At 37.5% G+C, this 57,671-nt stretch carries 55 protein-coding genes (2 of these 55 running past the window's edge); 4 read left to right on the forward strand and 51 right to left on the reverse strand.

What is annotated here, in order from left to right; all coding sequences use genetic code 11:
* The 41 genes from C7Y47_RS02855 to C7Y47_RS03055 form a co-directional block, all read right to left on the reverse strand.
* Positions 1-202, reverse strand: the 5' portion of a protein-coding gene (locus tag C7Y47_RS02855; protein WP_255504986.1) for a 2-oxoglutarate ferredoxin oxidoreductase subunit beta. Its footprint begins 170 nt before the window's first position; only the first 202 of its 372 coding nucleotides appear in the window; the start codon lies at positions 200-202; its stop codon lies off the left edge, out of view.
* A gap of 415 nt (positions 203-617) precedes the next feature.
* On the reverse strand, positions 618-1,880 hold the full coding sequence (locus tag C7Y47_RS02860) for a sensor histidine kinase (protein ID WP_255504987.1): 1,263 nt from the start codon (positions 1,878-1,880) through the stop codon (positions 618-620).
* Between the two features lie 101 nt (positions 1,881-1,981).
* A complete protein-coding gene (locus C7Y47_RS02865) occupies positions 1,982-2,644 on the reverse strand; it encodes a response regulator transcription factor (RefSeq protein WP_142507392.1) in 663 nt (220 codons plus the stop codon).
* A 28-nt stretch (positions 2,645-2,672) separates the two neighbouring features.
* Positions 2,673-3,428 (reverse strand): lantibiotic immunity ABC transporter MutG family permease subunit, encoded by a 756-nt coding sequence (locus C7Y47_RS02870; RefSeq protein WP_142507393.1) that lies wholly within the window; start codon positions 3,426-3,428, stop codon positions 2,673-2,675.
* Between the two features lie 3 nt (positions 3,429-3,431).
* Positions 3,432-4,160 (reverse strand): lantibiotic immunity ABC transporter MutE/EpiE family permease subunit, encoded by a 729-nt coding sequence (locus C7Y47_RS02875; RefSeq protein WP_142507394.1) that lies wholly within the window; start codon positions 4,158-4,160, stop codon positions 3,432-3,434.
* Position 4,161: 1 nt separating this feature from the next.
* Positions 4,162-4,869 (reverse strand): lantibiotic protection ABC transporter ATP-binding protein, encoded by a 708-nt coding sequence (locus C7Y47_RS02880; protein WP_142507395.1) that lies wholly within the window; start codon positions 4,867-4,869, stop codon positions 4,162-4,164.
* A gap of 410 nt (positions 4,870-5,279) precedes the next feature.
* Positions 5,280-6,146, reverse strand: a complete 867-nt coding sequence (locus C7Y47_RS02885) for a 2-oxoacid:ferredoxin oxidoreductase subunit beta (protein WP_142507396.1) — start codon at positions 6,144-6,146, stop codon at positions 5,280-5,282.
* Positions 6,146-7,885, reverse strand: a complete 1,740-nt coding sequence (locus C7Y47_RS02890; protein WP_142507397.1) for a 2-oxoacid:acceptor oxidoreductase subunit alpha — start codon at positions 7,883-7,885, stop codon at positions 6,146-6,148. The genes C7Y47_RS02885 and C7Y47_RS02890 overlap by 1 nt, the downstream gene beginning before the upstream one ends.
* Positions 7,886-8,196: 311 nt before the next feature.
* A complete protein-coding gene (locus C7Y47_RS02895) occupies positions 8,197-8,463 on the reverse strand; it encodes a stage V sporulation protein S (RefSeq protein WP_004224903.1) in 267 nt (88 codons plus the stop codon).
* 488 nt (positions 8,464-8,951) lie between these two features.
* Positions 8,952-9,260: a hypothetical protein gene (locus tag C7Y47_RS02900; RefSeq protein WP_142507398.1), complete on the reverse strand. Its 309-nt coding sequence runs from the start codon at positions 9,258-9,260 to the stop codon at positions 8,952-8,954.
* A 702-nt stretch (positions 9,261-9,962) separates the two neighbouring features.
* Positions 9,963-10,760, reverse strand: a complete 798-nt coding sequence (locus C7Y47_RS02905; protein ID WP_142507399.1) for a TIGR00282 family metallophosphoesterase — start codon at positions 10,758-10,760, stop codon at positions 9,963-9,965.
* Positions 10,761-10,948: 188 nt separating this feature from the next.
* Complete coding sequence (locus C7Y47_RS02910; RefSeq protein ID WP_142507400.1) at positions 10,949-11,662, reverse strand: CpsD/CapB family tyrosine-protein kinase; 714 nt, start codon at positions 11,660-11,662, stop codon at positions 10,949-10,951.
* The gene (locus tag C7Y47_RS02915) at positions 11,662-12,384 is read right to left on the reverse strand and encodes a YveK family protein (RefSeq protein ID WP_142507401.1); all 723 of its coding nucleotides are present in this window, start codon (positions 12,382-12,384) and stop codon (positions 11,662-11,664) included. The genes C7Y47_RS02910 and C7Y47_RS02915 overlap by 1 nt, the downstream gene beginning before the upstream one ends.
* A 156-nt stretch (positions 12,385-12,540) precedes the next feature.
* A complete protein-coding gene (locus C7Y47_RS02920; protein ID WP_185903378.1) occupies positions 12,541-13,560 on the reverse strand; it encodes a glycosyltransferase family 2 protein in 1,020 nt (339 codons plus the stop codon).
* The gene (locus C7Y47_RS02925) at positions 13,539-15,083 is read right to left on the reverse strand and encodes an oligosaccharide flippase family protein (protein ID WP_142507403.1); all 1,545 of its coding nucleotides are present in this window, start codon (positions 15,081-15,083) and stop codon (positions 13,539-13,541) included. The genes C7Y47_RS02920 and C7Y47_RS02925 overlap by 22 nt, the downstream gene beginning before the upstream one ends.
* 41 nt (positions 15,084-15,124) lie before the next feature.
* Positions 15,125-15,877, reverse strand: coding sequence for a glycosyltransferase family 32 protein (locus C7Y47_RS02930; protein WP_142507404.1), 753 nt, complete (start codon positions 15,875-15,877; stop codon positions 15,125-15,127).
* Between the two features lie 53 nt (positions 15,878-15,930).
* Positions 15,931-16,839 (reverse strand): glycosyltransferase family 4 protein, encoded by a 909-nt coding sequence (locus C7Y47_RS02935; protein WP_142507405.1) that lies wholly within the window; start codon positions 16,837-16,839, stop codon positions 15,931-15,933.
* A gap of 98 nt (positions 16,840-16,937) precedes the next feature.
* Positions 16,938-17,924 (reverse strand): O-antigen ligase family protein, encoded by a 987-nt coding sequence (locus C7Y47_RS02940; RefSeq protein WP_185903379.1) that lies wholly within the window; start codon positions 17,922-17,924, stop codon positions 16,938-16,940.
* A 191-nt stretch (positions 17,925-18,115) separates the two neighbouring features.
* Complete coding sequence (locus tag C7Y47_RS02945; protein WP_142507407.1) at positions 18,116-18,886, reverse strand: tyrosine-protein phosphatase; 771 nt, start codon at positions 18,884-18,886, stop codon at positions 18,116-18,118.
* Between the two features lie 197 nt (positions 18,887-19,083).
* Positions 19,084-20,643, reverse strand: coding sequence for a ribonuclease Y (rny, locus tag C7Y47_RS02950; protein WP_142507408.1), 1,560 nt, complete (start codon positions 20,641-20,643; stop codon positions 19,084-19,086).
* A 482-nt stretch (positions 20,644-21,125) separates the two neighbouring features.
* Entirely contained in the window at positions 21,126-22,190 is a 1,065-nt protein-coding gene (gene recA, locus C7Y47_RS02955) for a recombinase RecA (RefSeq protein WP_142507409.1), read from the reverse strand.
* Between the two features lie 230 nt (positions 22,191-22,420).
* Positions 22,421-23,677, reverse strand: a complete 1,257-nt coding sequence (locus C7Y47_RS02960; protein ID WP_142507410.1) for a competence/damage-inducible protein A — start codon at positions 23,675-23,677, stop codon at positions 22,421-22,423.
* A gap of 17 nt (positions 23,678-23,694) precedes the next feature.
* Entirely contained in the window at positions 23,695-24,273 is a 579-nt protein-coding gene (gene pgsA, locus C7Y47_RS02965) for a CDP-diacylglycerol--glycerol-3-phosphate 3-phosphatidyltransferase (RefSeq protein ID WP_142507411.1), read from the reverse strand.
* A 50-nt stretch (positions 24,274-24,323) separates the two neighbouring features.
* Positions 24,324-25,235 (reverse strand): helix-turn-helix domain-containing protein, encoded by a 912-nt coding sequence (locus C7Y47_RS02970; RefSeq protein WP_142507412.1) that lies wholly within the window; start codon positions 25,233-25,235, stop codon positions 24,324-24,326.
* A 25-nt stretch (positions 25,236-25,260) separates the two neighbouring features.
* Positions 25,261-26,049 carry a DUF3388 domain-containing protein gene (locus C7Y47_RS02975; protein ID WP_142507413.1) on the reverse strand — a complete coding sequence of 263 codons (789 nt, stop codon included), beginning with the start codon at positions 26,047-26,049 and terminating at the stop codon, positions 25,261-25,263.
* 227 nt (positions 26,050-26,276) lie between these two features.
* Positions 26,277-26,534 carry a DUF3243 domain-containing protein gene (locus tag C7Y47_RS02980; protein ID WP_132357376.1) on the reverse strand — a complete coding sequence of 86 codons (258 nt, stop codon included), beginning with the start codon at positions 26,532-26,534 and terminating at the stop codon, positions 26,277-26,279.
* 44 nt (positions 26,535-26,578) lie between these two features.
* Positions 26,579-27,307 (reverse strand): elongation factor P 5-aminopentanone reductase, encoded by a 729-nt coding sequence (gene ymfI, locus C7Y47_RS02985; RefSeq protein WP_142507414.1) that lies wholly within the window; start codon positions 27,305-27,307, stop codon positions 26,579-26,581.
* Positions 27,307-28,605 (reverse strand): EF-P 5-aminopentanol modification-associated protein YfmH, encoded by a 1,299-nt coding sequence (gene yfmH, locus C7Y47_RS02990; RefSeq protein ID WP_142507415.1) that lies wholly within the window; start codon positions 28,603-28,605, stop codon positions 27,307-27,309. Before yfmH ends, ymfI begins: the two co-directional genes overlap by 1 nt.
* Positions 28,602-29,873, reverse strand: a complete 1,272-nt coding sequence (yfmF, locus tag C7Y47_RS02995; protein WP_142507416.1) for an EF-P 5-aminopentanol modification-associated protein YfmF — start codon at positions 29,871-29,873, stop codon at positions 28,602-28,604. Before yfmF ends, yfmH begins: the two co-directional genes overlap by 4 nt.
* A gap of 259 nt (positions 29,874-30,132) precedes the next feature.
* The gene (locus C7Y47_RS03000) at positions 30,133-31,098 is read right to left on the reverse strand and encodes an ABC transporter permease (RefSeq protein ID WP_142507417.1); all 966 of its coding nucleotides are present in this window, start codon (positions 31,096-31,098) and stop codon (positions 30,133-30,135) included.
* Between the two features lies 1 nt (position 31,099).
* Complete coding sequence (locus C7Y47_RS03005; RefSeq protein WP_142507418.1) at positions 31,100-32,146, reverse strand: ABC transporter permease; 1,047 nt, start codon at positions 32,144-32,146, stop codon at positions 31,100-31,102.
* Entirely contained in the window at positions 32,146-33,693 is a 1,548-nt protein-coding gene (locus C7Y47_RS03010) for an ABC transporter ATP-binding protein (RefSeq protein ID WP_142507419.1), read from the reverse strand. Before C7Y47_RS03010 ends, C7Y47_RS03005 begins: the two co-directional genes overlap by 1 nt.
* 567 nt (positions 33,694-34,260) lie before the next feature.
* Positions 34,261-35,346, reverse strand: a complete 1,086-nt coding sequence (locus tag C7Y47_RS03015; RefSeq protein WP_142507420.1) for a BMP family lipoprotein — start codon at positions 35,344-35,346, stop codon at positions 34,261-34,263.
* Positions 35,347-35,399: 53 nt separating this feature from the next.
* Positions 35,400-36,128, reverse strand: coding sequence for a GntR family transcriptional regulator (locus C7Y47_RS03020; RefSeq protein ID WP_132357384.1), 729 nt, complete (start codon positions 36,126-36,128; stop codon positions 35,400-35,402).
* A gap of 187 nt (positions 36,129-36,315) precedes the next feature.
* Entirely contained in the window at positions 36,316-38,601 is a 2,286-nt protein-coding gene (locus tag C7Y47_RS03025) for an FtsK/SpoIIIE family DNA translocase (protein ID WP_142507421.1), read from the reverse strand.
* Positions 38,602-39,063: 462 nt separating this feature from the next.
* A complete protein-coding gene (locus C7Y47_RS03030; RefSeq protein ID WP_142507422.1) occupies positions 39,064-40,731 on the reverse strand; it encodes a ribonuclease J in 1,668 nt (555 codons plus the stop codon).
* 436 nt (positions 40,732-41,167) lie between these two features.
* Complete coding sequence (dapA, locus tag C7Y47_RS03035; protein ID WP_142507423.1) at positions 41,168-42,085, reverse strand: 4-hydroxy-tetrahydrodipicolinate synthase; 918 nt, start codon at positions 42,083-42,085, stop codon at positions 41,168-41,170.
* A gap of 13 nt (positions 42,086-42,098) precedes the next feature.
* The gene (locus C7Y47_RS03040) at positions 42,099-43,136 is read right to left on the reverse strand and encodes an aspartate-semialdehyde dehydrogenase (protein ID WP_142507424.1); all 1,038 of its coding nucleotides are present in this window, start codon (positions 43,134-43,136) and stop codon (positions 42,099-42,101) included.
* An 82-nt stretch (positions 43,137-43,218) separates the two neighbouring features.
* Positions 43,219-43,809, reverse strand: coding sequence for a dipicolinate synthase subunit B (locus tag C7Y47_RS03045; protein ID WP_142507425.1), 591 nt, complete (start codon positions 43,807-43,809; stop codon positions 43,219-43,221).
* Positions 43,803-44,582 (reverse strand): dipicolinate synthase, encoded by a 780-nt coding sequence (locus C7Y47_RS03050; RefSeq protein WP_142507426.1) that lies wholly within the window; start codon positions 44,580-44,582, stop codon positions 43,803-43,805. Before C7Y47_RS03050 ends, C7Y47_RS03045 begins: the two co-directional genes overlap by 7 nt.
* 9 nt (positions 44,583-44,591) lie before the next feature.
* Positions 44,592-44,855: a YlmC/YmxH family sporulation protein gene (locus C7Y47_RS03055; protein ID WP_132357391.1), complete on the reverse strand. Its 264-nt coding sequence runs from the start codon at positions 44,853-44,855 to the stop codon at positions 44,592-44,594.
* A gap of 143 nt (positions 44,856-44,998) precedes the next feature.
* On the opposite strand from C7Y47_RS03055, the gene C7Y47_RS03060 reads away from it, so the two are divergent.
* Genes C7Y47_RS03060 through C7Y47_RS03075 form a run of 4 tightly spaced genes read left to right on the forward strand, consistent with a single transcriptional unit; the run spans position 44,999 to position 47,471 of the window.
* Positions 44,999-45,376 carry a GntR family transcriptional regulator gene (locus tag C7Y47_RS03060; protein WP_142507427.1) on the forward strand — a complete coding sequence of 126 codons (378 nt, stop codon included), beginning with the start codon at positions 44,999-45,001 and terminating at the stop codon, positions 45,374-45,376.
* On the forward strand, positions 45,377-46,219 hold the full coding sequence (locus C7Y47_RS03065; protein WP_142507428.1) for an ABC transporter ATP-binding protein: 843 nt from the start codon (positions 45,377-45,379) through the stop codon (positions 46,217-46,219).
* Positions 46,220-46,221: 2 nt separating this feature from the next.
* A complete protein-coding gene (locus tag C7Y47_RS03070; protein ID WP_142507429.1) occupies positions 46,222-46,848 on the forward strand; it encodes an ABC-2 transporter permease in 627 nt (208 codons plus the stop codon).
* A 14-nt stretch (positions 46,849-46,862) separates the two neighbouring features.
* On the forward strand, positions 46,863-47,471 hold the full coding sequence (locus tag C7Y47_RS03075; RefSeq protein WP_142507430.1) for an ABC-2 transporter permease: 609 nt from the start codon (positions 46,863-46,865) through the stop codon (positions 47,469-47,471).
* 44 nt (positions 47,472-47,515) lie between these two features.
* Here the strand turns inward: C7Y47_RS03075 and C7Y47_RS03080 are convergent, their stop codons facing one another.
* The 10 genes from C7Y47_RS03080 to rnpM all read right to left on the reverse strand — a co-directional run.
* Positions 47,516-48,739, reverse strand: a complete 1,224-nt coding sequence (locus tag C7Y47_RS03080; RefSeq protein ID WP_142507431.1) for a M16 family metallopeptidase — start codon at positions 48,737-48,739, stop codon at positions 47,516-47,518.
* Positions 48,740-48,958: 219 nt separating this feature from the next.
* Positions 48,959-51,073, reverse strand: a complete 2,115-nt coding sequence (pnp, locus tag C7Y47_RS03085; RefSeq protein WP_142507432.1) for a polyribonucleotide nucleotidyltransferase — start codon at positions 51,071-51,073, stop codon at positions 48,959-48,961.
* Between the two features lie 287 nt (positions 51,074-51,360).
* Positions 51,361-51,630 carry a 30S ribosomal protein S15 gene (rpsO, locus tag C7Y47_RS03090; RefSeq protein WP_142507433.1) on the reverse strand — a complete coding sequence of 90 codons (270 nt, stop codon included), beginning with the start codon at positions 51,628-51,630 and terminating at the stop codon, positions 51,361-51,363.
* Positions 51,631-52,063: 433 nt separating this feature from the next.
* Positions 52,064-53,020 (reverse strand): riboflavin biosynthesis protein RibF, encoded by a 957-nt coding sequence (gene ribF, locus C7Y47_RS03095; RefSeq protein ID WP_142507434.1) that lies wholly within the window; start codon positions 53,018-53,020, stop codon positions 52,064-52,066.
* Positions 53,021-53,033: 13 nt separating this feature from the next.
* Positions 53,034-53,945, reverse strand: coding sequence for a tRNA pseudouridine(55) synthase TruB (truB, locus tag C7Y47_RS03100; protein ID WP_142507435.1), 912 nt, complete (start codon positions 53,943-53,945; stop codon positions 53,034-53,036).
* Positions 53,946-54,186: 241 nt separating this feature from the next.
* Positions 54,187-54,528 carry a 30S ribosome-binding factor RbfA gene (rbfA, locus tag C7Y47_RS03105; RefSeq protein ID WP_100543905.1) on the reverse strand — a complete coding sequence of 114 codons (342 nt, stop codon included), beginning with the start codon at positions 54,526-54,528 and terminating at the stop codon, positions 54,187-54,189.
* Between the two features lie 104 nt (positions 54,529-54,632).
* Positions 54,633-54,911, reverse strand: a complete 279-nt coding sequence (locus C7Y47_RS03110; RefSeq protein ID WP_142507436.1) for a DUF503 domain-containing protein — start codon at positions 54,909-54,911, stop codon at positions 54,633-54,635.
* A complete protein-coding gene (gene infB / locus C7Y47_RS03115) occupies positions 54,911-57,169 on the reverse strand; it encodes a translation initiation factor IF-2 (RefSeq protein WP_142507437.1) in 2,259 nt (752 codons plus the stop codon). Before infB ends, C7Y47_RS03110 begins: the two co-directional genes overlap by 1 nt.
* Before the next feature lie 14 nt (positions 57,170-57,183).
* Positions 57,184-57,495 (reverse strand): YlxQ family RNA-binding protein, encoded by a 312-nt coding sequence (locus tag C7Y47_RS03120; RefSeq protein WP_387080033.1) that lies wholly within the window; start codon positions 57,493-57,495, stop codon positions 57,184-57,186.
* Positions 57,492-57,671, reverse strand: partial view of an RNase P modulator RnpM gene (gene rnpM / locus C7Y47_RS03125; RefSeq protein ID WP_068983119.1) — the 3' portion only. The gene runs 99 nt beyond the window's last position; 180 of the gene's 279 nt are visible here — the last part of the coding sequence; the start codon falls outside the window, past its right edge — the gene reads right to left on this strand; its stop codon occupies positions 57,492-57,494. Before rnpM ends, C7Y47_RS03120 begins: the two co-directional genes overlap by 4 nt.

Consider the following 57,671-nt stretch of genomic DNA (forward strand, 5'->3'; position numbering starts at 1 on the left):
TATCATTTAATATCGAGAGAAAACCTAAAAACAACGTATGGTCCTTGACCTCAATCATTTTTCCATCAACAAGTGCATCAATATTTTCCGGTTGATGAAAATTACATTGTGTCGCAACATACCTTTCCAAATCCTGTGTGCGCTGTCTTTCTTCACGTTCTTTTTTCTTTGCAATAAAATCAATGACGTTATCCACGTGCATCGCCTCTTCTTTTTTTCTTTTATTGTAGCATTTTTTACAATACTATTGCCCGAACACGCTCCCCATTTTTTCCCTTTTTTCAAAAACAAAAAGAATGTTTTGACAAATTCGTCAAAATCATTCTTTCTAATGAATTTCATTAATATGCTATTGGTATAACGTTTACCATCTATATAAGTTGATTGAAGTGGAGACTGGACGACTCCTTGGGGTCAGATCACAGCGTCACAGATGAGACTCTGGAGCGAGCACACAAGGGAACGAAGGCTAAAACCATCACGTCCTGTGATAACGCCTTCGTAACCAACATTGTTTTATCTGTGCGAAAGCGAAGCGTCAGCACAAAGCGTCCAGCCGGAACGGAAATCAACCCTACGTTATGGTTATGACCTTCATTAACATAACTCTATTGTGACTAATTATTGATTGGGATTGTTATAGTTACTCTTCCTCCACCAGCTAATAAATCATTGTCAATTAGCAGTGTTCCAGCGTGACGCTGAACAATTGATTGGGCAATATAAAGTCCCATCCCATGGTGATCTCCTGCATTTCTGCTTGGATCTCCGCGATAAAACTGTTTGGTAGCCTCGTTTAAATCTCTCGGAGAAAATCCACAGCCGCTATCAGTAACGATAAATCGAATAACATCAGTAGCAACTTGCACAGTTAATGTTACCTTTCCATATTCAGGTGTGTGCTCTACAGCATTAGCAATGACATTTAAAATCGCACGATAGAACTGCTCTTCATCGATAAATATACGTGCAGGAAGAATTTCCTTTTGGATATCCACTTGAAGCCTTTTTTCCAACGAAAGAGCTCTCATTTGTTGTTCTACTTCTGTCATAAATGCATCCGTTTTAACATTCGTTTTTTCACGAGTTACATTTCTTTCCATTTTCGATAAATCAATCAACTCTTTCGTGAATTTTTCTATTTCCATTGTATTTTTTAAAATATAGTCATTATATTCCCTTTGTATATCATCTTGAGCCGTATCCTGCAAAAGCTCTGCATTTCCCCGAATAATTGTGAGCGGTGTTTTCAGATCATGAGCAAGAGCAGAAATTTGTTCTCTACGTGCCTGTTCAGATTCCCATTGCTGTTTTAAGGAGCTATTTAAAGCCTCCTTCATCTGCTCAAGAGAAACCGATATTTCATCTATTTCACGAATCCCTGAATGATTAATCGTAAAATCCAAATTTTGATTTTGTATTTTTTCAATCGCTTCCTGCAAGCCAAACATTTTTTTCTTTAGACTTCTTCCAAAATGGATAGCAAGGACAGTTGCATAAGCCCCTATCCCTATAATAAATACTAGAAATTCTAATAGTTGCGGATTAGGTAAATATTTTCTTAAAATTTCTGAACGATACTGAGGTACTAAATAATATCGTAATATACAAATCTCATTTTCTCGCTCTATAAACGAGTAAAATTGGGGACTATTTCTAGTTTCCCTTTTTTTCATTACATCCCATGCTTTAAAAGCTTCCTTTTCTGAAAGATTCCCTGTAAGGAATTGTCCATCTTTAGAAAAGACAGCATAGTCAACAAGGTCTGGAATAATATCAGCGGTAACCGAACTACTAGACGCAATCCGATCCTTTGATAATGTAATTTGACTTTCTGCATAATTTGCTGGCAAAACAATGTTGGTAGAAAAAGTAAACAAAAATATGCTAAACAGTATTACGACTAACAGAATGGTGCCTAAACTTAGGAAAAGGAGATATCGTAGAAAAAAAGTATGTAGTCGAGTTCCTTTAGTGGGCTTTATTGTCTCCATTTATATCCGATCCCCCAAACAGTGTCAATGGCGTCAACATGAAAGGCATGTAGCTTTGAACGAATATTTTTAATATGCTCCGTAATAGCAGTACTGTCACTCTTCCCATCAAAGCCAAAAATAGTTTCATAAATTTTTTCTTTCGAAAATACTTGTCCTCGATTTCGAGCTAGAAATTCGCATATTGCATATTCGCTTTTTGTCAGCATTACCTTCTCTTCATTTATAAACAGCTCTTTGCCTGATAGATTGAAGTGAACATTATCTACAAAAAGGATACTACGTCTTTCTCTTTTTTCGCGTCTCAAATGCGCATTCACTCTTGCACGTAGCTCTCCAATGCCAAACGGCTTGATAATGTAATCATCAGCGCCAAGACCTAGACCATACATTAAATCTTCTTCTAATGATTTAGCCGTTAAAAAAAGGATGGGACAATCTACAGCATGACGTATTTGACCACATAGTGTAAATCCATCTATTTCGGGCATCATTACATCCAGTAAAATTAAATCGAAGGCACCAAGATCCATTTTACTTACTTCCGGCGCATCAAAGACTGCCGTTACTAAATGTTCGTCTTTTAGTAGTGCATTTTTTATCAATACTAAAATATCTTTTTCATCATCTACTGCTAATATTTTTGCCATATTTCTACCCTCATCATTTCTTCATACCCTAATTCTCCGATCTTCTTCCTTCCCACTTCCAAAACCAGAAACAAGATAGGACTAATGCGCACAATGTTCCGCAAACTGAAGCAATAATACCTTCCTGTAGTCCTACTTTCACCGTTGATAGGTCTAGCCCTGACGTCTTCATTGTCCATAACGAAACAAAGTGACCACCCCAACCATAAGGTATAAATGACCAAATACCATTACCTAGTCCAGTTAGTAGTAAGGCTACTATTAGTGATCCCACAATCCCTAATCCGATTGAGGCACCTTTACCAAAATGAAGACTAACAAATAAATGTAAAATATATAAAAATACATAGCCTACAAATAAAATACATCCAGCTATGAAATAAAATTGATAACCAAAAGTATCTTCATGCAAAAGCTCAATAAAACCAGCACTAAAAATACCGACGGACAGTAATATTGCGCCAAAACTAAATAATAATAACAGTAGCAACTTGCTTAAATAAGCTACTATTTTTGTTTTAGTAGTGGTTAGCATCTCCTGAAAATGTCCTGCAGTTGCTTCTTGTTCCGCTGCCATCGCACAAACTAACCCAATAATAATTGGAAATCCGCATGCTACTCCTTGAAGATAAGCCGTTACCCTAGCATTGAAACCCCATGGTGAATAAGTATAGTATGCTAAAAATATTCCTGAAATAATGATAGGTACAATTAGATGTGTGAGTAAAAAAGGCGTTCTTTTTGTTTTAAGAAGCTCTGCTCTAAGTAATCTTAACATTATCATGCACTATTTCGCCTCCCTTTTTTGGAACCATCGTGCAGTAAGGAAGCTTATTAAAGCAAACCATACTAAGGCAATTAATATACCTGGAGCTATAACCCACGTGTTTAATAATGGACTTCCTTCAGGCACTAGCAGACCATTTGGTAAAATCTCTAATGTTGGACATATTAGTCTTGCTGTGATGGCGTAAGGAACACTATACCAAAAATCCCCATTCGCAAATGCAATCATACCTGCCATATTACCGACTAAATTTATTAAAATTGCTATATAAGTTCCTAATTTTGCCGCAAGAAATAGACAGAATGGAATTTGCCACAATAACGTTAAGAAAATTACCGAGCTACCTGTAAAACTACTTGTTAAAGAATAGCTAGTGCCAAAGAGTACTCCACTAGCAGATATACTTACAAAGAAAATAAGTGTAGTTACTAACAACCAGGCGCTACATGTTAGTATTTTACCAAACCAAATCTTCTTTAGGTCAATCGGCATTGCGAGAATACTATGATATTTCAATTTAGCATCTTTTTCCACCACTAATGTGCAGCATATCGTCAGTGCACCTGGTAGGAGCATTGTATACCAAAAATTATAAGCACCACTTTGAAAAAACTTTCCTCCCATTAATAATGCAGTTAGTACTATCGCCACAATGGGTGCTAGCCAAACTAATTTAGGAATAAAAGTCTTTTTCCATTTTAATCTTTCAGCCTTCATAATTGAAATCATGTTAAATGCCTGCCTTTCTATTAGCAGACACTACTTGCATAAATAATGATTCTAATTCCTGACCTTGTGGAGCAACTCCCTGATAGCCTAATTTCCCTCCTGCAATGATGCCAATTTCATCAACAACCTGCTCTACCTCTGACAGGATATGGCTAGATAAAATGACTGTAATCCCTTGCTCTGGAAAAGATCGGATTAGCTTTCGAAGCTCTTGAATGCCGATTGGATCGAGACCATTTGTCGGCTCATCAAGAATTAAAAGCTTTGGATAGTTTAATAGCGCAATAGCTATTCCAAGACGTTGTTTCATCCCTAACGAAAACTGTCCTGCTCGTTTTTTTCCTGTATTGGTCAAGTCTACGATTTTTAATACTTCGTCAATACGTGACTGTGGCAATCCGAGGGCAATCGTTCGAACCTTTAGATTTTCTCTTGCCGTTAAATTTTCATAAAGCGGTGGTGTTTCAATTAATACACCAATGTCTTTTAAATCATTGCGATTCCATTCACGTCCATTAAAAAGTATCTTTCCTGCATTCGGACGCAGCATACCCGTAATCATTTTTAACGTTGTCGATTTCCCTGCACCGTTAGGACCGAGTATACCGTAAACAGTATTGCGAGGTATCGTTAACGACAAGTCCTCCACAATTTTTTGTCCCTTAAAGCTTTTACTAAGATCTTCTGTTTGTAAAATAATATCTTCCACTTTATAATCATCTTCCTTTCGATGATTATAGTGTAAAAAATGATTATAAGGATTTTATAAGGATATCAAAAAGATTTTGTGGATCGTCACGCTGAACTGAACTTTTGTTTTATGACTTTTTGTGAAATAGTTGATTGGAGTGGGGGGTGGGCGACTCCTCAGGGATCAGCGTCACAGATGAGACCCTGCAGCGCAGCGACAGCAACAAATGTTTTTATCTGTGTGAAAGCGCAGCGACAGCAACAAATGTTTTTTTCTGTGCGAAAGCGCAGCGTCAGCAACAATGCGCCCAAACGGAACGGAAATCAACCCCTCGCTTTGCAGAAGAACCACACTTTATAACTAGAAATAAAAAGCATTTGGAATGAGGACATCCCAAATGCTTTTTATCATGCTATATAATATTTAATTTACATAAATTCTTTTACTAATTGATTAAAATCATTTTCGCTCATTTTAATATCGATATCCGTTAATGGTAGCTCTGAATAGCCTGGTACTTTTTCTTGATATGAAGCTGTTTCAGTATCTTGATAAATAATACCTGTTACTAAACCTTCATGCTCCATCACTGTACGCATTGCCATACCACGGTCAGAATTGTCATAGCCTTCAATATCAGCAAGCTTCGTTAAGTTTTCTTTAAACCAATCGTACGTGTTCACTTTGTTATACGTAACACAAGGTGAGAATACGTTGATGAATGAGAAGCCTTTATGATTAATGCCCGCTTCAATTAAAGCTGTTAACTCTTTAATATCCGTTGAGAATCCTTGTGCGACAAAAGTAGCTCCGCTTGTTAAAGCTACTTCTAACGGTTTTAATGAAGGCTCAATCGCACCACCTGGCGTAGATTTTGTAATAAATCCTGCAGCGGAACGTGGAGATGTTTGCCCCTTTGTTAAACCATAAATTTGGTTATCCATCACAACGTATGTGATGTCAATATTACGACGGATAGCATGAATTGTATGACCCATACCAATCGCAAATCCATCTCCGTCACCACCAGAAGCAATAACGTTTAAATCACGGTTAGCCATTTTTAAGCCTTGTGCAATTGGTAATGCACGACCATGAATACCGTGGAAGCCATAAGAATTAATGTAGCCTGAAATACGACCAGAACAGCCAATTCCAGAGATAACAGCTAATTCGTTTGGTTCAATACCGACGTTTGCCGCGGCACGTTGAATCGCTGCCTGAACAGAGAAGTCACCACAGCCTGGGCACCAGTTTGGTTTCACTGTATTACGAAAATCCTTAAATGTTGCCATTAGCGAGTCAACTCCTTCACACGATTTTCTAATTCACCTGGCAAGAATGGTGTACCATCATATTTTGTAATAGTCTCGATTTTATCGTGACCACCAACATTCATCTTCATAATATTTGCTAATTGACCTGTGTAGTTATTTTCTACAACGATTACTTTTTTCGCTTTTGCTACAAGTGGTGCCACCTCAATAGATGGGAATGGGTGAATTAAACGAATATGTGCATGGTTCACCTTCATGCCTTGAGCATTTAAGCGTTCTTGTACTTCTTCAATAGCTCCACGTGTTGAGTTAAAGCCCACTAATAAAATATCAGCTTCTTCGTGTGGCGCATTTGAATGTACTGGATGGTCAAATTTCAATGCTGCTAGCTTACGGAAACGTTTATCCATTTGTACTTGACGGTTACCAGATGCTTCAGACGGTTTACCTGTTTCATCGTGTTCAACCCCCGTTACATGGTGAATACCATTCAACGTACCAGGTAGCACACGCGGTGAAATACCATCTTCCGTATCTTCATAACGTTTGAAGTATGCTTTATCGGCTGCTTCTTCAATGTCGCCTGTAACAATTTTACCGCGACGAATTTCAATTTTATTGTAATCGAATGGCTCAACAGATTGTTTACCTAGAGATAATTGCAAGTCTGTCATTAAAATAACTGGTAATTGTAATTCCTCTGCAATGTTAAATGCTTGAATTGTGTCAAAGAATGCTTCTTCCATTGTAGATGGTGCAATTACTACTTTTGGAATTTCACCATGCGTACCATATAACATCGCCATTAAATCTGATTGCTCTTGTTTTGTTGGTAATCCTGTTGATGGACCACCACGTTGTGTATCAACAACAACCAGCGGCTGCTCTGTCATACCTGAAAGACCAAGTGCTTCCATCATTAATGAAAGACCAGGGCCAGCAGAAGCTGTAAAAGCACGAACACCACCAAAGTTTGCACCAATTGCCATTGTCGCTGCAGCAATTTCGTCTTCTGTTTGAATAACCGCACCACCGAATTTCGGTAATTTTTTAATAAGATATTCCATAATCTCAGAAGCTGGTGTAATTGGGTAGGCTGCCATAAAGCGTGTCCCAGCTGCAAGTGCACCAAGTGCAACTGCATCGTTTCCGATCATGAACATACGGCGTTTACCGTCTGCTGGTGCTAAAGCCCAGTCACCTACACGATCTCCTAGCAGCTCATTCATTAATTCATGACCGCGTGCAATGGCCTCCATATTTTTCTGAACAACTTCTTCACCTTTTTTGCCAAAAATATCATCTACAACATTTTGGAACACTTCGTCCTCTAGATTTAGCAATGAAGCTGTTGCTCCGATCGCCACCATATTTTTCATCAACGAAGTACCAAGCTCTGCCGCTACCTCTGTAAAAGGTACTACAAATAATGGCGCTTTTGAATCTTCTGGCTTCACTGGAGTAAATTTTGAATCCGCTAAAATAACGCCTGTTTCTGTTAATTCTTTATAATTGACGTCGATTGTTTCTTGGTCGAACGCTACTAAAATATCTAAATCATCCGCAATTGAACGTACTTCTGTTGGACGAACTGTAATTTTATTATTCGTATGGCCACCTTTAATTCGAGAAGAGAAATGACGATAACCGTATAGGAAGTAACCTAAACGATTCATTGCCGTTGAGAAAATTTCGCCTGTACTTTCAATCCCTTCACCCTGTTGCCCACCGACTTTCCATGAAAGCTGATGTAACATGTCAACAACTCCTTAGATCCAATGTATATACTATTATTTTTCCTTCATAAGTTTAACACGAAGAAACGGTCTGCACTATTGTTATTCCCCGATTTAAACGAAAATCAGACCTTTGACTGAAAATGGCGTTCATAAAGTTGTAATTTTAAATCAATTAAGTTTTAAAAATTAAGTTGCGGATTTTAAGTGACATTTAACATATTAGTATGTAGAGCATGTAGGATTCTCTTCCTCAAATTCTGATTGTCTATATAAACGAAAAAAATGCCTTGCAGCTTATTATGTGCAAGGCATTTTATTTCATTACTTTTTTATCGAATACGTTTTTCCACAAGAAGCTTTAAAGCTGTACGTTCCTCACCAGCAATTAAAATATCGGCAAACGCCGGTGCGCAAATTAAATCTGTGCCACTTGGCGCTACAAATCCGCGTGCAATGGCCACTGCTTTCACGGCTTGGTTAAGTGCCCCTGCCCCAACTGCCTGCATTTCTGCTTGCCCTTTTTCTCTGATTACCGCGACTAATGCACCTGCAACTGAATTTGGATTAGAGCGTGATGATACTTTTAATGAATCCACAATTATTCCTCCCCGTTTCGCGAATAGTGTTTACGCTCAACAACTCATGTCTCCCTTTTTTTGGACCTCAAGTTATTGTCGATAGGTCATTTTATGCTCGGTAAGAAGAAAATAGACTATTTTCATTTCTTATATATTGAAACAATCAAAAAAGACTGAAAATATATGCTGGAAAACCTATGGAAATAATGAAATAAAGTAGGCTCTTCGGTACAGCGAGAGGTTGATTTCCGTTCCGACAGGGTGCTTTGTTGCTGTCGCTACGCTTTCGCACAGATAAAAACATTTGTTGCTGTCGCTACGCTTTCGCACAGATAAAAACATTTGTTGCTGTCGCTACGCTTTCGCACAGATAAAAACATTTGTTGCTGTCGCTGCGCTTTCGCACAGATAAAAACATTTGTTGCTGTCGCTACGCTTTCGCACAGATAAAAACATTTGTTGCTGTCGCTGCGCTTTCGCACAGATAAAAACATTTGTTGCTGTCGCTACGCTTTCGCACAGATAAAAACATTTGTTGCTGTCGCTGCGCTTTCGCACAGATAAAAACATTTGTTGCTGTCGCTACGCTTTCGCACAGATAAAAACATTTGTTGCTGTCGCTGCGCTTTCGCACAGATAAAAACATTTGTTGCTGTCGCTACGCTTTCGCACAAAAAACATTGTTGCTGTCGCTGCGCTTTCGCACAAAAAACATTGTTGCTGTCGCTGCGCTTTCGCACAGATAAAAACATTTGTTGCTGTCGCTGCGCTTTCGCACAGATAAAAACATTGTTGCTGTCGCTGCGCTTTCGCACAGAGCAAAGCTTCCTGGGGCGTCAGATGACCGATTCACTCGCGGTGCTCGCTCCAGGGTCTCAGGCCAACAGATGTTTTTTGCGTGAAAGCGTAGTGCTAACGTGCGACAGCAGCACGACGTTGGTCACAAAGACGTTATCACAGGACGTGATGATTTTAGCCTTCGTTCCTCTATTGCTAATCCCCAAGGAGCCACCCAGTCTCCACTCCAACAACTGAATCACATGACATCCGTTTTAACAAAATGACAACCAACTCTTTAGTTTTACCGGAACACTTTCAGGAATTATCGCCCAACTTTTGAATTTTATCGATAAACTTTCACGTTTTATCACCCAACTTTTAGTTTTTATCGACATCCACCTTCCAAAGAGCAAAAAAGGATTCATACACAAAACTGTGTGTGAATCCTTTTACTTTATTATGTCGCCCTGTTAAATCAACTACAAGTATCCTCTGACATGTCGCTTTCATCAAAGTGATAAAAGTAATTTAATAAAAGGGTTTTGTCAGTGGTAGTGGAAGCGACAGCGACAAAACGAAGGAAGTGGCACGACGCTCGCCCACAGGAAAGCGAGTAGCCTGAACGTAAATCATTACTATTTAAAGTGACACAACATTCTCAAATATTTCCTTAACTATTTTGTTTTTAATCATAAAAAAACTATTGTGCATTTTTTAACACACAATAGTTTCTCTTCTTATGCTTGGAACGGATAATCTTCGTTTATATATATTCGCTCACAATGTCGAGCTTTTCCTGTTTTATCATCAATCTCTACAAAGAAACCACTTAACACTTCGCGTCCTTTTTTAGGCACTTCAAAACGAGATGGCATGTTTGTTTGGAATTTATAAATGACACTTTCCTTCGTCATCCCTAAAATTTCATCGTATGGACCTGTCATACCAACGTCCGTAATATAGGCTGTTCCATTTGGATAAATGCGTGCATCGGCTGTTTGCACATGTGTATGTGTACCAACGACTGCCGAAGCCTTCCCATCTAAGTGCCATCCAAGTGCAATTTTTTCACTTGTCGCTTCTGCATGAAAATCCACGAATACAAGCGGTGACGTTTTATGTGCTTCTTCGATTAATTTCTCTGCCATCGCAAACGGATCTTCATGAGGAGGTAAAAATACTCGTCCGTGTAAATTAATAACAGATAGTGTTGCACCGTTTTTTGAAATTTGCACCATTCCTTTACCTGGTGCATCATTTGAAAAGTTCGCCGGGCGTATTAAATAATCTGCATCATCTATAAAATCAAAAATATCTTTATTATCCCAAGTGTGATTGCCCATCGTAATAACATCAACACCCATTTGCAATAACTCATTATAAATATTACGTGTAATTCCGCGTCCTGCTGCTGCATTTTCACCATTGGCAATAACAACGTCTAGATTGTATTTTTTCTTTAAACGGGGTAAATATTTTTCTACTGCATCTCGACCGATTGAACCTACAATATCCCCAATAAATAAAACTTTCATTTTCATAACCACTCTTTCATTAATTAGCACCTTATATTTTACCACTAATTCAAAGTCAAACGCAAAACTATGTCCGTTCAGCGTATTAAACTGGTCTTGAAAAAGTAGGTACTCATACTCTTTCTCATTGTCTATAAAAAAACACCTAACAAGTAATTAGGTACTTGTCAGGCGGACGGTACTGATTTCTATTTTTTCACATGATAATACTGGCTCTTATATTGTTTTTTTTGCAAAGTATAGTTATTCATGACGACCCCTAATATTTTCGCTTGTGCCACTAATAAGGAATTTTTTGCTTTGACAACACTAGATTTCTCTACTACTCCAGTATTAACAATAAGTAGTGCACCATCTGTTTTATTTGCTAAAATTTGAGCATCGGTCACAGAATTAACAGGTGGCGTATCAAAGATTATTACATCATAATACGCTATCATTTTTTCTATTAAAGTATCCATCATTTCTGAAGCAAGAAGCTCTACTGGATTAGGTGGGATTGGTCCACTAGTGAGGACAAATAATCCCTCAATAAACGTTTCTTGTATAGCTTCGCTCAAAGTGTCATTTTGTATCAATACACTCGATAGGCCTGAAATATTAAGCAATTCAAATGTATAGTGCATTGTAGGTTTTCGCATATCAGCATCCACTAATAAAACCTTTTTTCCTTCCTGTGCAAAAACTATCGCAATATTTGCTGCATTCGTTGTCTTTCCTTCACCAGGGATAGATGATGTCACTAAAATTGTTTTACACGTTAAATTAGGGAGTGCAAATTTCAAATTTGTTCGTATTGTTCGAAATTGTTCAGAAATGATAGAAGTTGTGTGTTCGCTAGTCAATAGTTTTCGTGGCATCATCGCTAATACTTTCTTTTTTTTATTTTTCATTTTAAACATTATGTGACTCGCCTCCCTCTTCTAGTAGAGATAGACCCTCTGCCTCCTTTTATTGAACTTACGAATCCTAATATCGGTAAATTCAATAGTTCTTCAATTTCCTGCTCAGTCTTTATTGTTGAATCGAAAAATTCTAGACTAAATGCAATGCCTGTTCCTAAAAGGAGTCCAAGGAGTCCTGAAATTGAAATATTTAGAATTTTTTTCGGCTTCACTGGTTGTGAGTCATCAGCTAATGTAGCTACTGATAGGACATTGATATTATCTACGTTCATCAGTTTTTGAATATCTCCTTTAAAGACATCTATTATCGTATTAGCAATCTCCACTGCTCGTGCTGATTGTTCATCAAGAACCTTTATAGAAACTACTTGTGATTTGTTTTCATTACTGACCGTAATTTTCTCTGCTAATTGTTCAGGAGATAATTCTAATTTCAATTCTTTAATTACTTTAGATAGAATAGCTGGGCTTTTTATAATGACATTATACGTATTAATTAATTGTAAATCCGTCTCAATTGAATACCCACCCGTATAAAGTTGTTGATCCGTATTTTTTTGGTTGATTAATATTTGAGTTTCAGCTTGATACACAGGTGTGATGACATAATAACTAAGATAAGCAGCCAATGCCATCGCCATTACGATTATCGATAGAATAAGAAGCAAACGTTTGCGTAAAATTTTTACTAGCGCTTTTACTTGAATAGAAGTCTCCACCGAATAGATCTCCTTCCCCTAAACTGTCTAAATTTATGTAATGTCAGGTGATATTCATAGTTAATTGTTATAGTAGCTATATTTAATATATAAATTTATGCCCTATGTTATTCCTAGATAGTGTCAATATTTAGTGAAAATGACTTCAAGACCTTTTTAGTCAGTTTTCTTTATAGATAAAAAAATGAAAAATGCTAGCGTAGATACAGCATTTTTTTTCAACAGCTGATAATAGAGCTTTTTTTTCAATGAAAATTTTATTGGTTTTAACTCGAGAACATGAGGGTAGTCATCAACAAAACTGACTATTTCTTCTTTAATCGCTCTTAATAAATGGAGCCCCTTATATGGGGAATCCCGCATATGAAGCGTTAAATTTACTAAACCTGAAAATACATATCCGTTAAAACTAGTTTCAATAGATGTAAAAATATTTTCAGCTACTAATGTCTCACGAACACGTTCATAGATTACATCATATTTTTCTCTTCCATTCATACGATAGCCTCTCGTTAATGATTGCTGTGTCAACACATTGTAATGATACAGTTGCTGAGGCACATAACAAATTGCCTTACTCTTTGAGATAGCTTTTGTTATAAATAAAACATCTTCAGAAAAATTCATATCCTCTTCAAATCGAATTCCAAACTTATCAAGAAAAACTTTAGAATACAATTTGCAGCAAGCAAAACCGAAATGTTTTTCATTAAATTCAGTAAATAATAAATGTAAACATTCCTGAGGATCAAAAAGTTCATTTACTGTTGAGGGATAATTCAAACAGTTACCACCGTTTTTTCCATCTACAAAAATATCACATTTAGCTATTTCAGTTCCTGATTCTTTAATAGCGCTATATAAACGTTCCAACATAGAAGGCTTTATCCAATCATCCGCATCGACAAACGTAACGTATTGACCTCTTGCCTGGTCAATCCCTCTATTTCTTGCATGACTAACCCCACCATTTGCTTTATTATGAATGATAATTCGCTGATCTTGTAAGGCAAATTGCTGTAAAATAGAAAGGGATTCGTCAGTACTGCCATCATTAATCGTAATAATTTCGATTGACTTTAACGTTTGTTGGCAAATACTTGCTAGACATTTCTTTAAATATGGTGCTGCATTATATACCGGTATAATAACTGTTACGAGGATTTCTGACCCCAAAATTTCATCCCTCCAGCTAGGCTGAGCATTTTCACTTTTCGAATCAAGTATTTTCTATCAGAAGTGGGAATACCAAATGTGAACAAAGATATACCGAAAATAATACTGTATAAAGCAATATATAGTCCTAGAATGTACCAGGTATTTGTAAGTGGGAAAACAATAATAATGCCTTTCATTAAAAGGGACGCAATAACAATAGCTATGAAAAGCTTACTAATGCGTAGCCAAAATCTTTTAATATCTAGGTGTATTTTTTTTGCATAGTAAACATTGATAATACATACATTCCCAATAAATAATGATAAAGCCGTTATAATAGCTGTTCCAATAACCCCGTAAAAATAGATGGCAGGAATAGATAGAATAATATTTATGCTAGCAAGTATGATTAATAAAACCGTTCGAAACTTAAACATGTTTTTTGCCTTTAACACACTTAGCCCTATATTTTGAATTAAATCGACAGAAAAAGGCAACATGATGATCAGTACGATAGGATAGACAATTAAATATTCATCACCTATCCATAGTGAGATGAAAGTTTTACCAAATAAAAAAAAGCCACTTAGTACATAGCCAAGAATCATTAGCTGAATGGCACCAACATTGACAAATAACCGGTTAATCTCTATTAGGCCATTCGCTTGTGTCACTAACATTGAAATCTTTGGCAAATACAAATCACTGATTGCAAGTGCTAGTGCCATAAAAATCATAATAAATTGTATAGCAATCCCATAAACCGCTACATCTTCTGTTCCTTTAATAATCCCGAGTAATACTTGGTCAGTTTGCCAATAAATTTTGTCCACTATGACTGTCACAAATAGAAAAAATGAATAGACAAATATTTCTTTCATAAGGCCAGAGTTATAACCAGAAAATATAAATCGTACTTTCAAAGTTTTCATACAGATTACAGAATTTATTATTAATACACATACATTTAAGCTAGCTACAATAAAAATCATCACCAATGCATCTGCACCTTGTAACAAGAAAAACAACATCAGTAACGGTTGTACTATTACTTTTATAAATGAAGTTAAATTAATTAGTATGAATTTTTCATAGGCCTTAAGTATAGAAGAGAAAACACTTAATGGAAATTGCAAGGCAAAGCTTACGATCATCGCCATAACCATTACTTTTGCCTTTTCGATTTGCAAGGAAGATAAGCTTTGTCCAAAAATTGTCTCAACTTGGAAATACATAACACAACCAATGGCAAGGGTGAAAACACCTATAATCGAAAAAAGCCGCAGAAAAAAGCCATTTAGTCTAGCTTCCATCTCCTTATCGCCTGCTACTCGATTATTAGAAATATAACGAATAATTGCATTCCCTAAACCAAAATCTAATATAGTTAAATACCCAACAAAAACTGTCATTAATGTGTATAATCCGTATTCTTCTTGACCAAGAATTCGAATCATAATAGGGGTAAACACAATTGCCACAATAAATGTACAAAAAATAGATAAGTAAGAGAGAATAGCACCCATCCGAATTTCCTTCATTAGTCCATCTTGCCTCCACTAGTCCATTTATGGATTACACTTTACTCGAAAATCTTTGTACCATTTAATTTTTTACGTGTTTTATTTAACATATCAAAAGCATTCGGTCCAAATAATTTGTTTATTGCATATTTATATCGCATGACTTTTTTATGTCGTTTTTTTTGTTCTTCTGACAACCATGACCCATTAAAATGATGGATTGTAAAAGTATTAACAGTTTGGTTAATCTCTCCTGATTCGAAGTCTTTCGAACAGAAATATTCAAATGGATAAATGTGTAGATCGTCATCCAATTGGCTATGTTGATTTGACTCTGTAAATCCATATTTTTCTCTCGTTAAATCCGTAATGATGACAGTATTTGTTTGTTGGCCTTGTTCCGTATAAAAGCTTTTATCTTCATAATAATCCAGTAGCAACTTAATCCACGGATGCCCCTTTACTGCACCCATAATACCAGTTACACATGTATCACTACTTTCTCCGCCAGTAAATGCCCGATGGGATAAAAAGGGTGTTAACGATTGCACAACTTCAACATCTGTATCCAAGTAAATGCCACCTTGTGTATATAGTGCAAATAACCTTACATAATCAGCTACATAAGCATATTTTTTAGATTCGTAGGCTTCTTGTACAAATTGATTGGATTGAATATCAAATGATTTTTCATTCCATTCAATTAATTCATAGTCAGGCATTAATTTTTGCCATGAGGCAATACACGCTTCAACTACCTGTGGGTAAGGATTTTCTCCAAACCAACAGAAGTGAATTTTTTTAGGGATCATTATACAATTTCCTTTCTGTTATGCAAATAAATTAATGCATATCACCTATCAAACTATCCCATTACTAATTTGATAAACTCTATCAGTTTTACCCTATCTAACAATAGGTTCCACTCTAGATAACTAACATCTGGCGTCACAAATTCAAAGCTATTTAAATTTGTCATCGTTAAGTTTGCTAAATTTCGGTGTAATTTAAAAAAGCGCCCTTGTGTTTTCTGTTCAAAATTGTTGACCCAAGGATAATCAGTCGAAACAATTTTCAAATCTAATGCGCAGTACTCGAGGAGCTTTGTTGAAGCTTGTAAATTAAAGGGGTACACATCTGGTATATAATTCAGACCGTATTCTGCTTTTGACGCTAGAAGAGGAACTTCATGATAAGGAAGCGATCCTGAAAAGATAATATTTTTATAGTCTTTGAAAGATTTATATAATTCATTTGTTGGATTTCCTATTAATAAAATAGTGTTATCTTTTAAAGTTGTCGTAAAGGGCTTTAGCGCATGATCGATACCTCTTCCATGTCCCATATCACCAACATATACAAAATCGTACTCTTTTTTTGACGTTTTTATAAAAAAGTCTTTTGATATTCCCATATCTCGATGAATTTTTGGAATATTGCCCTTCATCTTTAAATCCTTTTCTACAAGTTCATTCAAAAATATGCGACCATGCGGTTTAATATTACATGTCTTTTTTACATAATTTTTCAACATCGCAAAGTGACCAATTGATAACGAATTATATTCATGGATAATCTTTGTCTCGCTTGAATATTTTTTAATATCTAAACCAGTAAATTTCCATAATAAATCTATATTGGCTATCGGAATTTCATTCATCTCCGCTGTTAAAATGGTTATAGCTTCCATATTATCCTGCTGATTTAAATATGCTACATAGGCTGAGATTTCTGGTAAAAATGATTTTCCGCTATTGACAAATCCAATCTTCAAATAGATTATCCCTCCTTTTTACAAACGCTATTTTTCATTAAATTGGTCTTTTTACTATTTTTATTACTTTGATTCTCGTTTTATTCATATTTGAACTATCAATTATGAGTTTTATGATAGGTAAATGAATTGCCAGAAAGAACAAATAAAACGATCATTATCGGCGTTGTATAAATAATTATTTCCGTCATTGAAAGTAGAATATAGGTGATAAGTATTAAAAATGGTAATAGTTGTAGCATTTTCGCATGCTTTACTTTTTTTTGGGCAAAAGAAAATGCATTCCATACTAATGTTGCTACGAATAATAGAAAAAATGTAACCGCCAACCAACCATACTGAGCTAATAGGGCGATAAAAGTATTATGTGCATCCAATTGGCCAACATGATAATTCTCTCCATGCCCAAATAATGTGGAATCTTTTATTATGTTTTGCCAAATAGCCATTCGTCCATCAGATATATCAGCAGATTTTCGCTGAAATTTCCCTACAATATTTTGAACTGCTTCGTTTAGTATCGGAAATTTACTTAGACTAAAAATGAATATCATACTTAGTACACATAGAACTGAAACGAGTGCGCCTACTATTCTAATACTTGAAGTGTTTTGAATAGCTAACATGGTTATACTCATTATGACACCGATTAGTACGGTGATGGCAGCCGTTCTACTTTGTGTTAGTAAAATAGTATAAAAAACAAAAAAGAATAGGCTTACTAGGAATACGATTGTAACTTTTTTCGTATCAACCTGAAAATATTGAACAGCCCCAGCTAGTAATACGACTGCAAATAATGCCATGACCAATCCCATCATGTTCGGGTTGCTATAAATCCCTGCAAATGCGTTGAAAACAACTCGATTCATGAAAAAAGATAAAAGTAAAATAATGAGATGTGAGATACAAATACTAATTGCTAGTACATGTAAAGTAGATGTTTGAAAAGAGTTATATATAATCGATAACCCTATATACATCACAAGCATACATACAATATTCTTAAGTGATCCCATATCTGAATTGGCTAAAGTACTTATGAGCCCACAAATAATAAATAGATAGAAAAATAAATCGCTCACATACATTCTACGAATATTTGCGTTGCGATTATAGATAAAAAGGATGATTGGAAAGATGGAAAAAAAGACAGTAAAGTAAATTAGTATGGGTATTTCATAAGATAATGCACTAGAGAGTAATAATACGCTCATACACATTGTTAGTATAAAAAACCGCACTTTCATCACCCCACTATTGCTTTATTTCGTATTTATTTTGTGAAAAGATGCCACCATTTTCTTTCGCTTATAACGATTGGCTCTGCAATTAATAGCTGCTTATTTTCTAAAACACGCTCATTGTTTTCAAGGAAAAGGTTGACCATATCCAGCTGTTTCATTTTCTCCAAGTAATCTAACCCAGCTTCAAAAAGCAGTGGTCTTGTAGACATATTATGGACATCTGAGCCATACGTATGAACAAGTCTTGCTTCTATTAAATTCATTGCACACAGTTGGGTTTTTTTTCCAAAATGCCCAGTAATGCTACCCGCTGTAATTTGTGCTAATGCCCCTTCACGAATTAATTGTTCAAGAAGTGCTACATTTTGTTGAATAGCTCTATTTCGCTCAGGATGTGCAATAATGGGGGTAATACCTGATGCTACTAATAACTTAATCATTTCTTTACAATAAAAAGGTATCGTTTCCGAAGGTAATTCCAGTAATAGATAGTTTGAGTTTGCCAACATATGAAGCTGTTTAGTTGTGCTATATTCTAAAATATTTTCATTTATGTGCACTTCATGTCCAGGAAATATTTTGATTGGCCATGCTCTTTTTGCTATTTCTAGCTGTAAAGTATGTACTTGATGTAATACATTTTCATATGACACATCGTATATTGGATGTTTGGCATGAGGGGTAGTAATAATGGCTGTTATGCCTTGCATCACAGCATGTTCTATTATTTGCAGTGACTCTGCAAGTTGTTGTGGTCCATCGTCAACTCCGTATAATAAATGACTGTGAATATCAACCATGCTCTATCATCTCCCTATCCCAATTCGTCGCCTAAACGTTTTCACCAATTTAGTAAAAATCTAATTGATTATAAATAAAGGTACTTATTGTATATATGCCATTTCACGATAAATATGACAGTAGCTCACCTACAACCAAGTTACTAAAAAAAACGTCTTTTACTCTATTTCGAGTAAAAGACGTTTCTGTATTACAATTATTTCGCATATTCCACGGCACGTGTTTCACGAATAACCGTTACTTTAATATGACCTGGATAATCAAGTTCTTCTTCAATTCGCTTACGGATATCTCTCGCTAAGCGATGTGAAGCTAAGTCATCAATTTTTTCAGGTTGTACAATTATACGGATTTCACGACCAGCCTGAATCGCAAAGGATTTTTCTACGCCATCATAGCTTTCAGAAATTTCCTCTAACTTTTCAAGTCTGCGGATATAGTTTTCAAGCGTCTCACTTCGAGCACCTGGACGAGCTGCTGATAATGCATCAGCTGCAGCCACTAATACCGCGATGACAGATGTTGCTTCTGTATCACCATGGTGTGAAGCAATACTGTTTATAACGACCGGATGTTCCTTGTATTTTGTTGCCAATTCCACACCGATTTCGACATGGCTACCTTCAACTTCATGGTCAATTGCCTTACCAATATCATGTAATAAGCCTGCACGGCGAGCTAATGCTACATCTTCACCAAGTTCAGCAGCGAGCAAGCCTGATAAATATGCGACCTCAATGGAATGTTTTAGGACGTTTTGTCCATAACTTGTACGATATTTCATGCGGCCTAAAATCTTCATTAAATCTGGATGTAAATTATGAATGCCAATTTCAAATGTTGTCTGCTCCCCTGTTTCGCGGATTTGTTCATCCACTTCACGACGAGATTTTTCGACCATTTCCTCAATTCGAGCAGGGTGAATGCGGCCATCCTGTACAAGTTTTTCAAGTGCAAGTCGAGCCGTTTCACGACGAATCGGATCAAAGCCTGATAAAATAACCGCCTCTGGAGTATCATCAATTATTAAATCTATACCTGTTAACGTTTCCAAAGTTCGGATGTTACGACCTTCACGACCAATAATACGACCTTTCATTTCATCATTTGGCAAGTTCACGACAGATACTGTTGTTTCAGCAACATGATCTGCTGCAAAACGTTGCAGTGCCAGTGATAAAATTTCACGTGCTTTTTTATCTGATTCTTCCTTCGCACGTGTCTCAGCTTCCTTCGTCATCACAGCAATATCAGTTGTTAGCTCTTTTTCTACTTCTCCTAAGATAATAGCTTTTGCTTCATCTCTAGTTAAAGCAGAAATTCGCTCTAGCTCTGATTTTTGCGAGGCAACGAGCTCGTCCACTTTGCTTTCCATCTGTTCAATATGCTGTTGTCTTTCGCTTAGAGCTTGTTCTTTACGCTCTAAACCTGCTTCTCTCTTATTTAGAGCATCATCTTTGCGATCAAGATTCTCTTCTCTTTGCAATAAACGGTTCTCTTGTTTCTGAAGTTCTGAACGACGTTCACGAATGTCATTTTCTGCTTCAGTACGAAATTTGTGAGTTTCATCTTTGGCTTCAAGTAGTGCTTCTTTCTTCAATGCCTCCGCTTCTCGTTTTCCTTCTTCAACGATTGTTTCAGCGACATGTTTAGCACCAGTGATTTTTGAGTCATTCACTTTTTTCATGTAGATATAGCTAACAGCGGCACCAACGATGAGTCCAAGCAAAGCGGAGATGATAGTAATTCCATCCATATGAACACCTCCTCTTGCTATTTGGGTATTACAGTTTCAGTCGGCGCATACATCAATTTCGCCTTGGCATAATAATAGACATCTGCCAAAGTCTTCATTTAATAGATCTTCAAAAGCCATTATAAATGAAGTCAGAATGTACTGCCTATTTAAAGTCATAATTCAGAAATTATACATTTTTAATTGTATAGCTAGCCTTAAACTCTGTCAAGGATAGTCGGGCATCTGTTCGCCCTCTCAAGAAAAAAAGTAAGTCATATCCATTAGGAGAATTAATTACCTAATGCTTTTTACACTAACGCTTATTTTATCTTTTATCATTAATGCGTAGAAGCAGTACTTAGGAATTATTTTTATAAAAATGTCATTCATGACTTTCGAAGAATATATGGATAACCTAACAACAAAACCGCATTCTCCAGTATGTGTAAATAAAAAAATGCATTGCTCTCACTATAAAGAGTGGGAACAATGCATTTATATTATTCATCTTCAAGAAGAAGCTTTAATTCCTCATCCATATCTTCCTCTTCATCATGCGCAGCAATTGTGTAAGCTGAAGATGCAATACCGTAAGAAGCACGAATTTTATTTGCGATGTCGTCTAGTACTGCTGGATTTTCTTTTAAATATTGTTTAGCATTTTCACGACCTTGACCTAGGCGCTCATCACCGTAAGCATACCAAGAACCGCTTTTTTGAACGATGTCTAGTTCAACACCTAAATCAACTGTTTCGCCCTCTTTTGAAATCCCTTCACCGTACATAATATCAACTTCAGCTGTACGGAATGGTGGCGCTACTTTGTTTTTCACAATTTTAATTTTTGTACGGTTACCCATAATGTCATTGCCTTGTTTAATAGCTTCCGCACGACGAACCTCTAAACGTACTGAGCTGTAGAATTTAAGTGCACGACCACCAGGTGTTGTTTCTGGGTTTCCGAACATGACACCGATTTTTTCACGAATTTGGTTAATGAAAATAGCAATCGTTTTCGATTTATTGATCGCACCTGAAAGCTTACGTAAAGCCTGAGACATTAAACGTGCTTGTAAACCAACATGCGAATCACCCATATCTCCTTCGATCTCCGCTTTCGGAACTAATGCTGCTACGGAGTCAATAACGATGATATCGATAGCGCCACTACGTACTAATGCCTCAGCGATTTCAAGCGCTTGTTCTCCTGTATCTGGTTGAGATAATAGAAGCTCATCAATATTGACACCCAATTTTTGTGCATATATTGGATCTAACGCATGCTCAGCATCGATAAACGCTGCTTGTCCACCATTTGCCTGCACTTCTGCAATGGCATGAAGAGCAACCGTTGTTTTACCTGATGATTCTGGGCCATATACTTCAATAATACGTCCACGTGGATAGCCACCAACACCTAATGCAGCATCAAGTGCTAGCGAACCACTTGAAGATGTAGCGATTTCTAAATCGGTCTTTTCACCAAGTTTCATGATGGAACCTTTACCAAAATTCTTTTCAATTTGTTTTAACGCCTGTTCTAAGGCAGCTTTACGATCACTCATTCATTTTCCTCCTTTGAAAACTGTTCACTGTTTTTCTCTATCTCTACTATACTTGTTTTTGAGAGAAGACGCAAGAAAAAAGCGAACGTTTATTCGTTTTTCTTCAAAATAAAAATTTGGGTAACTTTCCATTACCCAAATTTTTATTTTCAACATATTTAACTTCTTTCAGCAATATTTTCTGTAGCGAAAGCAAAGCGTCAGCTACAAGTTTGCCGAGGGATAATTGATTAACGTTTTTTAAAGCCTCTTTCTTCCAAAAGTTGCATTAAATAATGACAAGTAAATTTCGCCGCGCGCAGTCGATTTGTATTGCGCATACCTGATAAATGAAGTAAATACGTTATTGGTTTTTCATCGCCAATAGCAATACCAATCCAAACCGTCCCCGCTGGTTGATGATCATGGGCTGTAGGACCTGCCGCACCTGTTAATCCAATACCAATATCCGTATCAAACTTTTTACATACAGCACTAGCCATAGCCGCCGCACATTCACTGCTTACAATCCCATGTGTAGCTAAAAATTCTTTTGAAATACCGAGTTGCTTAATTTTAGCCTCTTCCGTATACGTAACAACGCCACCAACAAGGGCATCCCCTACACCCGGTATTTCAGCAAGTTCTGACTGAAATAATCCTGCTGTTAAACTTTCTGCTGCCGAAATTGTTAACTTATTATCTAGTAACATTTCTACTGTTTTAGAGGCAAGAGAATCGTCATCTATACCGTATTGATAGTCCCCAACAAGCGCTTGAATCTCTGTTACCTTTGCGGCAATAAGATGCTGCGCTTCTTGCTCCGTTTCTGCTTTAGCTGTTACACGCAATGTAACCTCGCCGTCAGAAGCAAGTGGAGCAACAGTTGGATTTGTTTGCGAATCTAAAATATGTTGGACACGAACCTCAAGCTCCGCCTCTCCAATTCCATAAAAACGCATAACATGCGATGTAATTACCCCTCCAGCGTTTAACATCGCACCAAGCTTTGGCTTTGCTTCAAACTGGAACATTGGCTCAAGCTCTTTAGGTGGCCCCGGCAGTAAAATATACGTACGTTCATCCTTAGTTACTATCATGCCAGGTGCCATACCGTGATGGTTTGCAAGCACCTCACTACCCGCTAGTATTAAAGCCTGCTTACGATTATTATCCGTCATTGGACGTCCTCGTTTTGCAAAAAACTGCTCAATATTAGCCAGTGCGATATCATCAAATTCGAGAGAAACGTCCAGATGACGCGCAATCGTTTCCTTTGTTAAATCATCCTTTGTAGGCCCAAGCCCACCAGAGAAAATGATTAAATCAGCACGAGTCTCTGCAATGGAAATAGCCTCTTCCAAACGTTGTGCATTATCTCCAACAACAGTGTGATAATACACATTTATTCCCAACTCGGACAACTGACTAGAAATAAATCTTGCATTTGTGTTCGCAATCTGACCAAGCAATAACTCTGAGCCAACTGCAAGAATTTCAGCATTCATGACCCTCAAGACCTCTCTTATTTAGACTCAAGTAAGACACGTCGATTTAGATAGAAATAATCCCATCCAGACCATAGCGTAAAGAACAATGCAATATATAGCATAATTTTATCGAATGGAAGACCGATAAGTGTAAAAATTGTATTGTGTAAAAGTGCTGCACCAATGGCCACAATTTGAGCCCACGTTTTAATTTTGCCAAGCTGGTTGGCCGCAACAACTTCTCCTTCACCTGCCAATATTAAACGAAGGCCAGTAACTGCAAACTCACGACTAATAATAATGATTATTATCCATGCAGACGCCATATCAAGCTCTACCATTAAAATAAAAGCCGCTGAAACTAGCAACTTGTCAGCAAGTGGGTCTAAAAATTTCCCAAATGTCGTCACAAGATTGTACTTACGTGCATAAAAACCATCCACCCAATCAGTCGCTGAAGCAATAATAAAAATGAGTGCACCTACAAAATGATGAACAGGCATCGTCGCACCGAATAGTGACATTGTTCCCCAGCCAAAATCAAACATCATAACAATGACAAAAAACGGAATAAGTAAGATTCGAGAGATGGTAATTTTATTTGGAATGTTCATTTTTCTAACACCTTTCATGATGAAAGAAAGTAGTCATCGGTAGATGACTACTATTCTTTATTGAAATTGATGACGATGTTTTGCGTTACAATTTGCTGTGCATACGTTAAAGGCTCGTCATTAATGTATACTTTAGCTTGCGCTGAATTACCTAAGCGGATACGGGCGTAATTTTGAGATGTTGCGTCGAATTCTACTACTTCTCCTGCATTATATACACGAGTATCTGACAGTAATTCTTGTTGCTGTTGGTTACGAATACCGATAAATGTAGGACCTGATACTTCAATACGTATTTTAAATGCTTCTGTACCTGTTAACGTATAAGAAGTTGTCGCGCGATCTGCTTCAATAACCCCAGCTGAAATCGATTGCTTAACCTCTTCAGTTTGCTTTTCGTCAGGTGTTTCCTGTGCTGAATCTTTTGAATCTGCTGAGTCTTGTTTGTTATTTGTTTGAGCTTTTTTTTGCTCTTTATCTTTTTCTGTATCTATTGGTTTTACTTTTGTATCATATTCTATTTCCGATGGAGTATCGCCTATAGCATCATCTGGCACTACTTTATTTTTAGACTGCATTAGCACCCAAATCACCACAATAATGACAATGATAAATAAACCAACGGTTATTTTCGGCATTGCCTCCATCATTTTAGTAGAAGGACCTTTCGAAACTTTTCTTCTACTTGGGCTACTCGTCATGGATTGACTTACTTGATTGTTTGGAGTACCTGGTAGCTCGCTTTTATAAGTTTCTAAAAGCTCCTCTGCGTCCAAACCAACAGCGTCAGCATATTGTTTAATAAAAGCTCGTACATAAAACGAACCAGGCATAATCGAATAATTACCCTCTTCAATACCTATTAAATAACGCTTTTGAATTTTCGTTATTTCTTGTAAATCGTCTAAGCTGTAGCCTTTAGACAGTCTCGCCTCTTTCAGTCGAGTCCCTAATTCTGCCACTCATAACACCTACTTTAATATCAAATTAAAAATTAAATCCACCAAATGAATTAGATTCGGACATCATTTGGCTTTTTTCCATTATTTCATACGTAATTTCTTCATCTGGGTGATGACGCAATTCAATGATATAATCAAAATCCTCTATCTTATATTCTGAATGCTGAACAAACATGTCTGGATGCTCGATGACCTTAATGGAAGGCATACTCATCATTTCACGCACTAGTTGCAAATGTCGCTCATCAGATGAACGACGTGTCACAATGCCATCTAATATAAAAATATTATTGTCACTGAATTCATCACCAGCAAGTTTATTGCGAACAGTCTGCTTAATCATTGTAGACGATAAAAAAATCCATTTTTTATTGGCACATACACTTGCCGCTACAATTGATTCAGTTTTTCCAACACGAGGCATTCCACGAATCCCAATAAGCTTATGCCCGTCTTTTTTAAATAGCTCAGCCATAAAGTCAACTAAAATACCAAGTTCATCTCGTACGAAGCGGAAGGTATTTTTTTCATCTGCATCTCGAGGAATATAATGACCGTGCCTAATGGCTAAACGATCACGGAGCTTAGGTTGTCGAAATTTGGTAACGTTAATATGTTCCATTGTCGAAACAATTGTACGAAAACGCTCAATTGTTTCATCGTTGTCTGTATGCACTAACATACCACGTCGATCCTCATCGACACCATTTATTGAAATAATATTGACACGAAGCATCCCTAAAAGTGAAGCAATATCTCCTAATAATCCAGGGCGATTCACCTGAATTTCATATTCAAAGTACCAATCGCTCAAACACACTCGTTCCCTTCCTATTAGTTAACGTAAAAAATCCTTTATAAGTTCCATCATAGCTGATTTTTTATGTAATGGAAAGTTAGAATACATGGAATTATGAGGTTATTTTTAAAAACTTACTATTTTTTTTTTTAACGTACGAAATAGGCTTACATACGTTCCCTTTTCTATGTAAAAATTGCTTTTTTATATAGAAAAAAGAGGAGATAACTCTCCTCTTTGTTTTACTGTACATGTTTATTTTGTACAAGTTTAACGACACAATTCGCCAGTGCGTGTTTTTCCTCTTCAGAGGCAACGCCCCATAAATCCGACAGCACTCGCTCTTGTTCATTTTTAGGATCGACATTTGTCGCCAAATATTCTCCAATTTGTACAGCAGCTTGTTGAATCATTTGCGATGGCATACCGCTTGATTCTGCTCGCATAACGTTTTGACCTAAAAACGAAGTCCATTTTTGCCAGTTTTCTAAAATAGTCATATGTTCCTCCTCCTTTACACAAGTAGTATGTGCGAAAAAGAACATTATATGTACCAGCCACCGTTTAATCTAATAACTTGTCCCGTTACATAATCTGCTTTTCCAGAAAGATAAAAACGTACCATTTCAGCAACATCCGTTGTTTGTCCGGTTATACCTAGTGGAATGTCCTCTAAAATATATTCAAGCTCCTCTTCGCTTAAATGACTGTTCATCGAGGTATTAATAAAACCAGGTGCAATGGCATTAACACGAATATGTGACAGTGCGGCTTCTTTCGCATATGACTTCACAAAAGCATGTTGGGCGCCTTTCACAGTGGCGTAAAGTGCTTCACCAGCTGATCCAGCCTCTCCCCAAATTGAACCAATAAAAAGCACATAGCTGACATCATGAGCGCGTAGCTTTGATGACAGCAATGCCGTAAGACGCATTGGATTTTGTACATGGACACGCCATAATGCCTCCATATCCTCCACCGTAGTATCTTCCAGCAGAGAATAATGTGCTTGACCATTTGCAAAGACAATCGCTTGCACATTAAAAATTTGAGATGCTAGCAATTGTGCCCCGGACGCTTTCGAAAAATTTCCCTGTACAAGCATAAACTCCTGTGCAGGGAAACTTTCTGAAAGGGAGCAGTATAGAGCCTGTGCTGCTTTTTCATTGTTTGAAAAGTGTATGTAGATGGACCAACCGTCTTCTGCCAGACTTCGACAAATAGCACGGCCAATCTCACCCGATGCACCTAAAACGAGCGCAAACTTTTTCACTATACGCCCTTCTCAGTAGGTAAAATTTTAAAGACAGTTTGTTGAGATTCACCTTGAACTGAAGAAAACGCTTTTTTCAAATCTTCAATCGTTAGTTCTTCTAGTACAGGCACAACATCGAACAAATTCATCTCATTAAACGAATAACGTGTAAATTGGTTGGCGATAAATTCAATAGAGTTCAGTGCACGTAGGAAGAAACCTATTTTTTTACGTTTTACTCGTTCTAAATCGGTACTTTCAAAATGTGCATCTCCATCATACTTTGCTAATTCTTCCTTAATAGCTTTCTCTAATGCAGCCGGGTCTGTAGAATCTGAGCCAATCATAGCAAATCCAAAGCCTTTTTCTAACGTGAAATCAAATGCATATGTTTCATCAATTAATCCGTCATCATAAACGTTCTCATAAAATTTAGATGTACGTCCAAAAATAAGTTCAAGTGCAATTTGAACAGACAGCTCATGTTTTAACATGTCACGCCCAGAAAGATTTGTTTCTTTTGCTTTTAAGCCGATATAGACCTTAGGTTTTTGTACATCCATATGCAGCTCACGTTGTTTGATAGCAACTTCTGTCGGCTCTTGATCGAAAAAGCGTTGAATTGGTGTTGGTTCAGGGAATTCTTTTTTGTCTTGATTGTCACGAATAAACGTCATCATTTCATTAGGATCTACTGCACCAATGACAAACAATAACATATTGGACGGATGATAAAATGTATTGTAGCACGTATATAAATGGTCGGCAGTAATACCATCAATTGACTCAATTGTACCAGCGATATCAATTTTTACTGGATGATTATGATACATATTTTCGATTGTACCGAAATATAAGCGCCAATCCGGCTGATCGTCGTACATCGTAATTTCCTGACCAATAATGCCCTTTTCCTTATTAACAGTTGCTTCTGTAAAGTAAGGCTCTTGAACAAAATTTAATAATGTTTCTGTGCTGTTATAAATATTGTTAGTTGAAGAAAATAAATACGCTGTACGTGTAAATGATGTAAAGGCATTGGCTGAAGCGCCGAATCCACTAAACTTTTGGAAGACATCTCCATCTTCTTTTTCAAACATTTTATGCTCTAAGAAGTGGGCAATACCATCTGGTACTGTCATGCTTTCAGTTCCACCAATTGGCACAAAAGTACGGTCAACAGAACCATATTTTGTGGTGAACGTTACAAAAGTTTTAGAAAAGCCTTTTTTCGGTAATATATAGACATCTAAGCCATTTTCTAGTTTTTCATAATACAATGTTTCATCTAATTGTTTGAATTCAATTGTTTTCATTGTGCGGCTTGCTCCTTCCCACTTAAGAAATAGACCGCTTCTAGCTGTACTTGCTTCGCCATTTCAACAATATCTTGCTTGGTCACAGCTTTCCATTTACTTGCCCAAGCCTCAACAGAGAACTCTTCGGGTAAATCTTTATATTGGTCAAAAATTTCTATTTGTCCTCGAGCAGAATCCAATGCTTCTTTTAGCTGATTCGTCAGCATTGCCTTTGTTTGCTCTATTTCCAAATCTGTAATATCGCCCGCTTGCATAACGGCAAGTTGTTCCTTAATTAGTGATAACGCTTTTTCCTCATTCTTTGGTTCAATCCCAGATACAACAAAGACTAAGCCATAATGTGATGCATATGAGCTAGACGCATAGTAGGCTAAACTTTCCTTTTCACGAACATTCATAAATAATTTGGCGTGAGGGTAGCCACCAAATACGCCGTTAAAGATTTGCATTTTGGCGAAATCAGCGTCACCAAATCGTACTGGTGTACTAAAGCCAATATGCATCTTTCCTTGCTTCATTTCTTGTTGTTCACGTACATAATCATTTTGCGGATGCTGTTGTGGAAGTACAGCAGGAATTTCTTCAGGTGTACGATCATTAAATGGTAGCGCTTCTTTTAGTTTCGCTACGATTTCGTCTTCATTGATATCACCCGCGACATAAATGTCTATTTTATCGTTAGCAAGCATGGATTGATATGCTTCAAACAATGATGTAGGGGTAATTTTTTGAATGTCCTCGACAGTTCCATTAGCAGAAATAGAGGCCGGTTCATTCGGACGTAATATTTGTTGAATGCGTTGCTGCGCAAAACGAGATTTATCGTCAAAAATGGACTCAATACGCTGAATGACTGTTTTCTTTTCACGTTCCACAATCGATTCCTTAAATACATCATTTTCTAAATTCGGTTCAAATATTGCTGTGTGCAATAAATCAAGTACCTCGTTTAAAACACTTGCATTTGCCAAATAATGATCATTAACGGCTTCTACATTCATCAGTACTGTATGTTCATTACCACGTTTAGATGTATCAAAATATAACACTGTGCCATACAAGTCATCCAAGAAACTTCGGAATGCCGCGGTTGTCTTATATTTAGCATTACTGTGTTGCAAAACATTTGTTAACACAGTACGTTCAGACGCATTTGTCGCCGTTAATGCTTTTCTCCATTTAATTGAAAAATTTACGGTTTTAAATTGGGTCGTTTGTCGGATATGCAAATTGACACCTTTTGCAAAAGGTATTGTTTTAAACATATATAGAACCCTCCTTATCTTTCTTAATATAACAAAGTACTACACATACTATACATGTCTATTGTCTATAATTGCAAAAAGAATCCAAAGTATGTATATGAAATGTGTGAAATTACATTTGGTTGTTGAGGAACCTGTACATACAAGCACATAAAGATCAACCACCAACCATTATTTTCCCAAACACTTGAAATATGTACAAGGAAAAAGACTGAGCATTTTCGCCCAGTCTTTCGTGTCAACAATTATCTGTTTGTTATTAGCGTTTCCCTTTAATATAAGGTTGACCACTAGCTTTTGGTGCATTTGCTTTACCGATAAATCCTGCTAATGCAAAAATCGTTAAGACGTACGGTAAAATTTGTAAGTAAACGGCAGGAATATCTTGAATGTAAGGAATTCCACTTCCTGCAACACTTAACGTTTGTGCTACTCCAAAGAATAAAGCTGCACCTAATGCACCGATCGGATGCCATTTCCCAAAAATCATCGCAGCAATAGCCATAAAGCCTTGACCAGCAATTGTTGCATGTGAGAAATTGCCTGCAATCGATTGCGCATATACTGCACCACCAAGACCACCTAATGCCCCAGAGATGACAACAGCAATGTAGCGCATTCTATTCACTTTTACACCCATCGTATCTGCAGCCATTGGATGTTCACCAACAGCGCGTAAGCGTAAGCCAAATGGTGTTTTATAAATGATAAACCATGCCCCAATAGCTACTGCAAAAGCTAATATCGATGTACTGTAGACATTTTGGAATAATAATGGACCAAAGAACGGTATGTCCTCTAAATAAGGGATAGCGAAACGATTTATTGCATAGGTTTGGTCAATCATATCTGTTTGACCTTTATCATAAATCATTTTCACCAAGAATACGGATACCGCTAAACCTAATAAGTTGATAGCAACCCCCGATACTGTTTGATCGGCACGGAAGGAAATAGACGCAACTGCATGAAGAAGTGAAAAGATTCCCCCAATAATGAAAGCCGCCAGCATTGCCATCCAAATTGTTGCTGAACCGAATGTTGAAGCATATTCTAAATTGACATAAATACCAACAAATGCTCCAACAATCATTAAACCTTCTAATCCGATGTTTACTACACCAGAACGTTCAGAGAATACACCACCGATTGCCGTAAAAATTAACGGTGTTGCATAAAGAATCGCCGAAGGGATGATGAAATATAACATTTCTAAAAAGCCCATGTTATTGTCCCTCCTTTTTCTTGCTCAACTTTTGTAATGCTACTCGAATAATATAGCCTGATGCCACGAAGAAAATAATTAACGCGATAATAATAGACACGATTTCTTCTGGAATACCTGCAGCATTCGGCATATTTAGCGCTCCGTATTTAAGTGAGCCGAATAATGAAGCCCCGAATACAACCCCTAGTGGCGTGTTGGCACCAAGTAAGGCCACGGCGATCCCATCGAAACCTATACCTGTAAAGCCTGGTTTAATAGAGGCGTTTCCGAAAGTACCTAGTGCCTCCATAGCACCAGCAAGACCAGCGAACATACCTGAAATTGTCATAGCTAAAATAATGTTTTTATTGACGCTCATACCAGCATAGTCTGCAGCATTCTTATTAAAGCCTACCGCTTTTAGCTCATACCCGCGTGTTGTTTTTTCTAAAATGAACCACATAACCATTACCATTAATAGTGCAATAATGATCCCATAGTGAAGACTTGAATTGTCTGTAAGCTCTCTTAAAAACGGAGAACGTAATGAAGCTGATACATGAACGCGTTCTGTTTTAAAGCCACCGTCAGACAAGTTTTTAATCACTGCATTTGCAATATAAAGCGCAGTGTAGTTTAACATAATTGTCGCAATAACTTCGTGAACTTTAAATTTCGCTTTTAAGAAACCTGCAATAAAGGCCCAAAATGCACCTGCAGCTGCGGCTGCAAGTAATGCTAATGGTAAGTGAATGACTTTAGGTAGATCAAATGCAGATCCTACCCAAGCTGCTGCTAACCAACCTAAAATTAACTGACCTTCTACACCGATGTTGAATAAACCTGTGCGGAAGGCAAATGCTACCGCAAGACCCGCCAATATGTACGGTGTTATTTGACGAATTGTGTTCCCAATTGAATATGAATCTCCAAAAATACCTGTCCAAAGGGCGCTATAACCTTGTACTGGGTCATAACCGCTAACTACCATTACGATAGCACCAACAATTAAACCGATAATGATAGAGATGATAGGAACGAGTATATTAATGACACGATTTGACATTAGTCGTTCCCCTCCTTCGCATCATTCATGTTATTTTTATTACTTTGTCCTGCCATTAATAGGCCCAGCTCTTGTTCAGTTGTTTCTTTTGGATTTAACTCATCCACAATTTGACCGTCATAAATAACAGCAATACGATCCGAAACATTCATGACTTCATCTAATTCAAATGAAATTAACAGTACGGCTTTTCCTTTGTCACGTTGCTCAATAAGGCGAGAGTGAATAAATTCAATTGCCCCTACGTCAAGACCACGTGTTGGTAAAGCAGCAATCAATAAATCTGGATTACGATCAATTTCACGACCGATAATCGCTTTTTGCTGGTTACCGCCTGAAAGGGCACGTGCTGGAGTCATTTCACCATTACCAGTACGCACATCATATTCTTCAATGATTTGGCGTGCTTTTTCAGACACTTTCTTGTAGTCCATGACAAAGCCCTTAGCGATTGGAGACTGATAATATGTTTGTAGTGCGATATTATGACCTATTGGGAAATCTAACACTAAACCATGCTTATGGCGATCTTGTGGGATATGCCCAACGCCTTCCTCCGTAATTTTTCGAGGCTTCATATTTGTTATATCTTTGCCATTTAATCTAACGTTACCACTTTTAATTTTACGTAGACCCGTTATCGCCTCGATTAACTCGGATTGTCCGTTGCCATCGATACCCGCAATACCAACAATTTCACCTTTACGTACTTTTAAGTTCAAACCTTTTACTTTATTGATATTACGATAGTCTGTAACAACCAAGTTTTCGATTGTAAGTACTTCATCAGTTGGTTTTGCTTCTGTTTTTTCTGTTGTAAATTCGACTTGGCGTCCAACCATCATTTCAGCTAATTGGTTAGGATTTGTTTCAGCAGTTATAACTGTCCCAATCCCTTCCCCTTTTCGGATAATCGTCACACGGTCAGAAACTTCCATAATTTCTTTTAGCTTATGAGTAATTAAAATAATGGATTTGCCCTCTGCAATTAAACGGCGCATTATTTGAATTAGTTCTGTAATTTCCTGTGGAGTTAAAGATGCCGTAGGTTCGTCAAAGATTAAAATTTCTGCACCGCGGTATAGTGTTTTTAAAATTTCAACACGCTGTTGCATCCCCACAGTAATATCCTCGATTTTGGCATATGGATCAACATCTAAACCATATTTCTCAGAAAGTGCCTGTACTTTCTTTGCCGCATCTTTAATATTAATAACACCCATTTTTGTAGGTTCAGAGCCTAAAATAATATTCTCTGTTACTGTAAAATTTTCCACCAACATAAAGTGCTGATGCACCATACCAATCCCTAGATCATTGGCCACATTTGGATTTGTAATTTTAACAGCCTTCCCACGAACTCGAATTTCGCCACCCTCTGGTTGATACAAACCAAAAAGGACGTTCATTAAAGTCGATTTACCTGCACCATTTTCACCTAGTAATGCATGGATTTCGCCTTTTTTCAGTTGGAGGGTGATGTTATTATTCGCCACGAAATTACCGAATTCTTTTCGGATTCCTAGCATCTCAATCACGTATTCCAATTTCGTCACTCCCTTAATAGGCACTTTTATCAATTTCGCCTTGGCGTAATTGCGGCTGTCGCCACAGAAAACATTTGTAGCTGTCGCTTTACTTTCGCTACATAAAACATTACTGACGCTTTGTTAACACTCCGCTTTCGCACAAATAAACAATACGTCCAGTTTTTGAAACCGTTATTTAGACAAACTTAATACTAGCTATAGTCACTGTTAGTTCAACGTTTTTTCACATCGACAGCAATGACCTCAGCCAGAGGTTCCATCTTCGCTCAGTGGCATTATGTACCCTATTAACAAAAATTCACGCATATCATGTCCCACTAATAGAGGTAGATATTCTTCTGAATGAAGATAAATTAATACAGGAAAGGTCATCGTTAGAAACCTTTCTTCTATTAACTTGTTACCATCATTACTATTCTTTCGATAAACTCATAGAAAAATTACTACCTCTATGGTAAACAAATAGAATCCAACAGAGTATTGCAAATAGTCGAAATATAACGATAGATTGAAAAATCATCATAAGGGCCTTTTTAAAGTCCCTTATGATGATCAAAAGATGAATTATTTTTTCACTTTTTCTGGAACTTTAATTTCACCTTTAGCAATTTTTTCTTTATATTCATCAATGACAGTTTGAACATCTGCTGGGATTGCACCACGAGAATCTGCAAGTTTCACGCCGTCTTCAGCTAAACCATAAGTAAGTGTTTTGCCACCAGGGAATTCACCGTTTTTAGCTTTATTTGAAATATCTATAACTGCTGCGTTAACACCTTTTAACATAGAAGTTAATGTAATGTTTGTTTTATCATCCACTTTACCTTCTTCGTATTGGTCAGCATCTACACCAATTACCCATACATTTGCATTAGGATCTTTTTTCTTACGTTCCTTTGCCTCAGAGAATACACCGTTACCAGTTGCACCAGCAGCGTGGAAGATAATATCTACGCCTGAAGAATACATGCTATTAGCTGTCATTTTACCAAGATCAGCTTTATCAAATGCACCAGTATATTTTCTTTGAATATCAATATCCGGATTTACTGTTTTAGCTCCTTCAACGAATCCAGCTTCAAAGCGATTAATAACGGGAATATCTCCTCCGCCAACGAAGCCGATTTTCCCTGTTTTAGACATTTTTGCAGCTGCTACACCAGCTAAGAAGGCACCTTCTTGCTCTTTGAACATAATAGATGCTACGTTGTCTGCTTTTACTGAAGCATCAACGATTGCGAATTTTTTATCTGGATTTTCTTCAGCTATTGCAGTCATAGCATCTTCCATCAAATAACCAATACCAAATACTAAATTAAAGTCACGACGTAATAATGCGTTTAAATTTGATTCATAGTCAGCGTCTGATTTTGATTGTAAGTAATCGAAGCCACCATTACCTTTTTTCAGGTTATTTTCTTTACCGTAAGCTTGAACACCTTCCCAAGCAGATTGGTTGAATGATTTATCATCAACGCCACCTACGTCAGTAACCATTGCTACTGAGAATGCTTCTTTTTTGTCTTCGCCTGATGATGCATTTCCATTGTCTTTTGCAGGTTTTTCTTCGTCTTTCGTACCACATGCACCTAAGATTGCACTTGCAGCTAAAACTGATGATAATACTAAGCCAAATTTACGTTTCTTCATTCTGTTAACCCCCCAAAGGTATTGTAATTAGCAGGAAAATATTTAGAAATGTTCTACACCCGTTTACGAACTACATGGAAGCTGAATTTATCAGCTCGGAAATAATTTTTTGAATACAGCACTACTTGATCATGATCATCGTAATGCAACTGCTTTAATACTAAAAGAGCTGTTTCACGCCCGCAATTTAAAATCGGTGAAGCTTGCTCATGATACCCGATTGGATCAATATATGTAACGGCATAGGCAACATGAATTTTACCAGATTGTTCAAGTGCAGAGAAAAGTGAAACTTCTTTTTTTTCAACAAAGTCAGTTGGCAGGAAACTTGCTGGTAATCTGTCTATGCAGTATACTACCGGCTCGCCATCCGCTGTTCTGACACGTTCAATTGTGAGTATTTTATCTTCGCCATCACATTGGAAGCGTTTTAAATCTTCCTCAGAAGGTATACTTTCCGTCGCCTTTAAAAAGCGGGAACCGGGTTCCATACCTGCTGCCTCGATCATAGAAGAAATGCTCGATAAATGCTCGATACCTGATGTAAACAAAGGCTTAGGGTTTACAAATGTCCCCACCCCATGTCGACGCACGATAACATTTTCCTCTTCCAACAGTCGTAGCGCTTCTCTAAGAGTTGCTCGACTGACTCCTAGTGATTTCGATAATTCAAACTCTGAAGGCAGTTTTTCATTTTCTTTAAAAATGCCTGTTTCAATGTCAGACTTTAAACGATCAATTACTTGAAGATAGAGATGACGATGATCTGCTTTAATAGTCACATATATCACCACCAAAATCAGAGATCAGACATCTGATGTACAACATTCCTACTAATCGTTCATAAATATAACATTTTTATAGACTGAAAGCAATTACACCTTAGCGTAATTGCTTCCGAATTTTGAAATGAATTTGGGCCTATTTGATATATTCAACATTATTCATTTTTTTGTCGTTGTTTTGGCACTAATTATCGTATTGATTAATGAGCACTTGTCGAGGTTTACTACCCTCTGAAGGCCCGACAACACCGCGTTGTTCCATTTGATCGACAATACGAGCAGCTCTCGAATAGCCGATACGGAATCGGCGTTGCAACATCGAAACAGAGGCCGTCTGCATACTCACAACTAACTGTACAGCCTCATCAAATAATTCGTCTGTTTCCTCTAAAATTGTCTCTTCTTCGGTCGGAATCATTTCCTCCTGATACTGTGCTTTTTGCTGTTCTATAACAAAGCTAACAACTGACTCAACTTCTTGATCTGATAAAAAGGCACCTTGCACACGTTTCGGTTTAGATGCACCGGCAGGTAAAAACAGCATATCGCCTCGACCGAGTAAACGTTCTGCTCCACCCATATCTAAAATCGTTCTAGAATCGATTGCTGATGAAACCGCAAAGGCAATACGCGAAGGAATATTTGCTTTAATAACACCTGTCAATACATCAACACTCGGTCGTTGGGTTGCAATAATTAAATGAATCCCTGCTGCACGTGCCATTTGTGCTAAACGTGTAATAGAATCCTCTACATCACTTGAGGCAACCATCATTAAGTCTGCTAACTCGTCTACAATTACCACAATATAAGGTAATTTCGGATGTTTTTCATCCGTTTGCTCATTAACTTTTTGTACATGACCATTGTAGCCTTCGATATTACGAGTACCTGTATGCGAAAATAGATCATAGCGGCGCTCCATTTCAGCCACAACTTTCTTTAGCGCCTGAGACGCTTTACGAGCATCCGTAACAACTGGTGCCAGTAGATGAGGTATTCCATTATACACATTTAACTCCACCATTTTCGGGTCTATCATCATTAGCTTTACCTCATGCGGTTTTGTACGCATTAGGATTGATACGACAATACCATTTATACACACACTTTTCCCACTACCCGTCGAACCTGCAACAAGTAAATGTGGCATTTTATTGAGCTCGGCGAGTACTGCTTGTCCAGTAATATCACGACCTAATGCAACTTGTAATAAAGCTTCTGGCTTGGCACCATCTTTAGACTCTAACACTTCCCGCAATGTAACAATTGCTACCTCACTATTTGGTACTTCAATGCCAATCGCAGACTTCCCTGGAATAGGTGCTTCCATACGAATATCCTTTGCAGCAAGTGCTAAGGCAAGATCATCCTGTAAATTTACTATTTTACTTACTTTCACGCCTATATCCGGTAATATTTCGTATTTCGTTACAGCTGGGCCTAAATGAACCTGCGTTACTTTTGCTTTTACACCAAAGCTTTGCAACGTTTGCTCAAGCTTTTTCGCATTGGCCTGAATGACAGAATATTCGCCACTTTGGTCATGCTGTGGCGGTAATTGTAATAGATTATAAGACGGTAGTTGATAATCTGCATTTTCTACAGCATCTGCCCCTTCGATATGGACATCATCAACCATATCTCCATGTTCAATATCTTCATTTTCAGCTGTTGCATATTCTTCTCGTTCATGAGATACATTTTGAGTAAAGGCAGAGATGATTGGTTCATAAGAATTTTCATCTTCTTGTACCTCAGGCTCCTGTTCGACAGCTGCGATTTCATCCTTGCTTTCTACTTTTGAACGGCGATTTTTAGATTTCTTTGGCATATTTTTTTTCTTTTCACGATGTTTCTTTTGCCATTTCCCAAAAAGGTCAGGCATTTTTTCTGCTAAATATGGAACAAGCGCCTTTCCTGTTACTAAAATTAAGCCGATAAAGAAGATAACCCATGCAACGACCTTCGCACCTGTTGCCTCAAATAATACATGTAGAGCGCTGAATAACAGTGCACCAATCATACCTCCGCCAAGTGCGTTACTTCGATGGATAATACCCTCTGAATTAATTAATATTCGCCAAGATTCTCGCAACACAGAGTCTGATAATAAACCACCAGATTTTGATAATTGTTCAAAAAGAATACCGTGACTAAAAATTGTTAAACTCATAACAATGAGGAGCATCCCTAATATGAGACGATCATAAATGCTTACTTTTTTCCGCCCAATCATCAGTAATAACGCAACAAATATAAGCATAAATGGCACAGCAAAATGTAAATTTCCTAAAAGAAACATTGCAATTGTTTGGAGAACACGTCCAATCATGCCATATTCAAAAATCATAATAACCGCTAATGCAATGAAAATAAGTCCTAAAATTTCATACATAAGTGGATGCATTTCTTTTTTTTCTGTAGACGTTTTACCTTTCGTGACTTTTCTTTTTTTACTAGTCGCCATCTATTTCACCTTCTTTTGTAATCCATTCTATATATGTAGCGAATAATATCATGTAGAACTTGTTTATTTCAAAAAATAGACTCATCACCATAACGTGTCGTTAATCTTCGTTCCGGCTGGGCTTTCCTGGAGGCGTCAGCCGGAACGGAAATCTACTCTCTTATCCATTTTGCCTTGGCGTAATTGTGGCTGTCGCTACAAATAAACAATGCGTCCAGATTTTGCATTGTGCTCAGGCCTGCAATAGGGCCGACACGAAGTTGGTCATTTCGGTAATGCCACAGGACACGGCATTTTTACCGATGCAGGTTCAGAGGTGGGAGCCTTCTACTCAATGGAAATAAATGACATACGTTTTAACAAATATCATTCTTACCATTTAGGTTCGAGCCAAAAAAAGGATTTTCCACCGTTTACATTCGGTTAGAAAATCCTTTTTCATTCAACGATGATCTTTCATTTTTAATATTCCATAATGATTGGGATAATCATTGGGCGGCGCTTCGTTTTTTGGAATAAATACGTATTCAGTGTATCTCGAATTTCTTGTTTAATGTTTGTCCATTCAAATGTATCTTTACCAACGTATTTTTCAATAACAGTTTTCGCAATCTCAGAAGCTTCTACCATCAATTCTTCTGATTCGCGTACATATACGAAACCACGCGATAAAATTTCTGGACCAGATGCAATTTTCTTTTGAGCACGGTTTAACGTTACAACAACAATGAAAATACCATCCTGCGATAATAACTTACGATCGCGAAGTACAATATTGCCTACATCCCCAACACCAATACCGTCTATTAATACATTACCAGCTTGTACACGGCCACTCATTCGCATTTTACCATTTTTATATTCTACAATATCCCCTTTATCGGCGATAAAAATTTGTGATTTTTGCATACCTAGTTGTTGAGCAAGCTTAGAGTGAGCAATAAGCATACGGTACTCACCTTGCACAGGGATAAAGTACTTCGGTTGCATTAAGTTTAGCATTAATTTTAAATCCTCTTGGCTACCGTGACCCGACACATGTACATTTTTGCTAGATGTTAGAATTTCAGCGCCTGCTTTTGCAATAGAGTTCATCGTATTAGCCATCTGTACTTCCATACTAGGAGATGGTGTAAAAGTAATTAATACGGTATCATCTTGCTTAATTTTAATGTCTCTGTGATGTTTGCGGACGATTTTCTCTAATGCATCAAGTGGCTCCCCTTTATTACCTGTAGCAATAATAATAATCTCATCATCTTGATACTTTTGCATTTCTGAAATAGGGATGATTGTACCTTCCTCAGCCGTTAAGTAACCTAGCTGTACACCTAAATCCACAGCTTTCTCTAAAGGTTTTCCTACGATGACTACCTTACGGAAAGACTTTTGAGCTTGTGTAAATACTTGTTGAATACGAATAAAATTCGATGCATAAACCGCAACTAAAATACGACCTGGTGCTGAATGGAATGTTTTTGATAATTGCTCTTCAATGACAATCTCAGATGTCGTATAACCTGGTCGCTCAGCTTCACTCGACTCAGATAATAGAATAAATACGCCTTCTTCTCCTAACTGAGCCATTTTTGCTAAATCAGGCTTAAATTTACCTGTCGCTGATTGATCGAATTTAAACTCCCCTGTATGAACAATTGCTCCTTCAGATGTATGGAACACTACCCCTAATGAATCGGGAATACTATGTGTTGTATGGAAGAATGTCACATACGTTGAGTTAAAATTCATACGACTACGGTTTGTAACTTCAAAGAATTTCACCTGATGTGGTGCAGGCAATTCCTTTAAATGTTCCTTTGCAAGTGCAATTGTTAATTTTGATCCGTACACTGGCGCTTTCACTTTTTGTAATACATAGGCAATCGAGCCAATTGCATCTTCATGACCATGTGTTAAGAAAATCCCTTTCACACGATCTTTATTTTCTTCTAAATACGTAATATCCGGAATTACGATATCAATGCCCAGCATTTCGTCTTCAGGGAACATCAAGCCGCTATCCACTACAAATAGCTCTTCGTCAATTTCTACTACGTACATTGCTTTCCCAATTTCGCTCACGCCACCAAGTGGGATGATGCGAATTAATTCATTTTTCTTTTTTGTCAATTTATTTCCTCCTAAAAAATATCCCGAACAGCAACCACTTAAGATTTATTATACGGTTTGCAAAGCTTTTGCACAAATTAAAAATTCAACTTTCATGAAGGAAACAGAAATTTTTTGCTAATTTTATTACTAATAGATGGAAAGCTGGTTGAGTATGTAGCATTGTGAAAGGTCTAATTTTTGTCTTTTATTTAGCAACGTAGCTTTTGGAAATGGGGTATATCGTGGATTGTAAGCCTTTCTCTGTAAGGTTGTTCTAGCGCTTAAGCGGATTTCAGTCTTACTTGAGCAGTTCTCTTTCCTACCCGAGCGGATACTATCTTCCATGAGGGGGGGCATCCCTTCGAGCAACGATCTTATTCTTCTATATTTTTAACAAAAGAAAAAAGACCGTAAACAAACTAAAAAATCTCACGTTTGTTTACGGTCTGAGGATTTAACTAAAGGTACTTATTTTTCTAAAGCTTTTCGCTTTTTCTTGATACGTATCCCAAATTCGGTCAAAGTTTGCTTTTTCTTCATCTGTCATTTCCATCATTGGCAGACGAACATTAAGTGTATCAAAGCCTAATTTTGTCATCGCGTATTTTACAGGCGATGGGTTTGGCTGTGCGAACAACGCACGTACAAGTGGTAATAATGCTCGGTGAATTTTGGCTGCTAGCTCGTGATTTCCTTCTTCAAACGCTTTAATCATTAATTGCATATCATTTCCAACAACATGAGCAGCAACAGAAATAATTCCTGCTCCGCCTATTGCTAGTAGTGGGAGTGTTAAACCATCATCCCCACTATAAACGAAGAAATCATCATCTGAATCAACATTCTCAATAATATCGCCCATTTGATCTAAATTGCCACTCGCTTCTTTAATCCAGGAAATATTAGGGATTTTACTTAAAGCAACGGAAGTTTCATAGGCAACATTGATGCCTGTACGTCCTGGCACGTTATAAAGCATGACAGGCAAACTTGTTTCTTTTGCAATTGTTTCAAAATGCGCAAAAATACCGCGTTGATTTGGCTTATTATAATATGGTGCTACAAGCATGATACCATCTGCACCATTTTCTTCAGCCTTGTGCGTCATTGCAATAGAGTAAGCAGTCTCGTTATCCCCTGTACCTGCAATTACAGGTACACGGCCTGCTACTTTTTCTACTGTAAAGCGTACAACTTCAATTTTTTCTTCTGTGGACATAGTTGGGTTTTCAGAGGTTGTGCCACATGCGACAATACAATCTGTACCATTATCAATCAAATAATTAATAATACGTTCTAGTTCTGGATAATTAATCGTGCCATCTTCTTTGAACGGCGTAATCATCGCCGTTCCAATTCGACCTAAATTCATCCTTACACCCCTCTTATAGTAAGTTATCCTCCAGCATTGCTTCTGCAATTTGAATAGAGTTTAATGCAGCGCCTTTTAAAAGATTGTCAGAAACGATCCATAGGTGGAATCCTTTTTTATTGTCTAAATCTTGACGGATGCGTCCTACATAAGTAGCATCTTCCCCTTCTGCATAGATAGGCATTGGGTAAGTTTGTGTTGCGATATCATCTTGTAATACTACTCCAGATGCACTGCGTAATACTTCAAAAACCTCCTGTACCGTTGCTTCTTTTTCTACTTCAATATAAACAGATTCAGAGTGTCCTGAAACGACTGGCACGCGAACACAAGTTGCTGCTACTTTTAGTTCTGGTGCATGCATGATTTTCTTCGTTTCATTAATCATTTTCATTTCTTCGTATGTAAAGCCATTGTCTGTAAATTTATCAATTTGTGGAATGACATTACGAGCGATTGGATAATGACGTTTGTCGCTGCCAGAAGGTAAAATATTTGCTTCTACATCCTTACCTGCATCCCAATTTTCACTTTGTGCCTTTAATTCTTGAATAGCAGAAATACCTGCACCTGAAACGGCTTGGTATGTTGATACAATAATTTTAGTTAAGCCAAATGCATTACGAATAGGTTCAAGTGCAGCCATCATTTGAATTGTAGAGCAGTTTGGATTCGCAATAATCCCTTTATGCTTAGCAAGATCGCCACGATTTACTTCAGGCACAACTAGTGGTACCTCTGGATCCATGCGGAAATGGCTCGTATTATCGATTACTACGGCACCACGTTTTGCCGCTTCTGGCGCCAGTACCGCTGATACAGAACCACCAGCTGAGAATAAAGCGACATTGACGCCTACAAAAGCTTCAGGTGTCGCTTCTTCAATTGTATATGTCTTACCATTAAATTCGATTGGTTTCCCTGCTGAACGTGCAGAAGCTAAAAATTTTATATCTCCGATTGGAAAATTCCGTTTAATTAGCTGTTCCATCATTTTTGTGCCTACTGCCCCTGTTGCTCCAACAACCGCAACTGTTAACTGCTTTGTCATCTGTCATCTCTCCTTGAATACATGTTCCATAATGTGTGCTATTGTATCACAAAAATACTGAAAATTGTGTGTAATTCGTGAATTATTTGAAATATTGTATAAACAGTGGTTGTAATTGTTTTTTCTCCGTAATTGCTTCATGTACAGTTGCGACCATTTGATCAAAATCAGCAATCAAGGAATTTGGCTTGGAATGCGGGGAGTCCTGCCCGAATGGAATAAAGTAAATGTTTTTAGCATTTAGCAGCCTCATAATATTCATACCATTTAAGCCAAGCGCATCATTTGTTGAGATGCCTAGGACAACAGGAGAACCGTTTCGCAATGTTGCCTTAGCAGCCATCAATACTGGACTATCTGTTGCTGCATTAGCAAATTTACTAATACTATTGCCAGTCATCGGCGCTATAACCATCGCATCCAATGGATTGGATGGTCCGAATGGTTCTGCCTCTTTAATAGAGGATATTACCTTTTCACCAGTCAATTCCTCTATTTTTGCAATCCACTCCTCTCCGGTACCAAAACGCGTAGCCGCATGTAACACAGAATGCGTAATTATTGGAATAACTGTTGCTCCTGCATCTTTAAAGCTTTGAATTTTAGGTACTACATCCTCATACGTACAGTGCGAGGCTGTAATACCTAAACCAATTCGTTTACCCGTTAGCAATTTTCTTCCTCCTCTATTGCCTTGCACAATATTGTAGCTGCATCATGTGCAAAGTATTTCCCAGGTAATGATGGCAATAGTACGTACGTTTGTAATTGTTCAGCGTCTATATCTAAACAGCCCGGCTCTGAAGCCAAATCATATAGGACAGCTGGGACATGATCTAGGAATGATTCTGTAATCCATTTAGCTGGAATCGTATTGATAAAAATCCCATCATTAATTGACCATTTGCGGTCGTCTAAATTCGTAGCTTTATAACCATATGCCTTTGCTTCACTCACTTGTACAACTGAACGCGCAACTATATGGACATTAGCGCCCATCTTGACGAGTAAAGAGGCAAGCATTTTGGCTGTGCGTCCAAAACCTGCGATCGTAAAGTTTTGTCCGTGAATGCATTTTTGCTCGAGTCCGTAAAACGTGGCGATAAACCCTTCGGCTGTTAATCTTGCGTTTTGCCAAATAAAAGATTCTTGTTGTAAATAACAATTTGTTTCATTTTTCTCAAGCAATTGCTTCCAATGCATAGTCAAACGCCCTGTATAAAACTTAACTTGGGATATCCCATAAAGCTGTTCCACTTCAATTTTTAGTGGCAGGATGGGAAGAACAATTCTATTTGGTTGGAATTCTAATACAAGCTTATTTAACTCTTCATTCCAAACTGATGTTCTTTTATAAAATACTGTTCTCGATGGGCTTCTTAGCATAGTAGCTAATTCCTTTAACCTTAGATCCTCACCGATAACAAGCCATTTTTCATTTTCCAAAAGCTCACCTCACTGTAAAAATTCTGACTGTACCGTCGTTGTTTTGTTAAATAAAATTCGATCTTCTCCAATTAGTATAATTTCATGCCAAGGTATCATTTCACTAACTTTTACTTTCTTTTTTTGGAATGGCAATTTATCTTTAACAATCTCAAAACCATGAATCTTTCCTGTTTGCACATCTAATAGACATTCTGTATGTGCCAATATACCAAAATGTACGCCACCCTCAATTTGAATTAACTCTTTATCCACCATCTCTGATAGTAGCATGCCTCATCTCCCTCCTTGAACCGTTACCCCAATATATGCCGAGTTTTTGCAATTCGTGACCCTTACCCAAAGTATGAAAATATTGCAATTATTCTTCAGTCCGTGTATAGTGTATATATACAGTTGTGTGAGGTGAGAAATTTGTGCATATTCATTTAAGCAATGCCAGTGATAAACCCATCTATGAGCAAATAACCGTACAGCTTAAGGAAGCGATACTGGCCAATAAATTACAAGCAGGTGATGCACTACCATCTATCCGTGCACTTGCAAAGGATTTAAAAATTAGCGTTATGACAACGAAGCGAGCTTATGCTGATTTAGAGCGAGATGGATTTATTGAAACAGTAGCCGGAAAAGGAAGTTTTGTTACAGAACGAAATCAGGATTTTCTACGCGAGGAATTATTACGTCAAGTTGAAAAACATATGCAACTGGCAGTGAAAACGGCCAAAACTGCAGGGCTGACAAAAGAGGAATTACAGGAGTTACTTTCATTAATTTTGGAGGAGGACAACTAAATGAATGCTATTGAAGTTTATGATTTACAGAAAAGCTTTGAAGGGTTTTCTCTTAATGATGTAAGTTTTTCAGTACCTCAAGGCACTGTCATGGGTTTTGTAGGAGAAAACGGTGCTGGGAAGTCTACTACAATTAAATGCATACTTAACTTACTTAAAAAAGAACATGGCGAAATTTTGCTATTTGGTAAGGATGTTGTCGAACATGAATTATCGATAAAAAACGACATCGGTGTGGTTTTTGACGATTTACATGTGCCTGAAACGCTCAATGCGACGCAGCTCGACAAATTTATGAAAAAAGTATTTAAAACATGGGATTCAGGCTATTATTTTGAACGATTAGCACAATTTAAAATTCCAGTGAGGAAGAAGGTAAAAGAATTATCTCGAGGAATGAGGATGAAGCTGTCCATTGCATTAGCCATGTCGCATCATCCAAAGCTATTAATTTTAGATGAACCTACGAGTGGGCTAGATCCAATTATTCGTGATGAAATTCTCGATTTGTTTTTAACGTTTATGCAGGATGAAACACATAGCATCCTATTTTCTTCTCATATAACAAGTGATTTAGAAAAGATAGCTGACTACATTACATTCATTCATAATGGGGAAATTTTATTTAGCGAAAGTAAAGATGTGCTTGTCTATGAGTACGGCATATTTAAAGGAAATAATGAAGAAGTAAGTGTAATACCAGAACATGCCATTATAAGAAAACGTAATGGCACCTTTGGAACAGAAGCTTTAGTTTTAAAAAATGAAGTAAATGAGGTATTCTCCCTTGAAAAGCCATCTATAGAAGATATCATGCTATTTTATGTGAAAGGTAGTGTTTGAACATGACAAGTCTTATCTTAAAAGATTTAATGACGATTCAACGTCAACTAAAAACACAGGCTTTCGTGCTAATTTTCTTCCTATTTATATCAACTTTTATGCAACAAGGGTTAATGCTCTTTACAATAATTATATCTATCGTCACCTTTCAAACTATAACTGCTCTTACCTATGATGAACAAAGCAGTTGGGATAAATATGCAAATACTTTACCCATTTCAAAAGGGGACATAATACTTAGTAAATATATACTTAGTATCCTTCTTATGCTTTTTGGGCTTATACTCGCACTACCGATTGTCTTTATTATTCATCGTTTTACGAATAACTGGGCATCAGCAGAGTTTTTTCCAACCTTTAGTCTTCTTGTGACATTAGCCTTTTGTATGCTAGCACTTTTATTACCGATCTACATTAAATTCGGTTCTATAAAGGGAAGAATGGTTCTTATTGCTCTTTGCTTCATACCTGGTTTTTTATTTGGTCTTTTAAAAGAGTATTTTCCAGATATGACATTACTATTATCCAACTTAAAACAGTATATGTTTTTTGCTCCTTTTGCTGGACTTTTAATCTTATGGTTGTCCTCTCTCATTTCAACCGCAATTTATCAACACAAAGAATTCTAGGAGGGAAAGAGTAAATGCAGGCTTTACTTTTACAAAGAATAATGATCCAAAAATGGTCCATTCTTTTTGCAGTTATTATTTGTACGATCATAAGTTATATGGAAATACCTTTTTTAGATAATCCCGCAATAGTAATATTTGCTGCAGTTTTTTCTGCTTCCATTGTGGAAGGGATCTATAAGGACGATCAAAAAGTAAATTGGGAATTGTTTGTGAATAGTCTACCTTTGACAAGAAAAACACAGCTACAAGCTGATTTTCTATATTGTCACGGCATCGTGATGCTACTTTTTGTTCTAATAGCACCTGCTTATTTTTCACAAACAGCAGCTGACGATAATTTTCCAGAGCATTTTGCCATGTACTTCGCCTATATTAGCAGTGCTTCTTTACTCATCTCCATCCAGTTTTATATCCATCATCTAGAAAAGCGGATGCGTTATTTTAGAATGATAATAGCCATCTTCCTTATTTTTATAATTAATTTCCCTATTCATTACTATTTATCTCAAATAGCGGAAAACTTGATCATTATGTTAATTCCTACACTAATAAGTATACTCATTAGTAATTATATTTTTCGTCAAAGCCATACCTTATATTTAGCAAGAGAGGTTTTTTAAAGCAACAGAATCGAGAAAAGGTTGCCTATTACGGCAACCTTTTTTTAATCTTCTGGGCCGATAATTGAAATGGCTGGCTCAACTTTCAAGATTTTAGCTATTAAGCGATCGATCGATTCCATTGAGACGCCATCGATTGACGCTAATACTTCATCTACTGAACGATGTTTACGATGTACTAACTCACTTGTACCGTTGCGATTCATACGAGCACCTGTCCCCTCTAGACCGAGTACAAAACTACCCTTCAGCTGTTCCTTCGCATTCATAAGTTCTTCCTCTGTCACGCCACCTGCTACGATATCAAGTAATGTCGCATCAATTGTATGTTGAAGCTGTGATAATTGTTGACGACTTGTACTACCATAAATCGTAAATGCTCCAACATCCGCATAACAAGATTGGTAAGAAAATATTGAATAGGCTAAACCACGTTCTTCGCGTACTTCTTGGAACAAACGAGAGCTCATATTACCACCAATAATATTATTAAGTGCAATAAAGCTATACATATCTGGATCCTTTACACCAATTGCTGGATAAGAAATAGCCAAATGCGCTTGCTCCGTATCGCGAGTTTTAGAAACCTCTCCTGGATAAAAATGAGGATTCGAAAGCACAGGCTCAACCGCAAGTGGAGATGGCTGATATTGGCCAAATAAGTCTTCAATTGTTTGCATGAGCTTCGCAGAAATATTTCCCGCTATTGAAATAACAACTGATTCTGGACCATAATGTTTAGCCATGTAATTACGTATCATATCTGCTGTAAATGTTTTTAAAGTAGCCGCAGTTCCGAGAATTGGACGACCTAGTGCGTCGTTTGGATACATGACGCCCCATAGCTTTTCATGAACATCGTCATCAGCTGCGTCTTCACTCATTAATATTTCCTCTAGTACCACTTGTCTTTCCTTCTCTAACTCTTCCCCTGCAAACGTAGAATTAAAGAACATATCAGCTAATATTGTAACTGCAAGCTCAGCATGATGGTCTAAAACCTTTGCATAATAACAAGTGTTTTCCTTGGATGTAAAGGCATTTAATTCTCCACCAATTCGGTCAAATTCTTCAGCAATTTGGCGAGCTGTTCGCGTTTTTGTCCCTTTAAAAAGCATATGTTCTATAAAATGCGTAATACCATTTTCCTCAGGTAGCTCATAACGAGATCCTGCATTAACAAAAATGCCAAGCGCAACAGATCTTACATGATCGATTTGCTCAGACACAATACGCACACCATTCTGACATGTATGTACTTGTACCAAAAAATCTCCCCCAATTTATCTCTGGTTCTACATCAAAGGTATAATGTGGGGTCATCACCAAAACGTGTGGTTGATTTCCGTTCCGACTGGGCGCTTTATTGCTGCCGCTTCGCTTTCGCACAGAGCGAAGCTTCCCCCAAAATATCCCTTATAGAACCATTTTCCTTATATTTGATTTAAAAAAGGCTGCGCATTATACGCAGCCTTTTCTACAATTTATTATTTATCTTGCTCAGCGCGTTCTTTTTCCTCTTGGATAACTACTTTACGAGATAAATTCACACGACCTTGCTTGTCAATTTCAATAACTTTTACAAGTAATTGATCGCCAAGTTTTAAGACGTCTTCAACTTGTTTTGTACGTTCCTCTTGGATTTCAGAGATGTGAAGTAAACCATCTTTACCTGGGAATATTTCACAGAACGCACCGAATTTTTCAATACGTTTAACTGTTGATAAGTAATACTCGCCAACTTTTGCTTCACGTACGATGTCTTCGATAATTTGTTTTGCACGAGCGTTCATTTCTTCGTCTGCAGAAGAGATGTAAATTGTACCATCTTGCTCCGTATCAATTTTCACGCCAGTTTCTTCAATAATTTTGTTAATTTGTTTACCACCAGGTCCGATAACATCGCGAATTTTATCAGGATTAATCTTCACAATAACAATCTTCGGTGCAAATTTAGATAATTTTTCACGTGGGTCTGCAAGAGTAGCAAGCATTGATTCTAAAATGTGCATACGGCCAATTTTAGCTTGTGTTAATGCTTCTTCTAAAATATTACGTGATAAACCATCAATTTTAATGTCCATTTGAAGTGCTGTTACACCTTTAGCTGTACCTGCAACTTTAAAGTCCATATCTCCAAGGTGGTCTTCCATACCTTGAATATCCGTTAAAATAGAGTAGTGTTCTCCTTTTTTAATAAGACCCATTGCAATACCTGCTACAGGTGCCTTTAATGGCACACCAGCATCCATCATCGCTAACGTTGAAGCACAGATAGAAGCTTGAGATGTAGAACCGTTTGATTCAAGTACTTCCGATACACAACGGATTGTATATGGGAATACAGATTCATCTGGAATAACCGCATCAAGAGCACGCTCTCCTAATGCACCATGCCCGATTTCACGACGACCTGGTCCACGAATTGGGCCAGTTTCCCCTACAGAGAATTGAGGGAAGTTATAGTGATGCATAAAGCGTTTTGATTCTTCTACACCTAAACCGTCGATAATTTGTACATCCCCAAGTGCACCTAATGTACAAATAGAAAGGGCTTGTGTTTGTCCACGCGTAAATAATGCTGAACCGTGTGTACGTTGCAATATGCCTGTTTCAGAAGAAAGTGGACGGATTTCGTCTAACTTACGACCATCTGGACGTACTTTATCTTCTGTAATCTGACGACGTACTTCGTCTTTAACCATTTTATCTAGAATTGTATAAACTTGCTTCATTGTTACATCATCAGCTTCTTGCTCTTCATAAGAAGCAATAACACGGTCTTTTACCGCTTTAATAGCCTCATCACGTGCATGCTTTTCAGCAGTTTGAATAGCATCATGCATGTCAGTCTCACAAGCTGCTTTTATATCTGCTTGAATCGCTTCATCAATTTCAAATAATGTTATAGATAATTTTTCTTTTCCTACTTCTGCAACGATTTGCTCTTGGAAAGCAATAATTTTTTGGATTTCTTCATGACCGAACATAATGGCTTCTAGCATTATTTCCTCTGGTACTTCTAGTGCACCTGCTTCAACCATGTTGATAGCATCCTTGTTACCTGCTACAGATAAATGGACTGTTGATTGATTAGATTGTTCCACTGTTGGGTTCACGATAAATTTACCGTCGATATATCCAACTTGTACACCTGCAATCGGTCCGTCGAATGGAATATCTGAAATAGCTAACGCTATTGATGAACCAAGCATTGCAGCCATTTCAGACGTACAATCCGGATCGTTAGACATGACCATCGAAATCACTTGTACTTCATTACGGAAACCGTCTGGGAACATTGGACGAATTGGACGGTCTATTAAACGGCTTGCTAGTATTGCTTTTTCAGATGGACGTCCTTCACGCTTAATAAAGCCACCAGGAATTTTACCCGCTGCGTATAAACGTTCTTCGTAGTTTACTGTTAATGGGAAGAAATCAAGTGGCTTCGGTGATTTTGACATTGTTGCAGTTGAAAGTACAGATGTATCACCATAGCGTACTAATACGGCCCCATTTGCTTGTTTTGCTAACTGTCCAACTTCGATTACAAGTGGACGGCCAGCCCATTCATAGGAATAGACTTTCTTTTCGTTCATTCAATGAACCCCTCTCTATTATAAAAACACTTACTTCGTCTGTATGTACTAATAGTAAGTGTACCAAAAATGCTTGTTCTATGCTAAATATTTCATCAAATAATCATACATTTAAATTCAGTTATTGCCAATTTATTTAGGATTTATTTCTGTATTCGATTGAAACCAAGTTTTTTTGCTTGAATTTCGTGTCATATATGCTTTTTTCGCAATAGTAAAGTTAATGTCTTCTTAATGTTTATAAACATAAAGAAAAAGCGGGATTAATCCCGCTTTTAGATCGACAATTAGCGACGTAAGCCTAAACGAGTGATTAGTTCACGGTAACGTTGTACGTCAGTTTCACGAAGATATTTTAATAGGTGACGACGACGACCTACCATTTTAAGAAGACCACGCTCAGAGTGGAAATCTTTTTTGTGTGTACGTAAGTGAGTATTTAGAGCGTTGATTTCCGCTGTTAATACTGCAACTTGTACTTCTGGAGAACCAGTGTCACTTTCGTGAGTACGGTACTCAGCAATAATTTCATTTTTACGTTCATTTGTAATAGCCATTTGTATGGACCTCCTAAATAATTGTTAATCGCCATTAGCACAGTAAACGTTGGAGTCATCGATATACCGAGCTAAGGTTAAGCATATTATGCACTTATGAATGTTACCATAAATCAAAAGGTCAAGCAAGTGTTAACATAAGCACCTATTCATTGGCTAAAGCAGATTTGATTTACATTAATAAACTTTATTTGAAGTCTCTGTTAGATCTCAATAAAATATGGTTCATCACCATAACATGTGTGGTTGATTTCCGTTCCGGTTGGGCGCTTTGTTGCTGCCGCTACGTTAGCACTACGCTTTCGCACAGAGCAAAGCTTCCTGGGGGCGTCCGATGAGCCGCTTCGCTAGCGCTCCAGGGTCTCGGGCCAATACGAGGTTGGTCACGAAGGAGTCGCCCAACCTCCACTCCAATCAACTCATGGCGTACGTTTTAACTTTCGGCGATGATCCCAAAATATTCAATTGCTTCCTGTTTATCTTTTTCGATTTGCGCTTTCAAAGCTTCAATGCCATCGAATTTTCGTTCACTTCTTATACGTTTATACCAAGCGACATGCACTTCTTCACCGTAAATATTTTTTTCGAAGTTTAATATATGGACTTCGATAGATAATTGTTTGTCGTTTGGATCTTTAAATGTTGGTTTATAGCCTACATTACATACACCATCATACCAGTTATTTTGCACAAGTACTCGAACCGCATATACACCGCTTGCTGGAATATAAGTTCCCTCTAACGCTTGGACATTTGCAGTTGGGAAACCTATTGTGCGTCCTCGCTTATCACCATGTACAACGATTCCCGTAACTTCAAATGGACGTCCTAGGAGTAATCTTGCTTCCTCCATATCTCCGTCTTGCAAAAGCTTACGGATACGTGTAGAGCTAATTTTTTCAATATCATCAGTTTTCTTTTCAACAACTGTTACGCCGTAATCTCCATTACTCAATGCACGCATTTCTTCCATTGTACCTTTCCCAAATGCACCAAAAGAATAATCAAAGCCAGCTGTAACATGTTGAATGTTCAACCCACGAATAAATGTATCAATAAATGCATCAGGTGAAAGCTTTGCAAAATCAGATGTGAAATGTACAACAAATATTGTATCAACACCCTGTTCTTCAAAAAGCTGCAATTTTTGCTGTAATAACGTTATATAAAATACTTTTTCGTTACGTCCGCCAAGCACTAAAGAAGGATGTGGATCGAATGTCATAACAGCCGTTGGAATTTGGCGCTTGTCTCCTTCTTCTTTCGCCGCCTTAATAACTGCCTGATGCCCTCTATGTACACCATCAAAAAAACCAAGAGCCAATGAATATGGCTGCATGCTTTCTCGTTGCTGTAGTTGGTGTGGGTATTTTAAATGAATGACCTCCATACTAAAAATCCTCCTACTCTATCGTCGGAAACATCTTATGTGGCTTCATAAACCCTTCCTTTGTAGGATGGGCATGATAGACCGCAATTGCTTTCCCACTGATTCCAAAAACAATTTTATCATGTATCTTTAATAATGCATCTGCGGGAAGCACTTGTCCATTGAAAATTTCTTTTTCGTTTACGGAAGTGATCTCCATATATGGATAATCTGTTAAAGCATATTCAACTGGTAAAATGCATGTATCAATTTGTTCACCTTCCATCAGTTCAGCAACTTGTGCCAACGTAAAGCAATTCTCTTGCGTAAATGTACCTGAGGCTGTGCGTACGAGCTCCTTCATGTGTGCTGGATAGCCAAGTGCCGCTCCGATTTGCACAGCTAGTGTTCGAATATACGTCCCTTTACTACACGCTATACGTACTGGGAATGTAATTTCTTGCCCTTCATATATTTCTACATCATCTAGTAGTTCTAATGCATAAATGGTAACTTGACGTGTAGGTCTTTCGACAATTTCGCCTTTTCGAGCATATTCATAGAGACGTTTACCATTTACTTTGACAGCTGAAAACATCGGTGGCGTTTGTTGAATAACACCTGTTAGCGATGCTAAAACCTCTTGCAATTGAGTACGTGTGAACTTTTTAGTCGTACTATCTTGCTCAACCGTTTCTCCTTCTGCATCCTCCGTTGTCGTTGTACGGCCAATTGAAATAACAGCTTCATAGGTTTTCCCTGCATCAGTTAAGTATTCTGCGATGCGTGTTGCTTGACCTATACAAATGGGAAGAACCCCCTCAACACCTGGATCAAGTGTGCCAGTATGGCCAACCTTTTTAGTACGTAAAATTTTTCGTAATTTAAAGACGCAATCATGACTTGTCATGCCACGTTCTTTCCAAAGCGGTAAAATACCGTTCATAAATTCCCTCCTAAATTCATTTTTAGCGTATTTTGTTTTTTCGCTAGTTTTATATAGTTAAATACCCTAACACTTCTCCTTCTACAAAAAAATGGCAGCAGGAGTCTGGGCAGTCGGTGGAAAGCCGTCAGAACATTTAGTGAAGCTTTACATAGAGTCGTAAAATGTTCTGTTCATTTTCTGCTGAATGTAAAAAGTCTGCCTGCATGAACATGCATAGGCAGACTTTTTTAAGTTAAGCTTATTCTTCGTGTAAACCACGTAGCAATGAATCAATACGGTTACCATATTCAATCGATGAATCGAATTCAAAGATTAGTTCTGGTGTACGACGTAAACGGATTCGTGACCCGATTTCTGAGCGAATGAAACCAGAAGCCTTTAATAAAGCTTTTAATGTTTCCTCTTTTTCACGTTCATTGCCTAGAGTTGTAATATAAATTGTCGCTTGTTGTAAATCACCTGTCACCTCAACACCAGTAACAGTAACGAAACCAACACGCGGATCTTTTATTTTACGTCCAATAATATCACCGAGTTCTTTTTTCATTTGCTCAGCGACACGGTTTGAGCGTAGAGACATAGTTTGTCACCTCAATTTCGATGTACAGAAAGTTATGTCTTCACTTGCACATATATTTACATACAAGGTATGACTAAATCATACAACACAACTTCTAATGTTACTTATAAATAGTCTCGCCACACATTAAGCTGTTCCCAAGATGGATTTGACTGTAAGTAGTGGAGCGCGTGATTAATTTCACGCTCGGCTGCTTCTTTTGAAGAAGAAACAGCAACAAGCGCTAATTTCGTGCGTTGCCATACATTTTGATGATCAATTTCCGCGATGGATACATTAAATTTTTGTTTCGTGCGGGTAAGCATACGCTGTAAGACAGCACGTTTTTCCTTCAACGAATGGGCAGTTTGAATAATGAATTCAACCTCTGCGTAAACAATCATTAAGCACGTTTAACTTCTTCCATAATATAGGCTTCGATAATGTCGCCTTCTTTAATATCGTTGAAGTTTGTAATTGTAATACCGCATTCGTAACCACGGGCAACTTCTTTTACTTCATCTTTGAAACGTTTAAGTGTATCTAATTCACCTTCAAAAATTACTACGTTATCGCGGATTACACGTACGCCTGAATCACGAGTTACTTTACCTTCTGTTACGTATGAACCAGCAATTGTACCAACTTTTGATACTTTAATTGTTTGGCGAACTTCTGCTTGACCAATAATTTTTTCTACGAATTCTGGATCAAGCATACCTTTCATTGCTTGTTCAATTTCTTCGATTACTTTATAGATTATGCGGTGTAGACGAATATCTACGCCTTCTTCTTCTGCTGCACGTTTTGCATTGACATCTGGACGAACGTTGAAGCCGATAACAATTGCATTAGAAGCCGCAGCAAGAGAAATATCTGATTCTGTAATCGCTCCAGCGCCAGTGTGAATAATTTTTACGTTTACGCCTTCAACATCAATTTTCATTAATGATGCAGCCATAGCTTCTACAGTACCTTGAACGTCAGCTTTAACAATTAAGTTAAGCTCCTTCATTTCGCCTTGACTCATTTGTTCGAATAAATTATCAAGCGTTACGCGTTGTTTTTCTGAACGTTGTGCTTGAATCGCTGTCATTGCACGAGTTTCTCCAACTTGACGTGCTGTTTTTTCGTCTTCAAAGACAACGAAACGGTCGCCAGCTTGTGGTACATCGTTTAAACCTGTGATTTCAACTGGCGTTGATGGTCCAGCTTCTTTCACACGACGGCCTTTGTCATTCACCATAGCACGTACACGTCCATAAGTATGGCCGACAACAATTGGGTCCCCTACTTTTAATGTTCCATCTTGTACTAAAAGCGTTGCAACAGAGCCTCGACCTTTATCTAGCTGTGCTTCAATTACTGTACCAAGTGCTAAGCGATTAGGGCTCGCTTTTAATTCTCCAACTTCAGCAACAAGTAAAATCATTTCAAGTAATGTGTCAATGCCTTCACCTTTTAATGCAGAGATTGGTACGAAAATAGTTTCGCCACCCCAAGCTTCAGGAACTAGGCCATGCTCTGTTAACTCTTGCATCACACGGTCTGGATTAGCTGAAGGTTTATCCATTTTATTGACTGCAACAATAATTGGTACTTCTGCTGCTTTTGCGTGGTTAATTGCTTCTACTGTTTGTGGCATAACGCCATCATCCGCAGCCACTACTAAAATCGTTAAGTCCGTTACTTTCGCACCGCGCGCACGCATAGTTGTAAACGCAGCGTGTCCTGGTGTATCAAGGAACGTAATTTTTTTGTCGCCTTCAGTTACTTGATAAGCACCGATATGCTGAGTAATACCTCCAGCCTCTCCAGCTGTAACTTTAGTATTGCGAATAGAGTCTAACAATGTAGTTTTACCATGGTCAACGTGACCCATAATTGTTACTACAGGAGGACGTTCTGATAAGTCCGCCTCGTTAATTTCTTCTGTTTGTTCGAAGTGTGTTTCTAAATCCGTAATATCTACACGAATTTCTTCTTCAACTTCTACACCATAGTCTGCGCAAAGTAATTCAATTGCATCCTTATCTAATTCTTGGTTAATTGTTGCCATTACACCAAGCATAAATAATTTTTTAATAATTTCTGATGGCTCACGGTGTAATTTTTTTGCTAATTCCGCTACAGAAAGTGATTCAACAAAAGTAATTTTTTCTGGTAATTCCTTTTGTTTCACTGGTAGAGTTGGTTGATGTGTTTTTGGATGGCGACGTTTCCCGCCATGGATTCCTGGTTTTGGACGTTGGTTGTAACCACCGCCACCTCTGCGATTATTATTATTATTATTGTTATTATTATTATTATTTGTCATATTTCGATTTTGACTACCTTTTGTATTCTTAGATTTTTCGTTAGACGAATTTGAGTTTTGATGCGTTTGTTGCTGATTATTGGCCTTAGGCTTGGAAGTAGCAGATTGCTGCTTTTGCCCATCTTGCTTTTTCACCGATTGCTGTGATTTTTGCGAAACATTTTGAGTAGGTTGCTTCGCGTCTGTTATCGTTTTAAATGTTTGGTTTAACTTTGACACTACGTCTTTTTCTAACATTGACATATGGTTTGTTACGCTAACATTTAAATTATTTAGTGCTTCAATAACCTCTTTACTCGTTTTATTCACTTGTTTCGCATATTCATGAACTCTGATTTTGGTCATCTGCTCACCCCCGATTATTTTTCGTTGAGTAGACTAGACAATTTACTTGCAAAACCTTTATCGGTAATAGCTAAAGCCACTCGGGCCTCCTTACCTGTAGCATGTCCTAGATCATAACGATCACCAATTACATGATACTCAACGTTGTAATACGTGCATTTATCTTGAATTTTTTTGCTAGAGTTTTTAGAAGCATCGTTTGCAAGCAGTACTAGCTTAGCATTACCATTGCGGACTTCCTTTACTACTAACTCTTCTCCTGAAATCACTTTACGGGCTCTTGCCGCTATCCCAAGCAAATTATACACCGCTTGATTATTAATCATATAATAGACTCCCTACGAATCAACAAAATAAGCTCATCGTAGATTTCTTCAGGAATTTTTACATCAAGTTGGTGCCCTAAAACATTTTTCTTACGGGCGATTTCAATCGCTTTTTCCGATTTAGAGACATAGGCACCACGTCCGGGTTTTTTCCCGGAAACATCTACACTTACCTC

This window comes from Lysinibacillus sphaericus, assembly GCF_006864135.1.
Classification (GTDB): Bacteria; Bacillota; Bacilli; order Bacillales_A; family Planococcaceae; genus Lysinibacillus.

Coding starts and splice junctions, on each gene's coding strand:
- C7Y47_RS02865 (WP_142507392.1), bottom strand. CDS start 2,644: ATGGCAAAAATATTAGCAGTAGATGATGAAAAAGATATTTTAGTATTG.
- C7Y47_RS02870 (WP_142507393.1), bottom strand. CDS start 3,428: ATGATAATGTTAAGATTACTTAGAGCAGAGCTTCTTAAAACAAAAAGA.
- C7Y47_RS02875 (WP_142507394.1), bottom strand. CDS start 4,160: ATGATTTCAATTATGAAGGCTGAAAGATTAAAATGGAAAAAGACTTTT.
- C7Y47_RS02885 (WP_142507396.1), bottom strand. CDS start 6,146: ATGGCAACATTTAAGGATTTTCGTAATACAGTGAAACCAAACTGGTGC.
- C7Y47_RS02890 (WP_142507397.1), bottom strand. CDS start 7,885: ATGTTACATCAGCTTTCATGGAAAGTCGGTGGGCAACAGGGTGAAGGG.
- C7Y47_RS02905 (WP_142507399.1), bottom strand. CDS start 10,760: ATGAAAGTTTTATTTATTGGGGATATTGTAGGTTCAATCGGTCGAGAT.
- C7Y47_RS02910 (WP_142507400.1), bottom strand. CDS start 11,662: ATGTTTAAAATGAAAAATAAAAAAAAGAAAGTATTAGCGATGATGCCA.
- C7Y47_RS02925 (WP_142507403.1), bottom strand. CDS start 15,083: ATGAAGGAAATTCGGATGGGTGCTATTCTCTCTTACTTATCTATTTTT.
- C7Y47_RS02930 (WP_142507404.1), bottom strand. CDS start 15,877: ATGATCCCTAAAAAAATTCACTTCTGTTGGTTTGGAGAAAATCCTTAC.
- C7Y47_RS02945 (WP_142507407.1), bottom strand. CDS start 18,886: ATGGTTGATATTCACAGTCATTTATTATACGGAGTTGACGATGGACCA.
- rny (WP_142507408.1), bottom strand. CDS start 20,643: ATGGATGGAATTACTATCATCTCCGCTTTGCTTGGACTCATCGTTGGT.
- recA (WP_142507409.1), bottom strand. CDS start 22,190: ATGAGTGATCGTAAAGCTGCCTTAGAACAGGCGTTAAAACAAATTGAA.
- C7Y47_RS02960 (WP_142507410.1), bottom strand. CDS start 23,677: ATGAATGCTGAAATTCTTGCAGTTGGCTCAGAGTTATTGCTTGGTCAG.
- pgsA (WP_142507411.1), bottom strand. CDS start 24,273: ATGAACATTCCAAATAAAATTACCATCTCTCGAATCTTACTTATTCCG.
- C7Y47_RS02980 (WP_132357376.1), bottom strand. CDS start 26,534: ATGACTATTTTAGAAAACTGGCAAAAATGGACTTCGTTTTTAGGTCAA.
- yfmH (WP_142507415.1), bottom strand. CDS start 28,605: ATGAAAACAATTGAATTCAAACAATTAGATGAAACATTGTATTATGAA.
- yfmF (WP_142507416.1), bottom strand. CDS start 29,873: ATGTTTAAAACAATACCTTTTGCAAAAGGTGTCAATTTGCATATCCGA.
- C7Y47_RS03000 (WP_142507417.1), bottom strand. CDS start 31,098: ATGGGCTTTTTAGAAATGTTATATTTCATCATCCCTTCGGCGATTCTT.
- C7Y47_RS03005 (WP_142507418.1), bottom strand. CDS start 32,146: ATGTCAAATCGTGTCATTAATATACTCGTTCCTATCATCTCTATCATT.
- C7Y47_RS03015 (WP_142507420.1), bottom strand. CDS start 35,346: ATGAAGAAACGTAAATTTGGCTTAGTATTATCATCAGTTTTAGCTGCA.
- C7Y47_RS03025 (WP_142507421.1), bottom strand. CDS start 38,601: ATGGCGACTAGTAAAAAAAGAAAAGTCACGAAAGGTAAAACGTCTACA.
- dapA (WP_142507423.1), bottom strand. CDS start 42,085: ATGAATTTAGGTCGAATTGGAACGGCGATGATTACGCCGTTCAAAGAA.
- C7Y47_RS03040 (WP_142507424.1), bottom strand. CDS start 43,136: ATGACAAAGCAGTTAACAGTTGCGGTTGTTGGAGCAACAGGGGCAGTA.
- C7Y47_RS03055 (WP_132357391.1), bottom strand. CDS start 44,855: ATGCTACTATCAGAGATGGTGGATAAAGAGTTAATTCAAATTGAGGGT.
- C7Y47_RS03065 (WP_142507428.1), top strand. CDS start 45,377: ATGAATGCTATTGAAGTTTATGATTTACAGAAAAGCTTTGAAGGGTTT.
- C7Y47_RS03070 (WP_142507429.1), top strand. CDS start 46,222: ATGACAAGTCTTATCTTAAAAGATTTAATGACGATTCAACGTCAACTA.
- C7Y47_RS03075 (WP_142507430.1), top strand. CDS start 46,863: ATGCAGGCTTTACTTTTACAAAGAATAATGATCCAAAAATGGTCCATT.
- pnp (WP_142507432.1), bottom strand. CDS start 51,073: ATGAACGAAAAGAAAGTCTATTCCTATGAATGGGCTGGCCGTCCACTT.
- rpsO (WP_142507433.1), bottom strand. CDS start 51,630: ATGGCTATTACAAATGAACGTAAAAATGAAATTATTGCTGAGTACCGT.
- ribF (WP_142507434.1), bottom strand. CDS start 53,020: ATGGAGGTCATTCATTTAAAATACCCACACCAACTACAGCAACGAGAA.
- truB (WP_142507435.1), bottom strand. CDS start 53,945: ATGAACGGTATTTTACCGCTTTGGAAAGAACGTGGCATGACAAGTCAT.
- rbfA (WP_100543905.1), bottom strand. CDS start 54,528: ATGTCTCTACGCTCAAACCGTGTCGCTGAGCAAATGAAAAAAGAACTC.
- C7Y47_RS03110 (WP_142507436.1), bottom strand. CDS start 54,911: ATGATTGTTTACGCAGAGGTTGAATTCATTATTCAAACTGCCCATTCG.
- infB (WP_142507437.1), bottom strand. CDS start 57,169: ATGACCAAAATCAGAGTTCATGAATATGCGAAACAAGTGAATAAAACG.
- C7Y47_RS03120 (WP_387080033.1), bottom strand. CDS start 57,495: ATGATTAATAATCAAGCGGTGTATAATTTGCTTGGGATAGCGGCAAGA.